Here is a 42,447-nt window from a genome sequence, read left to right on the forward strand (position 1 = left end):
GGCAGTGCTGGCCCTAGAGGCTGGAGCGGATGTATTGCTGATGCCGTCTGATCCGGAGGGCGTGATCAAGGCTGTCTGCGAAGCGGTACAGACGGGTCGCCTGAGTTCTGAACGGATTCAGTCGGCCTTAGAGCGGCTCTGGCGGGCTAAGCTCAAGGTGGCTTCTCCCTATCAGCCCAGCCAGACTTCTAAACATGCCTGGGAGCATATCCCCCCACCGCCAGTCCAGCTAGAGCAGCTAGCTCAGCCAGCCCTGCGGCAGCTAGCCGCCGAAATTCTGCGGGAGTCTACCTGCCATAGCCCTACCCGACTAACGCCAGCCCAGCCACTACAGAATCTAATCGTGACCGATGATTGGCTAAACAGTCGGTTTCTCAGCCGCACTGCCCCAGCGATCGCTCTGCCAGCCCAGCTTGGCGGCTCGCTGCAAATCATAGACACGCAGAGCACCGGGGCAGCCTTGGTGGACTGCCAGCAACCCACCCTGCTCCAGCTTTTTATTCGCGGCAACCCTTTTCGCGGCAGTGCTGACGTCACCCAGCTAGCCCAAACCTGGCTGAGTGCTCTCATTCAGACCCAACAGCTACAGGGCTTAGTGGTTTACGGCAGTCCCTACGCCTGGCAGCAGTTCCTGCCGCAGCTACCGCCCAATACGCCCTACTGCTTTACCTATGGGCAAATGGCAGCGGCCCAAGCGATCGCCTTAGAAGCCTTGTTTACTGCTGATACTTTCAAATCAGCCTCGCAGGTAAGCCGCTTTACTGATTAGATAAAACTTGGAGCCTTGTTGCCAACAAATTCCCATGCCAGATAATCGACCGTCCAATCAGCCCCCCAGAGGCATGAGCCGCGAAAAATACGAACGGCTTAAAGCTGAAGCTAAAGCGCCCTACAAAGGACTGCGCAAATTTATCTACGGCACATTTGGGGCTTCAGGTCTAATCGGCGCATTTGTCTTTCTCGCCCAAACGCTGGCCGGACGGGAAGTGGGCACGGCATTGCCCAATCTAGCGCTACAGCTAGGCGTTGTGGCGTTGATGGTGTGGCTATGGCGGTTGGAGAGCGATTGAGCTTGTCAGGACAGTGCTAATTCTCTTGGGCTAACCGCCAGCAGTCACGAGCGATCGCCCATTCTTCTTGCGTGTGAATCACTAACACCTGCACTGCCGAGTCTGGGGTGGAGATGATTTGGTCTTGGGGCGATCGCTTTAACTTTTCTTGATCTAGGGCTAGCCCCAAAAAGCTAAACGCTTCTCCTACCGCCTGCCAGATTAGGGGCGTATTTTCGCCGATCCCTGCCGTCAGTACCAGCCCGTCTAAACCGCCCAGAACCCCCAGCATCGCGCCTATGTGTCGTCGCAGTGAGTGAATAAACATGTCCAGCGCTAGCTGAGCGCGATCGTGGCCCTGAGCGATCGCTTCGGTAATCTGTCGCATGTCACCCGATGCGCCAAAAATCCCCTTCAGACCTGATTCTTTATTCAGCAAGTGATTGAGCTGCTGAATATTGTAGGAATCCTGCTGTAAAAGCTGCAGCACCAGCCCTGGATCGACTGAGCCGCTGCGACTGCCCATCATCAGCCCTTCTAGGGGCGTATAGCCCATTGTGGTGTCGAGGCTGCGGCCATTTTGCACCGCAGCCAGAGAGCAGCCATTGCCTAAATGACAGGTAATCAGCCGCAAGTCTGCCAGCGGTTTTTCTAGCAACTGCGCTGCCCGCTGCCCGCAGTATTGGTGGCTAATGCCGTGAAATCCATAGCGGCGGATGCCCTGCGATCGCCAGTCGTAGGGTACCGCATAGGTAAAAGCGGCTTCTGGCATTTGGGCGTGGAAGGCGGTGTCAAAGGCGGCTACCTGAGGCACGTTGCCGAGGATCCCAGCGATCGCTTCAATGCCTTCTAAATTACGCGGGTTGTGCTCCGGCGCTAGGGGAATCAAGTCTTCAATGGTCTGCTTCACGGCGGCGTCAATTCGGACGCTGTCGTGGTATTTCTCGCCGCCGTGAACGACCCGGTGGCCGACGATAGCGATCGACTTTGGTCCCGCAACGACCTGAGTTTTGCCGCTCCACAGGGTTTCGAGGAGCTGAGCTAGCCCTTCTTGCCGCGACGAAACCGACAGCACTGTCTCCTCTGTCTCTCCTGTCGCCGTTTTGACTGTCCGCTCAACTTTGCCTTGCTGATGGGTCCAGTCGAGCTGCCCTTGCCAGAGCGGCTCTGGCGGATCGTTTGGCAGCGAGTCAGCTGCAAGATCGTAGAGGCAGCATTTGTGGCTGCTGGATCCGGCGTTGAGGATGAGAATGTGCATGAGCTTGAGGAGCTTTTAATAAGAGCGATCGCGGCGGGGCAGGTTTGGTTGAGAGATGGCGGTCATAGCTGAAACATGTTGGCGCAATCTGCCTGTCCGGATTTTTCTCAGCTCGGGCAGATCTCTGTCTTCCTCATTTCCCTGACTGCTATCTCTGCCCTTATGTCCCTGGCAGATTGCGCAGTTCAGCGGGCAGGTGGGCGCGATCGCCGTGGCTTCTGAGCAGCGGCCCGTGTACGTCAAACTCAATAGTGCTGACGGAGGCGACAGGCATGGCTACGCGATCGCGGTAGCGGCCCAGATCAATACCGAGGAGGTTGCAGAGAACAATCCGCGTCGTGGATTTGTGGGAAACCACTAGGACATTACCGGAGGTATGCTTTTCCTCAATTTCTGCCATTACCAGGGCGGCGCGGCTGCCTACCTGCACAGCGGTTTCGCCGCCGGTGGGTGGGTTCCAGGCGGGTTCGGTGAGCCAGCGCACGTAGTCGTCGGGAAATTCGCGGTGAACAGTGGGTTTATCTTTGCCTTCCCACTGGCCAAAGTCCATTTCTTTCAGCCCGTCTCGGAGCTGCATCTCCAGTCCGGTTAGCTCACAGATTGGCGTCGCCGTAGCAACGGTGCGCTTCATGGGGCTGACGTAAATGGCTTCCCACTGGAATGACTGATAGGCTTTGGCAAACGCCTCGGCCATAGCTTTGCCTACATCGGTCAGATCTGGATCTGAAACACCACAAAAGCCATCATTGCGGCTGGATTCGGTTTCACCATGTCGCAAGAAATAGACGGTCAAGCTCATATTTTTTTAAATTTAGCGGCTAAAGTTAGTTCCCTGATTTCAGGAACTAGGTTTCTGTGATCTTACTAGAGCCAAGGCTTTCGCTTTGGCCTCAGAAACCTAATTCCGGTTTTTGGCTTTGACCAGAGCTTTCCTTAATACGGCCACTTCCAGTCGCGGATTTCGGGCATGTCTTCGCCGTGCTCGTAGACATACTGTTTGTGCTCTACGAACTTGTCGTGAATCATCTGCTTCACGTGGGCCTTTTGATAGACGAAGCGGGGGATGCGATCGAGGGCATCATCCGCTAGGCTAAAGCGATCGATCTCGTTGCGCACCACCATGTCAAAGGGCGTGGTGGTGGTGCCTTCTTCTTTGTAACCCCGCACGTGCAGATTGCCGTGGTTGGGGCGGCTATAGGTGAGACGGTGAATCAGCCAGGGATAGCCATGAAAAGCAAAGATAATCGGCTTGTCGGGGGTAAACATGCTGACAAAATCGACATCGCTGGTGCCGTGGGGATGTTCGCTGGCGGGCTGAAGCGCCATCAGGTCTACCACATTCACGACGCGAATCTTGATATCGGGCAGATGCTGACGCAGAAAATCTACAGCCGCCAGGGTTTCCTGAGTGGGTACATCGCCGCAGCAGGCCATCACGACATCCGGTTCACTGTCTTGGTCATTGCTGGCCCACTGCCAGATGCTCATGCCCTGGGTGCAGTGCTTAATGGCCTGGTCCATCGTTAGATACTGCAGTTCCGGCTGCTTGCCCGCCACGATGACGTTGACATAATTGCGGCTTTTGAGGCAGTGATCGGCTACTGACAGCAGGGTATTGGCATCGGGGGGCAGATAGACGCGGATGACGTCGGCCTTTTTGTTCACCACATGGTCGATAAAGCCAGGGTCTTGGTGCGAAAAACCATTATGATCCTGTCGCCAGACGTGGGACGTCAGCAGGTAGTTGAGGGAGGCAATGGGACGCCGCCAGGGAATCTCTTTCTTCGTTACCTTCAGCCACTTGGCGTGCTGGTTGAACATGGAGTCAATAATGTGGATGAAGGCTTCATAGCAGGAGAAAAAGCCGTGGCGTCCGGTGAGCAAGTAACCCTCTAGCCAGCCCTGACAGGTGTGCTCGCTAAGAATTTCCATGATGCGGCCATCGGGGCTGAGATCGCCGCCTTCGCTGTCTTCCGGAAGCCGGTCGGCCATCCAGGTGCGCTTGGTGACTTCTAACAGGGCGCTGAGGCGGTTGGAGGCGGTTTCGTCGGGGCCAAAGACACGGAACGTTTCCATATTGTGCTGCATCACATCCCGCAGAAAGGCGCCCAGCACTTTGGTTGCCTGTTCGTAGGTTGTACCTGGCTGATCGACGGTGATAGCGTAGTCCCGAAAGTCTGGCAAACTCAGGTCGCGTAGCAGAATGCCGCCGTTGGCATGGGGATTGGCTCCCATCCGTCGTTCGCCAGTGGGAGCAAGGGCTTTGAGTTCTGGAATGAGCTGGCCGTTTTCGTCAAACAGTTCCTCTGGCCGATAGCTTTTCATCCAGGCTTCGAGCTGCTGGACGTGGTCAGAATTTTTAGCGATGCCAGAAATAGGAACCTGGTGCGATCGCCAAAAATCCTCTACTTTCTTACCATCAACTGACTCTGGGCCAGTCCAACCTTTGGGCGATCGCAGCACAATCATCGGCCACTGCGGTCGCTGCACCTCATCGCCCTCACGAGCTGAGCGCTGAATTTCTTCAATCTCTTCCAAGGCTGCATCTAGCGTCCGTGCCATCGCCTGGTGCATTTTCTCTGGCTCGGAGCCTTCGACGAAATAGGGCTTGTAGCCATAGCCGACAAACAGGCTTTCTAACTCTTCATGGCTCATGCGGGCCATCAGCGTCGGGTTAGCAATTTTGTAGCCGTTGAGATGCAAAATCGGCAGCACTGCCCCGTCACGGGCCGGATTGAGAAATTTATTGGAGTGCCAAGCTGCCGCCAGTGGTCCGGTTTCTGCCTCGCCGTCACCAATGACGCAGGCGACCACTAGATCGGGATTGTCAAAGGCCGCACCGTAGGCATGAGAAAGGGAATAGCCCAGTTCGCCGCCTTCGTGGATCGATCCGGGCGTTTCAGGTGCCACGTGGCTAGGGACGCCGCCAGGAAAAGAAAACTGCTTAAACAGGCGTTTTATGCCAGTTTCGTTCTCGGCAATGTTGGGATAGTGCTCGCTATAGCTGCCTTCTAAATAGGTATTTGCCACCAGTCCAGGGCCACCATGCCCCGGCCCCGCAATGTAAATCATGCTGAGGTCACGCGCTTTAATCACCCGGTTGAGGTGAACATAGATGAAGTTAAGTCCTGGTGTGGTTCCCCAATGGCCTAACAAACGCGGCTTGATGTGGCTTTGCTGCAGGGGGGCTTTCAGCAGCGGATTATCTAATAAATAAATTTGACCGACAGATAAATAGTTGGCCGCTCGCCAGTAGGCATTCATCTGCTGTAGCGCTTCAGCAGAGAGCGGATAGGTATCGGTTGCTTGTATAGTAACCATTGCTAATTCCGATTTTTAAGGACTTCTTACTGTCTTCTCGTAATTTAGCGTCAATAACAATTTTATTCAGCTTTGAGAAGCTCTTTTATTGAAAGATTGCGGAGTAGGGTATTTAGATTTTTGAGCGAAGCGATCGCCTTTAAATCTATCAAAAGGTCAATTAGCAATTGGAGCAGAGGTTGAGCGGAAAAATGTATGGTTAATAACATCTATCGCTATACCGCCGTTCAGAAAAAGGCTGTTTGCTAAATGCGCAAAGCCCTTAGCAGCAAGAATCTGCTGGCTCAAGCCAGGTCGCTCAATCATTCTTCGCTCAATCAGTTTGGCCTAAGCGACAAAGCTTAATCTCTAGTAAAAGCTTTTCTAAAGAGTCATCAAGAAAAAATTCTATTTGCGACATCTACCCAAAGAAAGAAATCATTTACTTTAATCTGTTAGAAAACTAACTGAAGGGTTTAGACCTGCTTTCAAAGTAGGCTCTGTCTCCTGAAGGATGTTTCAAATCAATAAAATTTCTTTAATAGAAAGAGCAGTCAAAAGAATATTTTCTATGAAAAGCATTAACATTGGCCTCACAGAAGAACAACGCAATGGCGTTAACGATTTGTTGAATCGCGACCTGGCAGACGCATACCTGCTCATCATTAAGACCAAGAAGTACCACTGGGATGTGGTTGGTCCTCAGTTCCGTACCCTACATGAACTGTGGCAAGAGCAATACGAAGCAATTGCGCTCAACATCGACGCGATCGCTGAGCGGATCCGGACTTTGGGGGGTTACCCGGTTGGTACAGCAGAAGGTTTCCTGAAGCTAACCACCATCAAAGAGCACACCAACGACTTGCCTACCGCTACGGAAATGGTGGCTCGTCTCGTTGACGATCATGAGCAGATCATCCGCAATCTGCGCGAGCACATCGACAAGTGCCAAGACGACTACCATGATGAAGGTACTGCCGATTTCCTCACCGGCCTGATGGAAGCTCACGAAGAAATGGCTTGGATGCTACGTTCCTTCATTGAAGGCGAGCGCCTAGCTGCTGATGGCTCTAGCCGTGATGCCCGCACCCCAGTAACGGCGTAGGATCTCATCTTTTTAGAAACCGCTTGGGCGGGGGTGCGCACTGCATCCCCGCTTTTGTCTTGCCGCTGTATCTGTCACCCGTTGTAAAGCTTCGTTACACTACTAAATGTTCTAATTGATACGCTTAAATGTCCGAAACAGCCCCGATCGCCATTACCTTTGCTAGCTTCATTGCTTTATTTATCGGTGTGGGTCTTTATGCCAGTCGGCGTAAGAGCAGCACTAGCTCAGATTATTTACTGGCAGGCAGGGGTGTTAATTCGTGGCTAGCCGCTTTGTCTACCGTGGCGACAGGCAACAGCGGCTTTATGTTTATCGGGCTGATCGGATTTACCTATGAAACCGGGCTGTCAGCGATTTGGATCTCGGTTGGCTATTTGACGGGGGAAATTTGCGCTTGGCTTTCGGTACATAAGCGCCTGCGTCAGAATTCAGAAACGGCTAACTCAGAAACCATTGCTGATTTTCTGGGCCACGGTGTTGAGAATGGACGCTGGATAACGGCGACGGTGGCGCTGCTGACTTTGGGCTTTTTAGGAACTTATGCGGCGGCGCAGCTTCAGGCCGGTAGCAAAGCCCTTAGTGTTTTATTTGACTGGGATCTTGCCGTCGGCATTCTGCTGGGGGCGGCAATCGTAGCAATTTACTGCACCCTAGGCGGCATTCGCGCCTCGATCTGGGTTGGCTCAGTCCAGTCTATTTTGATGATTGGCTCCATGATCTTGCTGGCAGGAACAGCGATCGCCACAGTTGGCGGTTTCAGCGCTTTGGGACAGCAGCTTAAGGACATTAGTCCTGACTTAGTGAGTCCCTGGCCGACCCATCTGTTGTTTGGCGCTGTACCCTTCATCTTTGCCTGGGCCACCTCCGGCTTTGGTGTCATCGGTCAGCCTCATATTATGGTGCGGATGATGACCATTGATTCGGTTGAAAAAGTCAGTCGCACCCGCAACCTATATCTAGTTCTCAATATTGTTTTGTCGATCGCCGCTACGATTGTTGGCCTGACGGCGCGGGTACTCTTACCTGAACTCAGCGGTGGCGACCCGGAACTGGCCCTACCGGAACTGGCCACCCGGCTGCTACCTTCTCTCTGGGTGGGATTGGTGTTAGTCGGTCTGTTTTCCGCCACCATTTCAACCGCAGATGCCCAGGTACTTTCTTGCTCAGCCGCTTTAACCCAAGATTTATTACCCCTCAAACAGCGACCTGACTGGCTGATGAAGGCCGGTACTCTGTTTATGGTTGTCGTTGTTTTGGGACTGGCATTGGTTAGCCCAGATGATGTATTTACGCTGGTAACGTTTTCTTGGGCGGCTTTGGCGGCTGGACTGGGACCATTGATGGTAGTGCGGGTTTTTCGTCAGCCAATCAATACAACTACCGCGATCGCCATGATGTTGACAGGCGTTGGAGTAGCTCTTTTCTGGCGCATAGGTCTGCACTGGTCGCAGGATGTCTATGAAGTCCTGCCTGGCATGGTCGCCAGCACGCTGGTCTACCTCGCGGCTCGGCCTTGGCTACCTCCTCAATAGGTCAGAGGACTGCCTGCAGCGCTTTTGCCGCAGCGCCCCAACCCTAGCTCAGACGGAGCATTTTGCCGCTTGTCATCCCGGCTTAACCTGGACCTGACAGAGCGAGCGCTGTACAGCAAGCCCGTTTTAAGCTGCAATGGGGCTTAGGCTATTTTGGGATACTGCCTAAGCAAGCTTTGAAGGGATGACTTATGGTTTGGATCATGCTGCCTGCGATCGCCTTATCTGCTCAGCCCGTCAACACGTGGCAACCGTCAGCGCAGCTTGTGGCTCAACAGCCGCCTAACCTGCCAGATTTCACAGATCCGCCAGCAGAACTGCCCCCTCAGCCTCAGCCCCTACCCGCCCCCGAAGACCTGCTGCCGCTGCCTCCTCGCCCTGAGCTGCCGGAATCTGGACTAGACGTACCTGGTACGGTGGTGGTAGAGCAGTTTCAGGTAACGGGCAGTACGGTCTTTAGCCAGTCAGAACTCAGCAACGCGACTGCAGCTTATACCAACCGCCCAATTACCTTTGCTGAACTGTTTGAAGCTCGTTCCGCCATTACCCAGCTCTACGTGGAAGCAGGCTATATTACCTCCGGTGCCTTTATTCCCTCGGATCAAACCATTTCTGACGGCGTGGTGGAGATCCGAGTTGTGGAAGGCAAACTGGAAGAAATCGTGGTGGAAGGGTTAGAAAATCTCAATCCTAACTACGTGCGCAGCCGCATTGCAGTAGCTGCAGGCAAACCTCTAGACGTAGATCAGTTAATTGAAGGACTACAGCTACTACAAATCGATCCGTTAATTGAGTCTCTTTCGGCTGATTTGGCGGCAGGGACACAGACAGGCGGCAGCCTTTTGACCGTTAGCGTTGTTGAAGCTGACAGTACCCGGGGTGAGCTGACGGTCGATAATGGGCGATCGCCAACGGTAGGTACGCTGCGGCGGCGGGCGCAGATTAGCGAAGGCAATCTGGTAGGGCTAGGCGATCGCTTAGTGCTGGGCTACAGCCAAACTGACGGCAGCGATGCCTGGGATTTGAGCTATACGGTGCCTTTCAATCCTTATAACGGCACCATCGGTTTGCTTTACAGCACCAGTGACAGCCGCGTTATTGAAGACGACTTCGAGATTCTCGATATTGAGTCTGATTCAGAAGCGATTGAGCTGACGCTGCGCCAGCCTGTCTTACAAACCCCCAACCAAGAATTTGCTTTGGGACTCACGCTGTCCCATGATGTCAGCCGCAGTACGTTTCAGCTACCGGGTACCGATCGCCTGGGATTTCCCACGCCAGGGGCTGATGCGGGTGGAGAAATACAAATTACGGCCTTACGCTTCAGCCAAGAATGGACACAGCGACAGGTTGATCAAGTGATTGCCCTGCGATCGCAGTTTAATCTCGGTATCGACTGGTTTGAAGCAACGATCAACGACAATGACCAGCCCGATAGCCGCTTTTTTAGCTGGCAGGGTCAGGCCCAATGGGTGAAGTTGTTGTCTCGTGACACCCTACTGCTGGCCCGGCTCAATACTCAGCTCGCCGATCGCCCCTTACTCTCTTTAGAGCAGTTTCGGATCGGAGGTCAGGGCAGCGTGCGGGGCTACCGCCAAGATAGAACCACAGCCGATAGCGGCTTATTTGCCTCTTTAGAGGTGCGGCTGCCGATTTTACGAATTCCGGAATGGGAAAGCCTAGTGCAGCTAACGCCCTTTGTAGACTATGGGCTGGCCTGGAACCGGGGCGATCGCCCTGCACCGGATGCCGATGAACTGGCGTCTGTAGGCATTGGACTGTTGTGGCAAGCAGGCGATCGGGTTACGGCGCGGCTGGACTGGGGTATTCCCCTCATTGAGGACAATGCCGACGGCGACTCTCTGCAGGAAAACGGCATCCTATTTACGCTGACGGGTACCTTATTCTAATCCCGCATTTTCACATAAACTTTATCTCTTCTTTATAGAACCTACAAAGTATCTCCGCGATAATGCGGATACGCATTCCCTGTAGCCCATCATTAAGCAGCTCGTAGACGGCCTGAGGCCATTGCATCGCTGACTTCCTACTCATTAGGGTGATCTCAACGTTATGGGCATTTACCAACAGGGAATGCGACTTCAAGTCGCGTTGCGGTTTGGTGTGGCGGCAGTTTTAGTTGGGGGCAGCGGGGCGATCGCCCAGATTACGCCCGATGCCACCCTCGGCAGCGAAGCCTCAGTCGTTGCTCCTGACGCAGACGTGCGTGGCGGCTCAGCAGACCTCATCCAAGGCGGGGCGGTGCGCGGGGTCAACCTCTTCCACAGCTTTGCTGACTTCAACGTGGCCGAACTGCAGCGGGTCTACTTTGCCAATCCCGCAGGCATCGAGAATATCCTGGGCCGCGTCACCGGCAGCAGCGCTTCTGACATCCTCGGCACTCTCGGCGTGGACGGCAGCGCCAACCTGTTCTTGCTCAATCCCAACGGCATCGTCTTCGGCCCCAATGCCCAACTCGACATCACAGGTTCTTTTCTTGCCAGCACTGCTGCTGCCTTTGACTTTAACGGTCAGCTTTTCAGCGCTACCGACCCGGCTGTACCGACGCTGCTCACCGTCAGTCTCACCCCCGGCTTGCAGTACAGCGCTGCTCAGCGCGGTGAGATTCGCACTCAGGCAGCTCTGGCAGCGGGGCAAGACCTGCGGCTAGACGGAGTGAATCTGGACTTGAGCGGCGAGCTGACTGCTGGCAGGAATCTGGTTCTGCAAGCTCAGGAGAGGGCGCAGATCCGAGACAGTGCGGCTAGTCCGTTCATTGCGGCAGCGGGGGGGGAGTTGGAGATACAGGGCAACGAGCAGGTTGACATCTTTGCGCTAGCTCATCCTGAGAGCGGTTTGTTTGCAGGGGGCGACCTGATTCTGCGTTCAGGCAGTCCGGTGATTGGTGATGCTTACTTCTGGAGTGGTGGCAGCTTTCGGGTGGAACAGCTAGACGGCAGCACTAACAGTTTGCTCAGTCCGAATGACCCGGTGATTACCGCAGGCGGCAACGTGACGTTTACCAGCTATGTAGGTGGCTCGCTGCGAGTAGTGGCGGGTGGGGTTGTCAACATCGGCAGCATTACCATCAATGGCACCGACCCCAGTTTTCCAGATGAGACGGTGCCGCTCTCTCGGACACTGCCGGATGGTACTAATTCAGTTCTAGTTAACGGCAGCGATCGCCCGGTAGCCGACATTCGGGCGGGTGTGACCAATATGGGTGCACCACCGGGCATAGCAGGTACACCAATACCTAACGGATTACAAACGCCCAGCCAGCAGCCTATACGTGCAGATATTTTAGTTGACCGCATCACTATAAATCAGCCCAATGGCTTGGTGTTTCTGAGTAATCAATATCAGCCGAATAACTTAGCGGGCAATATTGAAATTGAAGATATTGATGTGAGCGTCAACAGCGGTAATGCCGGTGAGGTGCTGATAGACTCACGCGGGGCTATTGATCTAACCGGAACAATAAACACTTCCAATAATGCGATAGAGAGGTTTGCAAGATTTCCAATTGGGCCAGTCCCAACTAGCGGCAATGGCGGGGCTATTACTTTTTTAGCAAGTGAAGATATTACTTTGAATCCAGGGGCCACAATTGAAACGATTGGGGCAGCGGGCGGTCAAGTAACTTTAGAGAGCGATCGCCAGATTCTTGTCAACCGTGGCATTATCAGCAGCATTTCGGTAGATGCTGATTCCCCTGATGTTGGTGATATTGAACTGTCTGCTTTTGATGTCATTGTTGCTAATGGAGGATTAGTAGCAACTGCCGCTGCTTTCAGTGGTACCGGTTCTGGTAAAGGGGGAACTGTTTGGATTCGCAGTGCTAATCGAGTTGCTGTAATCAATGATGATGTTCTCAATTCGCCTATTAAGCCTGTTAACACTACAACAACCAATCTTTTGCTCATAGCGGCTAGAGGTACAGCCATTGGTACTTCTAACTTGTTTACGGCAAGTTCAGGTGACGTGATAATCGAGACAGAACGGCTGCAAATGCAAAATTTAGCTGACCCAGCTACCGAAACGCGGGCTGGCATCGCTACATTTACAGATTCGTTCAGCAGCGGTAGCAGTGGTGATATTACCGTTATTGCTAGACGCTCCGTTGAGATTACAGGTAATCAAACTGACCCATCTCTTAATCCGGCACTGACTGAACCCCTGGGTGTAGCTTTAGCCCAAAGAGTAATTAGTATTAGAACCGGGATTACTGCTGCGACTAACGGTACAGGCAAAGCTGGTGACATTGATATTAAAACTCAGGTGCTAACAATACGAGATAGCGCTGGAATTAGTGCTGGCTCCGTTGGCTCTGGTTTAGGTGAAGGCGGCTTGGTAAAAATTGCTGCAACAGATTCAGTTCAACTTGATGGATTTGCCGCGATCGCTACGGGGACTGTCGGCGTAGGTAACGGTGGTGATGTTCAGATAAAAACTCCCCAAGCTATTTTTCGCAACGGTTCTGGCATTGCAGCAGACAGCGTAAATGATGGCAATGCAGGCCAAATTGACCTGCAAGTAGATGATTTGACCGTTGCCTCTGGCTCTCGGATTGGGGCAGCTACGTCTGATTCTGGCGATGGCGGCGAAGTTGCAATCAGTGCTAGCAACTCTGTCACTGTTGAAGGCACATCCCCGCTGAATTCGACCATATCTAGCGGTATTTACACGAGTGCTGAAGGTCAAAATATCGCTAATGCAGGATCTATTAACATCACAACCGATCGCTTAACCATTCGCAACGGAGGCCGAGTTTCCGCCGAATCTCAGGGAGCAGGACAAGCGGGCAGCCTAACAGTTAACGACGCTGAGCTAGTTGAAGTGATAGGCACATCAACCGACGGCAGCACCCCCAGTCAACTCCTTTTTGACTCCCAGCGCGGCGGCGATGCAGGGGAGCTAAACATCGACACTCAGCAGCTCATCGTCAGAGAGGGCGGGCGCGTTACGGCTACCACATTTAATCAAGGGCAAGGTGGCTTGCTCAATGTGGATGCAGAAGACGCTGTAATTGTAGAAGGAACCGACTCAGCGCTGAGATTTGAAAGTCGCGGTGCTGGGGATGCCAGAGGCATTGCCATCAACACAGATCGCCTACAGGTCGCTCAAGGAGGACAAATCACGGTCAGCGGAACCGGGACAGGCAGATCTGGAGATTTGGCAGTCACCACTGAGGGGATTGCCCTAAATCAAGGACAACTGCGTTCCAATACATTGCAAAGCGATGGCGGCAATATTGATCTGCAAGTTAATGGCTCCATTGGGATGCGCAATGCTAGTGAGATTTCAGCAGAAGCTTTTAGCACCGCTAACGGTGGCAACATTTTTCTAACGGTAGACGGCTTGATTGTCGCAGTGCTAGAGGAAAATAGCGACGTGGTAGCCAATGCTCAGCTGGGCAGGGGCGGCAATATTACGGCTGAGGCAGCTCGAATTTTTGGCTTTCGCGCTTTTCAGGGAGTGCGCACACCGATAAGTGACTTTACCTCAGCCACGCCTCTGGGCATCGATGGCGGCTTTGACGTGCTGCAGCAAGGCCGCAATGTTGACGAGTTTCCGGTGCTGGACTTTGTAGATCCAACCCGTCTGATTGATCGCCGTTGTGAACTACAGGGCCGTAACGACGAAAACAGTTTTGTGATTACAGGATATGGCGGTCTTCCAGCTTCACCCGCTCAGCCACTTATGGAGGAAGGCTTTTTAGCCGATTTGGGGCCCATACCACTCCAGCCAGAGATGAACCGTTCTGAAGCTGAACCAAGGGCGATCGCCGCTGCAGGTCTTGACCCTGAAATTATTATCGAACCGCAGGGCTGGGTGCGAGATGAGGCGGGAACGATCCGCCTAGTTGCAGGTAGTCAGACGATCGCATGGCCTCATCTAGTCGCTCATACTTGCCGCACTCCAGCAACGACAGCTTCTGAGTGAATCTTTGAGAACTTATTGTTTCTCGGTACATCTTTATAAGAGTTTCAAAAAAATATCCCGAAAGCGAAGTTATTATCCGTGTAATCCCGGACGTTTTTCGATTGAACTAGAGGGCGCTGCTTGCTTAAGGCGATCGCGCTCTGGTTTGCGATGTCTCATCTCAGTAGTTAATGCTTATCTTAAAAATGCAGCCGCGATCGCTAGCAGTCTTGTTTTTTGCTGTGCTCACGGCTTTGGTAAGTGAGAAGAGGGCGATCGCCCAGATTACGCCCGATGCCACCCTCGGCAGCGAAGCCTCAATTGTTGCTCCTGACGCAGACGTGCGCGGCGGCTCAGCAGAGCTAATTCAGGGAGGCGCTACGCGTGGGGTCAACCTCTTCCACAGCTTTGCTGACTTCAACGTGGCCGAACTGCAGCGGGTCTACTTCGCCAATCCCATAGGCATTGAGAATATCCTGGGCCGCGTCACCGGCAGCAGCGCTTCTAACATCCTCGGCACCCTCGGTGTAGACGGCAGCGCCAACCTGTTTCTGCTCAATCCCAACGGCATCGTCTTCGGCCCCAATGCTCAGCTTGACATCACAGGTTCTTTTGTCGCCAGCACTGCCGCTGCCTTTGACTTCAACGGTCAGCTTTTCAGCGCCACCGACCCAACTGTACCGACGCTGCTCACCGTCAGCCTCACCCCTGGCTTGCAGTACAGTGCTGCTCAGCGCGGTGAGATTCGCACTCAGGCAGTTCTGGCAGCGGGGCAAGACCTGCGGCTAGACGGAGTGAATCTGGACTTGAGCGGCGAGCTGACTGCTGGCAGGAATCTGGTTCTGCAAGCTCAGGAGAGGGCGCAGATCCGAGACAGTGTGGCTAGTCCGTTCATCGCAGCAGCAGGGGGGGAGCTAGAGATACAGGGCAACGAGCAGATTGACATCTTTACGCTGGCTCATCCTGAGAGTGGTTTGTTTGCGGGCAGTGACCTAATTCTGCGTTCAGGCAGTCCGGTGATTGGTGATGCTTATTTCTGGAGCGGTGGCAGCTTCCGGGTAGAGCAGCTAGACGGCAGCGCTAACAGTTTGCTGAGTCCGAATGACCCGGTGATTCGAGCCGGAGGAGATGTCAGCTTTAGCCGCTATGAAGGGGCGTCGCTCCACGTTCTGGCTAGAGGCTCAGTGACGATTGGGGATGTGATTATTAACGGCGTTGACAGCGCCAACTTTTTAAGGGAGACCGTCAGCCTTTCGCGGACTTTGCCGGATGGCACTGACACGGTGCAAATTGACGGCAGCGCTCAGCCAACGCTAGATATTCGTGCGGGTGTGACCAATGTGGGCGCACCTGTTGGACTGACTGGTTCTCCTGCCCCTAACGGTTTGCAGCTTTCGATCAATCAGCCTGAGCGGGCTGATATTGCCGTCGATCGCATCACTATAGAGCAGCCTAATGGCTTGGTGTTTCTGAGTAATCAGTATCGACCTAATGATTTGGCTGGAGCTATTTCTGTTCGAGGCATTGATACCCGCAATGCTAGCGGCAGCGGCGACGTGGTAATCGACTCACGCAGCGACATTACCCTCAATAGCTACGGAGCCATTCGCACGAATGGTCGGCCTGATACAGTAGGCGCAGCGGGGGATGTAAATTTAATTGCAGCAGGCGATGTCACCTTGGCGGAACGGTCTTTAATTCAGACCCGTGCTTACGGGGATGGCGCGGGCGGAGACATCACCGTTCTGGCTCGTGGCTTAACGATGAATAACCGTACTCAGCTAGACACCAGCACGCGAGGTACTGGCTTGGGGGGGGATATTAATCTGAATCTGCGCGGTGCCTTAACGCTAAGAGGCACCAATACCCGTATTGTCAGCTTGGTGGAACCAGGGGCTATAGCCAACAGCGGTGATATCAATATTCGGGCGGGTTCTTTGGCAGTTACCAATGGGGCTGGTATCTATAACGGCGTTCGCGGCACGGGAAATGCGGGCGCAATCAACATCCGTGTCCGAGATGAAGTGGTGATTGATGGCTTTGGCGGTGGTTCCAACAGCGCCATTATTAATTCTGTGCTGTCAGGAGGGACGGGGGGGAGCGGCGATATTGATCTACAGGCGGGTTCCCTATCGCTGATTGACGGCGGCATGATCTCTACTCAGATTGGCGTAGACGGCGATTTAGAGGCTCAAGGGAGTGCTGGCAACTTAAATTTAGCTGTTCGAGATAATGTGCTAATCTCCGGGCCAGCGATCGATAAAACTTTGCCTGATGCGGACATTCAAGCGCCGCCAGTGGTAGGCACTGTAGATGTTTTCTTCCTGGCAGACAATACCAGCAGTATGAGAAGCATTATCACAGCGGTCAGAAGCAATGCATCTGATGTCTTGACTGCTTTGGCTGGGGACGACCCGCGATTTAGCGAGGTCAGTGTCAATTTTGGTGTCGGTCAATATCAGCGCGATCCTCGTGAAAGCTCCTCTTCAACGACTCCTTATAGACTTCAACAGTCTATTACCGAAAGCGCATCAGAAGCTCAAACAGCTATTAATGACTGGTCTGCTTTTGGAGGCGGAGACCGACCGGAGGGCAATTTCTTTGCTTTACAACAGGTTGCAACATCAGGGGCGTCAACAGATGCGATAGGAGGTACGGATCCGGGTATCGCAACTAATCAAGCTACTGGCTGGCGAAATAATGCTGAACGGGTCATTATCTGGTTTGGTGATGCTGTTTCACACACAACAACTGTTGATCAGACTGAAGCTATTAATGCTTTGGTAACGAACGATATTCAGGTTGCTGCTATCAATACCCTTAGTTCAGGTACTGGCATTGATGCCAATGGTCAGGCTAGCGCGATCGCCATAGCTACAGGCGGTAGCCTAGCCAACAACGTCAATACCGCTAACGTTGCCGACACAATTTTAACGGCGGTTGATGAGTCTCTGTTTCCTGACTACACCCTGGTTAATGGCCCCTCATCGACCACTAATATTCCCAGCGGGCTGTATACAGGTGGTTTGACAACTGGAGGTATCGGCGGCAACTTGCAGCTAGAGGCAGGCAGTCTACAAGTCCTTAATAGTGGCTTTATCAATAATGCGATCGCGGGTTCTGGTGCTGCGGGAACGGCTGATATTAACGTAGTTGGGACAATTGAAGTAGGGAATGGCGGGCAGATTGCCTCCAATACAGCAGGCAGTGGGGCAGGAGGCGATTTGACCCTCACGGCTGAGCAGCTATTGGTGCGTGACAATGCTCAAATTATTGCCTCTAGTATTAGCGATGGTGTAGGCGCAGCCTTAACGATCAACGTCGCTGATAGCATTACTGTCGCCAACAGCGGTGGCATTGGTACAACCTCTCTAAACGCCGGAGCCGCTGGTGACATCACCCTCACAGGCCGTCGCCTCTTCATCCGAGACGGCTCCATCATCAACTCGTCAACCCTCGGTTCTGAAAATGCAGGTGACATCACTGCCCGCTTTGGCAACTTAGTCGAAATCACCAACAGTAGTCAGTTTTCTGCCGATACCTTTGGCTCCGGCAGGGGGGGGAGCCTCAACCTAAATACTCGACTGCTCAGACTCTCAGGGAGCGAGATTTCCGCCGCCACCGTCGGCACGGGACCAGGGGGCAGCCTAAACGTGACAGCTTCCGACGCTGTTGAGCTAGTCAATAGTTCCCTGGTAACCGCAACGATTGGCACTGCTCCGGCAGGAGATGTGTCTGTAAACACTCGTCGGCTCACAGTCCGCGATGGCGGCGGCATTGAAGCAGGCACGACCGGAACAGGGGCCGGTGGCAACGTGAACGTGGTGGCCTCTGAGTCTATTGAACTCACAGGGACCTCAGAACCAATTACCTTGGAAGATCTTGAAGCGGCGATCGCTAGCAATCCAGTTGCAAGGGTTATTTTTAGCGACGGTGAGGTTGATCCGAGTCAGCTGCCAGGGCAATTCGGTATCAATATTATTGTCAATGATCCCAACTTTAGCGGCGTCGTTCCCAGCAAGATTTCGACCCTAGGTCAGTTAGGCAGCGAAGGAAATAGCGGCAACATCAGCGTCACGACTGGCAATTTTACAGTCAGTAACGGAGCCGAAGTCGCTACCGCTGCCTTTGGTGACGGCGACGGCGGGCAAGTAAACCTGCAAGCTAATAACTTAACTATTGCTAATACTGGACGGGTTATTAGTCGTGCCCAGGGACAAGGTACTGCTGGAGGAATCAATATTCAAGTAAACAATTCGCTCACTGCCAGCGGCGGCGAGATTTCGGCTAGCTCAGATAGGGCTGGGGGCGGCAATATCGGCGTCAATGCAGGCGTGTTCTTCCTGAATCGCGGTAGTCTCGTTAGCTCTAGCGTTTTTGACAGCACCGGGGGCGGCGGCAATATTGATATCAGCTCCAGCGCTTTCGTCGCCATCGAAGACAGCGATATCCTCGCCAATGCTGAATTTGGGCCGGGAGGCAATATCTCAATAAACTCTCCTGCTTTTCTGGCTGATTTGTTTTCCAATAGCCGAGCCACTCCTGTAGGCCGCAATCCCGGCAGCTTTGCTCAGTTTCGCGGCAATGGTCGGGTGGACATCTCGGTAGATTCTGCCTCCGGGACATCTGGCAATACGTCATTGCCAGATCTCGTTACCGATGAAGGGTTGGCCGAGCTGCCGATTGACCTGAGTGACCCCACCGGGCTGATCGATCGCAGTTGTCAGGCGCTAGGACGGAGCGAGAGGAATGAGTTCGTGGTGACGGGGCAGGGGGGACTGCCCAGCGACCCCAGTCAGCGGCTAGAGGAAGAGGGCTTTTTAGAAGACTTGGGGCCTCATGCGCTACAGCAGGATAGTTTGGGGGGTAGTCAACCAGCGAGTAATTTAGCTGAACCACCAGAGAGAATCATTGAACCCCAAGGTTGGACACGAGACGAGACAGGCGAGATTCGCCTGGTGGCTACTGTCTCGGCAGCCGCTCCTGATTTACATGAAGATACCTGCCGAGTTGCTGAGGAGGGTTTGAACTAATGTTTCTGAAGGCTAGTTTGAACGTGTTAATTTTTTCCTATCTTTACAAGGGCTTCAAAGATATCGCCCAAAAGTGACTATAGGATCCGTGTAATCCCGGACTTTCTCTCGGTGTTGCAAGCCGGTAGGATGCGCTGGGCAATCGTCACTCACTTTGCGCTCAGGTTGTGTATGCTTCTTGTCAAAAGTCGTCAGCGATCGCTGCTCGTATTGGCTTTGGCGATCGCTTCAGGAATTCATAACCGAGCGATCGCCCAGATTACGCCTGATGCCACCCTCGGCAGCGAAGCCTCAGTTGTTGCTCCTGACGCAAACGTGCGCGGCGGCTCAGCAGAGCTAATCCAGGGAGGCGCTACGCGCGGCGTCAACCTCTTCCATAGCTTTGCTGACTTCAACGTGGCTGAACTGCAGCGGGTCTACTTTGCCAATCCCATAGGCATCGAGAATATCCTGGGCCGCGTCACCGGCAGCAGCGCTTCTAACATCCTCGGCACCCTCGGCGTGGACGGCAGCGCCAACCTGTTCCTGCTCAATCCCAACGGCATCGTCTTTGGCCCCAACGCTCAGCTTGACATCACAGGTTCTTTTCTCGCCAGCACTGCTGCTGCCTTTGACTTCAACGGCCAGGTTTTCAGCGCCACCGACCCTGCTGTACCGACGCTGCTCACCGTCAGCCTCACCCCCGGCTTGCAGTACAGCGCTGCTCAGCGCGGTGAGATTCGCACTCAGGCAGCTCTGGCGGCGGGGCAAGACCTGCGGCTAGACGGAGTGAATCTAGACTTGAGCGGCGAGCTGACTGCTGGAAATAATCTGGTTCTGCAAGCTCAGGAGAGGGCGCAGATCCGAGACAGTGCGACTAGTCCGTTCATTGCGGCAGCAGGGGGGGAGCTAGAGATCCAGGGCAACGAGCAGGTGGATATCTTTGCGCTAGCTCATCCTGAGAGCGGTCTGTTTGCAGGGGGCGACCTGATTCTGCGTTCAGACAGTCCGGTGATTGGTGACGGCTACTTCTGGAGCGGTGGCAGCTTCCGGGTGGAACAGCTAGATGGTGGTGCTAACAGTTTGCTAAGTCCGAACGACCCGGTGATTACCGCAGGCGGCAACGTGGCGTTCGATAGCTATACGGGCGGCTCTTTGCGGGTAGTTGCTGGGGGTTCTGTGGATGTTGGCAACGTCACGGTCAATGGCACCGATCCTGGCTTTCCGACTGAGACAGTGTCGCTATCACAGACGCTGCCGGACGGAACGAATTCGATTTTAGTAAACGGCAATACTCGCCCAGTAGTTGATATTCGCGCCGGTACGCTGGCAGCTAGCGGTGCGGTGAATTGTACGGGGTGTGCCTCTACTCCTACGAATTTAACAGCTTCTAATACCGGACTGTCGGCTGATATCACGGTGGACAGCATTGCGGTTACTCAGCCAGACGGTTTAGTTTTGCTGACGAACCAATACCAGCCTAATAATGCTCTAAGCGGGGATATCCAAGTACAGACAATTCGGACAGATGACAATGCCGGCGGATTCTTTAATCGCTTTTCAGGCAACGGTGGCGATGTCTTGATCGATTCTCGTGGCGCGATCGCTCTCCCTAGCGCTGCCATAATTCAAACCAGTTCTGCCTCAGGACGAGCGGGCGACGTAGCTTTAATTGCGGCGGATGGGGTTCGTTTGGAGGCCGGCGCAGAAATTAATACCTTTACCCAAGGTTCAGAGCGGGGAGGCGACATCATAATATTGGCTGACTCTTTAGCGTTACTTCCAGGCGCTCAGCTTGATTCGCGATCGCTCAGCTCTGGCAGCGCTGGCGAGATTAGTCTTGATGTGCAAAACGATATTCTTCTCACCGGGTTTAACACCCGGCTCTTGAGCTTAGCTAATTCAAATCAATCAGCTACGGCAGGTGAAATCACCATTCAATCTGGTTCTCTCTCTATCACAGAGGGAGCAGGTATTTTTGGCGGTGTTGACGGGCGCGGAACGGGCGCAAATATCAACATTGCCACGACGGGGGCTGTTGTCGTTGACGGCGTTGGCGGTAATTCAAACAGCGTCATTTCTAACGGTGTCAAAGGTTCAGGCACAAGTGGCGCTATTAATTTGACAGCCAACTCACTCGCTCTGACAAACGGGGGCGTTCTCACAACGCTCTCAGGCAGTCCCACCCTGCTCAGCCCAGCGCCTGCCTTCGCAGGTGATATTAACGTCAATGTCAGTGAGTCGTTGCAAATTAGCGGTTCGGTAATTCCGGCGCTGTTTCCGCTGGCAGAGTTCTCGATTTCCACGTCCACTAGCTCAATCAGTACCACCATTAATAGTGGCTCAACAGGTAATAGTGGCAATGTCTTTGTTGATGCGGCGACTATTGAGCTATTAGACGGGGGCTATATTGAAACAACTAATTTCGGGCAGGGCGATGTTGGCCAAATTGAAGTTAATGGCCGCGATCAGGTTCGCTTCGCAGGCTTCAGCAATACTGCCGGGTTTTCCAGTGGGCTGTACGCCAATATCTTCGGCAATGGCACACCGGGTTTCATAGAAATCAACACTCCAGATTTACAGATTGTTGAGGCAGCAGTTGTAGATGCCTCAACCTATGGCGCTAATAATGGTGGAGCAATTCAGATTAATGTTGACAATCTCAGTCTACTGAATGGTGGACAGGTACTTGCGATTACTCGCAGGTCAGGTAATAGTGGCGGTGTCACTGTGAATGCTGACACTATTGAAGCCATCGGATTTAACACAGAACTACCTGATCGCATACTAAGCTTTGGCCCGATTGCTGTGGTCAATGAAGGTATTGGCAGCGGAATCTATGCAGGTACCTCAGCCCTTAATATTGCCTTGGGATTTAATGTTACTGGTGATGGTGGAGACATTTCAGTTCAGACACGAAATCTAACCTTAAGAGGCTTTGGACAGATTAATACTGAAGCCTATGGCCCTGGTAGCTCAGGTAACTTATTTATATCAGCCTCTAATACCGTCCAATTAGAAGATTTAGGCATTATATCAACCGCTTCTCTGGATGCGGGTAGCTCTGGGCGATTAACAATAGAGGCCAATGAACTTAGTCTTAACAACACTTCCATCGTTACCTCTAATACTTTAGGAAGTGGAGCAACTGGGCCGCTGACGATTCGTGTTGAACAGGATATTGACATTTCTAATTCTAGTGTTATTGCCGCTGGCTCGTTAGGCAGTGGTCGGGGGGGCGAAATGTTTATTTCAGCCGAGAACTTAAGGCTCAGCGATCAGTCGGTGATCAACAGCGAAGCGAGATCGACAGGCGATAGCGGTAATATCCGCATTGATATCGAAGATACGATATTGCTTGAGCGCCTAGGCATTATCACTACCTTCTCAATGGGTGACGGAGCAGCCGGTTCATTAGACTTAGCCGCTCAGCGTTTAATTTTACGTGACGATGGATTTATTAGTTCCACAACGGCTGGAAAAGGACCAGCAGGTGATATTACCGCTCAGATTGAGCAATCCGTTGACCTGTTAGAGAACAGTCAGTTTTCAAGTGACACGCTGCTTGGCTCTGGTAGGGCTGGCAATATACGAGTTGAGACCCGCCGACTCAATGTAGAAGGCGGTAGTTTGATTTCAGCAGCCACTACGGGCACAGGTGTTGGTGGGACTCTGTTCATTGATGCTTCAGAATCTGTCAATTTATTGGGGGGTGATATCACAACATTGACGTTAGGTGAGCAGTCGGCTGGCAACATTACTGTAACCACGCGGCAGTTGACGGCAAACCGAGGCGGCAGAATAGAAACTGGCACAACCGGACTTGGCCGTGGGGGAGATGTTGACGTTTTTGCAGCTGAGTCGATTGATTTTTCAGGTGTCGCTACTGTGACAGCAGGTAGTGCTTCGGGACTTTCCCGTAGCGGTATTTCGACTTTTGGGCAAGTGGGTAGCAGCGGCAACAGCGGCGATGTTAGTGTCACAACAGGCGCATTCTCAATTCGAGATGGGGCGCAGGTTTCTACAGCCGCCCTAGGCAGAGGGAATGGCGGCGGCATTCAGGTGCAGGCGGATTCGCTGGCTTTGGCAAATACTGGACGCATACTGAGTCGGTCTGAGGGTCAGGGACTTGCAGGCAATGTGGGGATCAGGGTACGAGACTCGCTCGCTGCCAGCGGCGGTGAGATTTCGGCTAGCTCAGATAGGGCCGGGGGCGGCAATATCGGCGTCAATGCAGGCGTGTTTTTCCTAAATCGCGGCAGCCTCGTCAGCTCCAGCGTTTTTGACAGCACCGGGGGCGGCGGCAATATCGATATCAGCTCCAGGGCTTTCGTCGCCATCGAAGACAGCGACATCCTCGCCAATGCTGAATTTGGGCCGGGGGGCAATATCTCGATCAATTCGCCTGCTTTTCTGGCTGATTTGTTTTCCAATAGCCGAGCCACTCCTGTAGGCCGCAATCCCGGCAGCTTTGCTCAGTTTCGTGGCAATGGTCGGGTGGACATCTCGGTAGATTCTGCCTCCGGGACATCTGGCAATACGTCATTGCCAGATCTGATCACCGATGAAGGTTTGGCCGAGCTGCCGATTGACCTGAGTGACCCCACTGGGCTGATCGATCGCAGTTGTCAGGCGCTAGGACGGAGCGAGAGGAATGAGTTTGTGGTGACGGGTCAGGGGGGACTGCCCAGCGACCCCAGTCAGCGGCTAGAGGAAGAGGGCTTTCTAGAAGACTTGGGGCCAGAGACGGTAGAGACCGCGATCGCCCCCACCAGTGCTGCCCCCAATCCTGCCGCAGCGCCAGAGCGCATTGTCGAACCCCAAGGTTGGATCCGAGCAGAGACAGGCGAGATTCGCTTGGTGGCTACTGTCTCGGCAGCCGCTCCTAATTTACATGAAGATACCTGCCGAGTTGCTGAGGAGGGTTTGAACTAATGTCTCTGCGATCGCGTCTTGTTCGTTTCCTTGCCCTTTTTTGCCTTACTCTTTGGCTCAGCCTGACACTGACGCCCGTGCAGGCTCAGGTGTCGCCGCCACCCGCTACATCTCTAACACAGCAGCTTCAGGCAGGACGCCGCTACTACAGCAGCGGTCAGTATGCCCCCGCCGCCCAAAGCTGGCGGCAGGCGGTGCAAGCTGCCACACCTAATACGGCCAATCAGGCGGTAGCCCTCAGTAATTTAGCGCTGGCCCATCTGAAGCTAGGCCAATACTCCGAAGCCGAAGCCGAGATTGCTCAAGCCGTCACCATCGCCACAGCGCTGGCTGACTCTGACTATACCCAGCGGGTCAAAGCGCAGGTCTTCAGCACCCAGGCGCAAATCCAGATGGCAAAGGCGCAGCTTGATCAGGCACTAGCGTCACTAACTCAGGCAGAAGCCGCCTATGAAGCGATCGCGGATACTGCTGGCCTAATCCGCACCCGGCTGAATCAGGCTCAAATCTGGCGGGTCCAGGGGCGCTATCGTCGCTCCCTCGATCGCCTAGAGGAAGTGCGTCAGCTGCTAGAAACCCTGCCTGACGCTGCCCTCAAAGCAGCAGGACTCAGACAGCTTGGCAACCTGCAACGACTGGCTGACTCTATAGACACATCGATTCAGACTTTGCAAGCGAGTTTGGATGTGGCGCGTACGGCGGGTTTAGAGGTAGAAAAAAGCGCGACCCTGCTGAGCCTAGGCAACGCGATGGCTCAAGGAGATACGCAAATGGCAGCTAGCTACTACCAGCAGGCAGCCACCTCCCCCGTTTTACACACGCGGCTCCAGGCCCAAATCAACCACCTGCAAATTTGGCTATCCCAGCCCGACCTCACCCCCGATCAGTCGCAAACTGTCTCAGACCTCCTCGCCCAGATTTGGGCACAACTGCCGGAGCTGCCCCCCAGCCGCAGCAGCATACTGATGCAGGCCAGCTTAGCGCAGAGCCTAATTGAGGCTGCAAGTCCTCCGCAGCTTCAGGGTGCTGCGCTCAGAGATCTAGACATTGCTCAGTTATTGACCCAGGTCTTAACTCAGGCGCAGGCTTTAGAAGACGTGCGGGGACAGTCCTATGCGCTGGGCTATTTGGGCAAGCTTTATCAGAAAAAGCAGCAGTGGACAGAGGCAGCAGAGACAACCCAGCAAGCTCTTACCCTGGCTCAAGAGAGTCAGGCTAATGCCATTACCTATCAGTGGCAGTGGCAGCTCGGCCAAATTCTGAAGTCTCAGGGAAATATTACCAGCGCGATCGCCGCCTACCAGGAAGCAATCAAAACCCTGCAAACGCTGCGCAGTGATCTAGTCGCTATCAACCCGGAAGTACGCTTTTCCTTCCGCCAGGGCATCGAGCCAATCTACCGGGAGCTAGTAGACCTGCTGCTTCAGCCTGAGCCGGGAGCTGAACCCAGTTCTAAAAATTTAGCAGTGGCTCGTGATGTCATCGAGTCTTTGCAGGTGGCAGAGCTGGTCAACTTCTTCCGAGCGGACTGTTTGATTACGAATCCAATTCAGATTGATCAGGTCGATACCCAGGCAGCCGTGATCTATCCGATCATTCTGCCCGATCGCTTAGAAATCGTGGTGCGCCTGCCGGGGCAGGAGATTTTGCAGCATGTCTCAGTGACGGTGAGTGAAGCTAAAATTGAGCAGACTTTGGATGATTTGCGAGAGGCGATCGCCATTGAGCCGCCTGAGGTCCCTGTTCCAGATGCAATATCTGCGCCTGTACCAGAGTCACCTCCAGCCCCGGAGCTGGCTGAGGCTGAGCCGTCAGCTCGCTCACCACGAGCTGATGTTGATGTTGTCACGAATAATGAACCAGAGCCGCCTGTAGACTTTCGGCCCCTGGCACGTCAGGTATATGAGTGGCTGATTGAGCCGATTGCCCCGGCACTGGAGGCCAGTGATACCCAGGTTTTAGTATTTGTCTTGGATGGAGCACTGCGCAACGTGCCGATGACGGTGTTAATGAACGCGCAGGACGAGTATCTGATTGAAAAATATGCGATCGCCCTGACGCCCGGTCTGCAACTTCTAGATCCGCAGCCGCTCACGCAGCGAAGAGTGACGGCCTTAGTAGGGGGGCTGAGCCAGTCCAATCAGGGCTATAGCGGACTGCCCTATGTCGAGGCAGAAATTGCCAAAATTCGGGCCGAGGTGCCGGCTGAAGTGTTGCTCAACCAGGACTTTAACAATCGAGATTTTGAACGAACCCTGAGTGATTCCAACTTCCGCGTGGTTCACTTGGCAACCCACGGTGAATTTAGCTCTGATCCAGAAGATACCTACATTCTTACCTGGGACGGTCGCATTCAAGCAAACGCCCTTGGAAGCTTGCTCCAGTCCAGCGAACTCAGTCGTGATGAAACCGTCGAACTGCTGATTCTCAGCGCCTGCGAAACGGCCTCTGGCGATGAACGCGCCGCCCTAGGGCTGGCGGGCATTGCCGTGCGATCGGGCGCTCGCAGTACCCTGGCTTCCCTATGGCAAGTTAGCGATCAGGGAACGGCTGAGCTGATGAGTAATTTTTATCAAGAACTCTCAGGCAGTAGCCAAACCAAGGCCGAAATTCTGCGCCAGGCTCAGCTCAAGCTGCTGCAGGGCGAGGACGGTCAGTATCAGCATCCTTACTACTGGGCCGCTTTTGTGCTAGTGGGTAACTGGTTGTAGTCGGCTCAAGACCAGGTAATTTCTTCGCTAAAGCCGAGTCCGGCCCGATAGATAGCTTCTTGGCAAGCCTCGATCGCCTGCTGCTGCAGTGAATTGGGGGGAATATCTTCGCAGAGGCGGCGGGCGAGGGCCTGACTGACTATGTAAGCAGATTGAGAATCAGCGCCAACCTGCAGCAGTTCTTGTAAAAAGCTTTGAGCTGTCCGGCGAGTTAAATAGACATTGCTCAAAAGAATTTTCCGTGGCACAAACATGAGTGACGAGTCTGAGGGAACTAAAGTTCTTTTCTGGCAGTTCTCTCGCCTGTCCGGAAAAATAGGGCCATCAGCGCGATCGCTCAACGTCTTTAACGGCCTAGCACCGCAGTCCCTTCATAAAAATAGAGGCCCGCAATGCAGCCTGTCATCAAAGTGGCTAGCGTGCCGGCCCACAAAGCTTTCCAGCCCAATTCACTAATATCTTTGCGCCGAGAGGGCACCAGCCCCGCCAGACCCCCCACAAAGATGCCCACTGAAGGAATATGGGCAAAGCCGCAGAGCACATAGCTGACAATCACCATCGTGCGATCGCTAATTTGGCCGCTGCCTGAGAGTCCAGCCAGGGTCAGATAGGGGGGAATTGCCGTTTCGAGCAGGCGACGGCCAATAATTTTAGAAGCTTCCCAGAGTTCCGGCCAGCTATCAGACACCGCCGTCATCAGCGTCAGCGGTAAAAACAAAGCGCCCAAGATATTCTGCAGCGTCACCACCTGAAACACCTGACCAATCCAGCGCAGCAAAGTCACTTCACTGTCTGACCAGGAAGCCAGTCCGGCAAAAATCAGATTTAACAGCGCAATTAGTCCCAAAATTGCCACAATCACGGCGGCAATTCCCACCGCCATCTTTACCCCATCTAGAGCCCCTAGAATCAGCGCGTCCATTGGGCTTTGCCTGTCGTCTGATTCCGCTTTTTCTGCAGGCACCTCGCCTAGCGTCTCCGGTACCCCGGTTTCCGGCACCAAGATTTTAGACATGACAAAGGCGGCTGGAATCGTCAGAATTGAGGCCGCCATCAGGTGCCCCGTAATGGCAGGGAAAGTGGAACGCAAAAAACCAGCGTACAGAGCTAGGACGGTTGAGGCAATGGAGCCAAAGCAGGAGGACAGAACGGCACACAGCTCGCTGCGGGTCATATTAGCTAAGAAAGGCTTGATGGCGATCGCTGACTCAATACCCACAAAAATGTTGGCTGCACCCGCTAGAGACTCGGCGCCGCTGATATTCATTGCTGAGCGAAACAGCTTAGCAAACACCTGCACAATGGGCTGAATAATATTGAGGTTGTAGAGCAGGGCAATCAGCGCTGCGAAGAAAATCACCTGGGGCAGCGAACGAAAGGCAAAAACAAAGCCAATATTGAGGTTATCTACGCCAATGCGATCGCCCGGTACAGCCGTAAATGCCGGGGTCAACGCCCTCGCCAGCCAACGCCCCGCCCCTACCGATCCGGCAGCGGCGCTTGGATCAGGCACAAACAGCGGCCCAAACAAAAAACGCGCTCCTGCTTCAGACGCATCAATAATGCCGTTCAGCAGATCGTTGAGAATCAACACCAAATCCCGCGTACCTGGTATGCGAAAGACCAGCAAGCCAATAACAAGCTGCAGCCCTATGCCCCAAATAATCACCTTCCAGGGAATGCGGCGGCGATCTTCCGAGCCAAGCCAAGCAATGGCACATAGACCAAACAGACCCAGAAACGAGAGCAAATTCAGCATTGAGTCGAGCGCCTCCCAGAATGAATTGAGCTGGCTGAGCGATGGTCAAAACTATTATCAAACGTCCTCACCATATCTGAGGTTATCGGTTATTGTCTCTACGCTTAAAACTTTGACACGCAGAGACAGTCGAAATGGGTTCTAGCTCCGATAATAGGAAAGGACTTTAAGCGGCAAGCTGCTTATGGATGTTTTTTCGCCGACTCCGCCCGATTGGACTCAATCAGCCACCCACGCCTATCGCTTCTACTGCCCTAGCTGCGATCAGCCCAGCAGCAGCGCCCAAAACGTTTGGATCAACCGGCGATCGCCCGTTTATACTGAAGGCCATCGCCGCAAGTGGCAGGAATTTTATCGCTGCGATTGCGGTACTGCCTGGTGGGCCTGGAGCAGCGATCGCCCCCCCGCAGATGCCTATAAGGAGTGTGATTCGTGACGAAGCTGGCTCTTCTAACCCCTGAACGACAACAGCAACTGCAGCAGCTCGTAGTACAGCTAGGTCTACCGGCGGACACGTCAGTTGACTGGGAGAAACTCAATCAGGCTTTAATTCATCCTTCCTTTCAGTCAAATGAAGCCTACGAGCGCCTAGAGTTTCTCGGTGATGCCGCTCTGCGGCTGGCCGCCGCCGAGTTTTTGCTGAAGACATTTCCGGAGGCAACGGTAGGTCAGGTGGCCGAATTGCGATCGCAGTTGGTTAGCGATCGGGTTTTAGCTCGGCTAGCGGATGGCTATGAGCTTGAGTCTTTCTTGCTGCTGTCAGAGGCGGCTATTCGCGATCGGGCCGGGCGGGCTTCTCGCCTAGCAGATGCCTTTGAGGCGATTTTGGGAGCGCTCTACTTCACGACGCACAACACCGATTTAATTCACCCCTGGCTTGATCCGCACTTCCAGCGGCTAGCTGAAGCCATTCGCAGCGATCCGGCCCGGCAAAACTACAAGGCAGCCCTGCAGGAGTGGACGCAGGCTCAATATAAGGTACTGCCTGAATATCGCACCCAGGAAATCAGCCACAAACACGGCGATCCAGAACGGTTTGAGGCAGTGGTTTGGGTGCAGTCCCGCCAGTGGGGGGAGGGCAAAGGCCCGTCGATTAAGCTGGCTGAACAGGTGGCTGCTCAGCAGGCTTACTACGCGCTGCAGTCCGCAGCGTTAGATCCGTCTCAACCATGACTCAGGTCAACTTGGCCATTTTGGGCGCGGGGCGCTGGGGGACTCACCTACTGCGCAACTTTTTAGCGTTGCCCGACGTGACGGTCAAAGCGGTAGTAGAGCCTGACCCAACTCAGGGCGATCGCATTCAGCAGCAGTTCACCCTGACTGAAACTCAGCTCCTCGGTGACTGGCAGGCAGCGCTGGCCCTGCCGGATTTGCAGGCCGTCGTTATCGCCACCCCGGCCCAGACCCACTACCCCCTCGTCAAAGCCGCCCTGGAGCGGCGGCTGCACGTGCTGGTAGAAAAACCTTTAACCCTGGAACCAGAAACCAGCCTGAAGCTGTGTCAGCTCGCTCAGCAGCAGGGGGTACAGCTTGTGGTTGACCATACCTATCTGTTTCATCCGGTTGTGGCCCAAGGCCAAGCCCTGCTGACCCAGAGCGAACTCGGCCCGCTGCGCTACGGCTACGCTACCCGTACCCACTTAGGCCCGGTACGCCAAGATGTAGACGCCCTGTGGGATTTAGCAATTCATGACCTGGCTATTTTTAATGACTGGCTGGGCGAAACGCCCTGTGAGGTCAGCGCTCAGGGCCAAACCTGGCTGCAGACTGCGGCTGGGCTGGCCGATCGAGTCTGGGTACAGCTAGCCTATCCCAGTGGCTTTCAGGCCAGTCTGCACCTGTGCTGGGCCAATCCAGACAAGCAGCGCCGTTTGTGTATCGTGGGCGATCGCGGCACGCTGATTTTTGACGAGATGCAGTCAGAGGCTCCCCTGAGGGTGCAGCGAGGCTATTTTGAAACGGCGGCGGGGCGCTACTGGCCGCAGGGAGTGCAGCTAGAAAGCTTACCGGCGATCACGGCAGAACCGCTGCGTCAGGTTTGCCAGCACTTTATTGACTGCGTCGTTCAAAATCAGCCCTCGGCGCCGTCCTCTGGCTGGGTGGGGGCGGCTTTAGTACAGCAGCTTGCCTGTATCTCAGCTTCGCTGCATCAGTCGGGCCAGGTTGTGGCGGTGCCGCAATAGAGCCTCAGTCTTTTTGGGCTTTGCGCCAGGCGGCTTTGACCAGGCGAATCTCGTTGTAGTCGTAGGTGGGGCCGAGGTGCTCTCGCAGTTCGCGCAGGGGGGTATCGCCAATGGCAGCGATCGCCTGCTGAATAACGGTTTGCCGTTCGCTCGCTACGAGGCGATCGAGTTCGACGGGCTGACCCGCTTCGATTAGGCGGGCGAGGTGATCGCTGATAGTGCTAAGCCGCAAGCTTCGTTCAATGGCAATTTCGGCAGCGGTGAGTCCTTGCTGATAGAGCCGTAGGGTGGTCAGGTGCGTCTCGGCCAGGGACTGGGAGGCTGAAGCGACAGGTTTGTTTGGAGCAGTCAGGTTGTGTTCTTGGCAAAACTGAGCGATTTCTGTAGTAAATACTTTGCCGTACTGGGTCAGCTTGCGGCTGCCAACGCCGGAAATTTGGGCAAATGCCTCTAGGGTTTGGGGTCGCTGCTGGGCCATTTGTCGCAGGCTAGATTCTGCAAATACCACGTAGGGCGGTACGCTTTGCTCGTCGGCTAGGCGCTTGCGCAGGGCCTTGAGCTGACCCAGCAGGATCGCCGCTTCGGCTGGAATGCGATCGCTCTCAGCAGTCGTAGCCGCTGCCATTTGCTGCGGAATCGCGACCTGCACTGGGAGCTGACCGCGTAAAATCTGCCAGCTTGCCGCATTTAGCTTGAGTACCGGGTAGCCGTCTGTGGTTTCATCGACTAGGCGCTGATGTAGCAGCGATCGCCCCAAGAGTCGCCACTCGTCCAGGCTGCGATCTTTGCCAATGCCATAGGTGGAAAGCTGATCGTGCCGTAGCTCCAGCAGCCGCTTTTTCCGCGACCCTCGCAGCACGTCAATCACGTGGGTCATGCCAAAGCGCTCCCGACAGCGAGCGACGCAGGAGAGGAACTTTTGGGCTTCAACCGTCCAGTCTTCAATAGGGGGCGGAGAGCAGCAGTTGTCGCAGTGGTCGCAAGTGCCCGCAAACGCCTCACCAAAATAGCCAAGCTGAATCTGACGGCGACAGACGGCACTTTCGGCATAGTCAATTACCTGCCGGAGCTGCTGGCGGGCAATGCGCTGCTCTCTGGGATCTGGCTTGCGATCGATTAAAAACTCAATAGTAGAAATATCGCCATAGCCCAGAAATACGGTGCAGCGGGCGGTCTCTCCGTCTCGCCCGGCCCGGCCCGACTCCTGGTAGTAGCTCTCCAAACTGCGGGGCAAGTCGTAGTGAACCACAAACCGCACGTCCGGCTTGTTGATGCCCATGCCAAAGGCGATCGTGGCCACAATTACCCGCACGTCATCCCGGATGAAGCGGCGCTGATTTTCCTGGCGCTGGGTGTCTGATAGTCCTGCGTGGTAGGGCAGGGCCGAAACGCCATCCTGCTGCAATCGCGCCGCAATCTCATCTACCCGGCGGCGGCTGAGGCAGTAGATAATGCCTGTTCCTTGCTGCTGCTTCACCAGGGATAAAAGCTGTACGTAAGCCTGGCGGCCTTTGGGCTGGACTTCGTAGTAAAGATTTTGGCGGTTGAAGCTGGTGATATGTAGGGCCGGATTGCGGAGCTGGAGCTGCTGCACGATGTCCTCGCGCACCCGTTCAGTGGCCGTCGCCGTCAGCGCTAGCATGGGCACAGCGGGATACTGCTGTCGCAGAAACCGGAGCTGGCGGTACTCAGGCCGAAAGTCATGGCCCCAGTCTGAGACGCAGTGGGCCTCATCAATGGCGAAGGCGGCAATCCCCACGGTCTGTCCTAGCTGTTGCAGCAGCGGTAGGAAAGTCTCGCTCAGCAGCCGCTCTGGGGCAATGTAGAGTAGTTTAATCTGTCCCTGCAGCAGGGCGGCTTCTCGCTGGCGCAGCTCGTTCAAGGACAGGCTGCTGTTGAGGAATGTCGCGGCAATGCCGTTGTCCTGTAGGGCTTCCACCTGGTCTTGCATTAGGGCAATCAGAGGCGAAACTACCACCGTTACCCCCAACTTCAGCAGCGCTGGGAGCTGGTAGCACAGAGACTTGCCGCCGCCTGTGGGCATCACCACCAGGCTGTCACGGTTTTGCAGAACATCTTCAATTACCTGGCGCTGGCGCAGGCGAAACTGGTCGTAGCCGAAGAAGTGTTTGAGGGCTTTTTCTAAAGAGGGAAAACTGGCCTGATCTAAGGCTGGGCGTATCGAACTATCCAGAGGAAGATTCACCATCGAGCTTTCAGACTTTGGGCTGCCAGCGGCTAAAACTGCCACAGATGTTTATGCTAGAGCACCCGCCTTGCAGGCGTCTATAAGAAATTCTGCGGCGCTGGTAATCTCACCCTGTCACCACTGAAATTTTAGAAGACTTTTTATTGATCGCTATTTTGCCTGATGCAGCAGTCGGTGTGCATGGGCTTTGTTAGGCATCATTCAACGGTGCCTTGATAGAAAAACTCTCGCTTTGACAAGGATTACTTGAGGTTCCACATCTGCCTTTTAATCAACCATTCACCTGAGTCTTCTTGGTGAAAAAGCCAAGTCTTTGTGGTTTTGTAAGATCTAGTTGCCCCATCCGCATGGGCGCTCGTGCTTACATTGCCCTCTGCAACCCCGTATACCCATCGATCATCAAGCCGCAGAGCATCCAGAGGCGTCAATTTAACCCTCCATTTTGCGACATCATAATCCTTCTGTTCATTTTTTGAAATCTCATCTGATCCGTGTTCAGGCTCCGACCCTGGGGGAATCCGAATCGCGTCTGTAGCGAATAGCTTGCCATAGGCTACCGAATCGTTGGCGCTAACGGCTGCCTGATACTTCTCACACATTGTTTTGAGAACTTCGTCAGCATCAATCATAATTTGTATCTCCTGAGTGAGTATGCTCTCGCAAGTTGTATAGCAGCAGGTGAGGATAATTAAAGCTATCTTCTTGCACAGTCTCTAGGAATACCTTCGCACTGATCATTGTCAAACTTACTAGCGCGAAGCTGAATAAAACTGCTACCCGTCCTTCATTAACGAGCAGTTAGAAAAACTCTGGGTAATTGACTCAGCCTGAATAGATGTAGCCACTGTTAGAATATCTGCTCTACCTGAGCAACAGCAGCTTTTGCAACAGTAAACTATAAATCTTTGAGATTAGCAAAAGATTTCGCTACACAGAATATAGAATAACTTAGAACACCAAAAAATAGCTTTTCGGCAGTCAGCTCCATCGATTTGTTGTGCCACCGCGTTCGGCTTTGTCGCCTCGGAGAAAATCGCCGCCTCAAAATACCCTTATAGTTCGAGGAAATCTGCAATTCTAGGTCTTTAGTCAAGGACAGCACTCAAATTAGACCGTGTTTCAAACGATGTTGAGTTTGCTATGGTTCACTATGCCCAGTTCTCTAGGGATAGATTGGCAATGCGTGAAAACTCTCGTACATTGTTGCTAACCAACGTCACGCCAAGGCTTATGGCATGAGCAGCAATCAGCATATCCATCGCCCCGATGATAAGTCCCCTACTTTCCAGATCGCTTCTAATTGAGCCATAGAGGGTCGCAGCAGCTTGATCAAACTCAACAATTTCTAGTGGAATTAAAAATTGCATCAAGGCACCACGATTTTTCTCTTGCTGCTGGCTCTTGCAAACGCCATATTCTAGTTCCGCTACGGTGATAGAAGAAATACCAATATCTGATAGAGCTAGGGTGTTGAATCGTGCCAATACCTTGGGAGGTTTTTGCTTAATCAGATAAATACAAATGTTGGTATCCAGCAGGTATTGCATCTAGAACGCCTCTCGAACGTCGAGGGGGGGCTGCTCTCTAGTGGTCATGAAATCGTCAGAGAATTGTTCTAAACTCTCAAACAGAGATTGCCAGGGGTTATCCTTAGCAATTAGGACAACCACACTTCCCACTTTTTTAATGTAAACCTCAGTTCCCGACATTTTGAAGCCTTCGGGGAAGATCACGATTTGATGGGTGCCATCGGTGCTAATTTGGGCAGTGTTCATGGCGTAGATCCTCTAGGTAAGTTTGATATTTAAGGCTTCTAGCTGCTCGTTGATTCAGGTCGTCGCTGTGACTTCGTCTGTCTCTATTGCCCGTTCCACTCCTGTTTTAGCAATTTCTAGCAGTTGTTTGGATTTTTGCTTTAGTGAAAAAGAAGCTTTCATCTTATCCACAATCTTTTGTTGCTGCGACTTTGGCACGGGTGATGAAGTAGGTACCGCCTACAATTCCAAGTCTTCGATAGTCGGGCATAAGAGAATGCAGACCAAGGATTAATGTTAGACAAAATGGTGTGTTTGCTGTTCAACAACGCATCCTAAAAGATCGGCGATCGCACTGAGAATGGCTACAAAGATTAAAAGCCGCCAGTCGTTTCGCTTTGCTTCGAGCTACATTAACCGGCTAACGGTTCGCTTGAGCGATTGCAAATAACTTGAAACTCAGCACTAATATCTTTTGGCCGTCCACTCCAAGCGAATTGTTATACAGCCCAAGTTACCCTGGAGATACAGCTTCATCTTGACGAGCATTATTCTCCCTTTCTCATCACCCGTAAATCAAGCCATTTGAGCATCCAGCAAAACTCTAGCCTGACATTTTTAGTAAAAATACAAGAAAATAGTTGACAATGTCAGGTGCGTGGGTTAGCTTTGGGGTATCAAAGAACTCCGAGAGACGGAGGTTGTCATGCCTGATGGAGACATTGTCCATAGCAGACTCAGGCGGCTTTATCAAAAACCGTACAAGTGGCTTTGTGAAGGAACCGCAACTAACGATGAATGTGCAAGGGCTGTGCTGGAGAAACTCAAGCAAGATATCAAAGCTAAAGGTAATCTCTCCATTGTGATGGCTCAAGCAATGGCGGCTAGTGTTGCACAAATAATCAGCAATCTCGAAGGAGCTAGGGAAAGCGACTTTGCCAAACTTAGCGTGGAATTCGACAATCTAGTTCAGCAGGCAGATGGATCACCCTATATCAAAGAGTTGATACTACGCGCAGGTAAGGGTTATCTCAACGACATTAGAAGTGGACGAGAAGTAGATATCACCCATACTTCAGAGGCCATTTGGAGACGGTATGCTCATGAAGTTTACGAATCGGAGTTTAAAGAACGTATTCCATTAACTTCAGAGCACCATGCAGATGTTACTCAAGAAATTCTCGACAAGCGAATTGAGGTAATTCAGCCAAGTATAGATTTTGGGATTCAAAAATTTACCCAGACTGCTATCAGGAATCAAAGTGTAGCCCAATTATCTATGCCCCGACGTTCTTCTCGAAAAGCAATCGATTTAGATGAAGATCTTTTAGCAGGTTAAGCAAAATGAAAAGACAAAGTACGCAAACTTCTGATTTCACCTTGCTTTTTGAGCCTGTGATGAGCAGTGGTGGAAATATCTGGTTGCACGATCACTCTAGAAACAAAGAAAGCAATTTGAGAATTGCTGTAGACGATAGCGCATTTAGTTATCGAATACAAAAAGAATTTCCTTCTATAATTGCTGATCTTATTGATCTAGCTGTTGCTATTCATGCGGCCGATCGTTTAACTTTTCAAAACCTGAGACATCAACAAACTCGGATTCATGCTGTCCTTCCAATACGTCATCCAGAGATTCTAAATCAAACCTCTTTTCAAGATAAGCTCTCTAGTCTTCTCGAATGGGCTACTGGGAGCAGATGGGTATTTGAATTTTCTAAAAGAGTTAATTTGGGACGTGCTGTTGAGCAACAGCCTCTACTTACCTCATCTGATCCCTATATAAATGAAGTAGCACTTTGGAGTGGTGGACTTGATGCTTTAGCTGGGCTTTATACTCGCCTTGAGGGAAAGCACACAACATCTTTCATGCTGTTTGGAACAGGAAGTAATGATAATGTCTATGCGCGTCAAGAGCATGTGTTTCAAGCACTTCAATCGTCTTTCCACAGTCGGTTAAGCCTCTGTAGAGTACCAATCCGCTTTTCTGAGAGCAATTTGCATATCAAAAACAAGATTCCCCGTGCAAGAGGAATTGTGTTTACATTGCTTGGCGCAGCTTGTACGTACCTAATGGGTCAGACAGTACTTTATTTATACGAAAACGGTATTGGTGCAATCAATCTCCCCTATCGAAAATCTGCTGTTGGTCTCGATCATTCTCGATCCGTTCATCCCTTAACCCTCCTTCGGGTTAGCGATCTTATGTCAGAGATTGTGGGAGAGGAATTTAGAGTCCGGAATCCTTTCCTTTTTTGGACTAAAGCTGAGATGTGTCAGCAATTGTCGGAAGATGCAAGACATGATTTACCACCGTTGACGAAATCATGCGACAGTCCGCACCGTAAGCAACCTATTCAATGTGGCTACTGCTCATCTTGCATATTAAGAAAACAGGCGCTTGCTGCCTTACGGATAGAAGACCGAACTTATTACATAGTGCCTCATGGCGCTCGTCCAGTGGGCGACATCAGGTTGTATCTTCAGAATATGCTGATGCAAGTTTCTATGCTCAAGGGATTGCTAAATTGCTCAGAAGATGCTGTTTCCCAGTGGGAGTCATTAACTCGAAGATTCCCTGACCTTGACGACATAGTAGATAGAACTCATGAGATAGAAGGCTTAAAACCTCCTGAAATGAGGAAAAATTTAATTCGACTCTATCGAACCTATGTTTTAGAATGGGATGCTGTAGAACCTCAAATTTCAAGAGATTTCTTGAGCCAAGTGATCGATCAGCCAGTATCTCAAGATTTTCAGATGGCGATTCAGTAAGGCTGAAAGGGAAACGCTATGGCTAACAACATTCTCGACAATATTGATTTACGAAAATTAGGCGAACTTCTACAACAAGCGCGGAAGAAAAGTGGGCTGACCCAAGCTGATGCGGCTGGGGTTATTGATGCTGCACGCACTACCATTGTTGCTATTGAAAAGGGAGAGCGGCGTCTTAAGCCGAATGAATTAATAAAATTAGCTCGTGCTTACGGGCGAGCAGTCAGCGATTTCGTTCGTTCCAGCCCCGTCACTGAGCCATTTGAGGTTCAGTTCCGTGCGGCTTACCAACGGAACACTAAGGAAGAGGCACTAATTAGTTCAAGTATTCAGCGTTTGGAAGAGCTTTGTCGCAATTATTTAGAGCTTGAGAATGTTGTTGATGCTCCTCTACCTCAAAACTATCCTCAAGAATATGATGTAACAGATATGCCTTTAGAGGCGGCTGCGGAAAGCATTGCAATTGCAGAACGTCAGAGGCTTGGGCTTGGTGATGGCCCCATTCCTCTTCTGCGAGACATTCTAGAACAAAGTGTGGGGCTTCGCATTTTCTATTTGGAAATGCCGCCCAAATATTCAGGATTCTATAGCTATGACGAGGAATTGGGCGGCTGTATCGCCATCAATTCTAATCATCCAGAAGAGCGACGTCGTTGGTCATTGGCACATGAATATCTACACTTTTTGGCTCATCGCCGTAAACCTGTAATTGATTACATTGATTACGAAAAACAATATCAAAGAAAGCCGAAGAGTGAACGTTTGGGAGATGCCTTTCCAAACTACTTTTTAATGCCGACTAGTGGCTTGATGAAACGTTTCAATGATATGTATCGGACTCATGGCAAGTTTACTCCAACTAATTTGTTTACTCTTGCTCATTATTATGGGGTGTCTATAGAAGCCCTTGGTTATCGGTTGGAAGATATGAAACTTATTCCATCCGGAACTTTAGATCGTTTGCAGGATCGAGGATTAAAGGTTAGACAAGTACAAAAGGAGCTAGGTTTAGAAGAAATCGACCAGCGGGCGGATATTCTCCCTATCCACTATCAACATCTTGCTATTGAAGCTTTGGAGCAAGGGCTTATCACCGAAGGACGCTTTGCAGATTTCCTTGGTGTTGATCGGTTAGAAGCGCGACGCATAGCAGAAGTGTTACGTGAACATTCCAGCGGGATGGAGGAAGAGTCTGCTTATCTAGATTTGCGTCAGGCGTAAGGATTGGGAAATAAGTTATGGAAATCAAACACTCCCATATAGTTCTTGATGCCTGTTGTGTTTTGAACTTCTGTGCTTCTGGACATTTGATTGAGATTATACAGTCCATACCAGCCCAAGTCGTAGTTACTGAAATCGTTAGAGAAAGAGAATTGCTGACCCTCCAACGCCTGGCAAACGAGAATAACGAGGATACAAATCAGTTTGAAGCAGCTATGGAAAAGAGGCTACTTATAGTTGAAGATTTTAATTCTGAGAGTGAAGAAGAAATCTTTGTAAACTATGTTTTTGAGTTGGGAGATGATGGTGAATCAGCAACCTGTGCAATTGCGGTTCACCGAGAATGGGCGATCGCAACCGATGATAAGAAAGCAATTTCCTTTTTTCAACGGGAAGCACCCAATCTGCAAATCCTATCGACTTTAGCTATGGTCAAGCATTGGTCAGAGGCAGAGAATGTTTCTTCTGCTACTTTACGATCGGTGCTTACCGCTATACGAACCAGAGGACGCTACATCCCACACCGCAACCATCCTTTACTAGGCTGGTGGGACAATATGATGCGATGAACTTGAAACTGCAAGTAAGTTCATCTGGATATCTATCTGTCAGTCGGAGTTATCCAGCATCTACCTATAACTCACCCTCATCTGTCTCGTCTGCTAGACCAAGTGCGATAAGTTATCCGACTCAAGCATTTCAGTACGATCGCGGATCTTACAGGGTACAAATGCACCATCACTCTGAGTTCCATAATGCCTCGTGATATAAGTTTTGATCAGACGCAGATGAGTGGATAAATCGCTATCACTTTGAGATACAGTCCGAAGGCAGCGGAAATGATCGGATAACAGCACAAAGGCATCAATTGCAAAAGAACGAGTTTCTCTAACCTGATTGATAGCTGTCCGTAGCGCATGACGACTAAGCTCACGACACAGTCAGAGTTAGCGTTGATAGGTGACTTAGGCGATGAAGTTGGGTGCCACCTGCAATTCTATGTCTTCGATAGTCGGGCATAAGAGAATGCAGACCAAGGATTAATGTTAGACAAAATGGTGCGTTTGCTGTTCAACAACGCATCCTATAAGATCGGCGATCGCACTTGCAGACATCCTCTTATCGGTCGGGTACATTGGGGTTGTTATGCAGCTGCGGTTACTCGGCTTGATTACACTGCCTCAAGCGGTAGCTTCGAGGGGTTTGTCCTGTCCAGCGTTTAAAGGCACGGTGGAAGGCACTCGGTTCGGAGAATCCCAAGAGAAAGGCAACATCATGAATTGAAGTTTCTGGGTTCTTCAACGCTTGAAACGCCAACTCTTTGCGCGTTTCGTCTAGCAGTTTTTGGTAAGTCGTGTTCTCAGTCTGGAGCTGTCTCTGGAGCTGGCGTACGCTCGTTATCAAAGTGCGGGCGATCGCTTCAATGGTGGGAACTTCTCCCTGTAATGCCTGCGCGATCGCCACCATCGCTCGTTGAGAATAGCTATGGGACTGGTTCTGGGCCATTAGCATCTCACTGGCGTGGGCTTCGAACACGGAAAGCAAATTAGAATTGGCCGATCGCACGAGCCAATCCAGGCAGTGAGTGCTGAAAATGATGCGGTTAGCGGGTTGGGAAAACTGCACTGGGGCTTGAAAAATACGCTCGTGTTGAGCTGTAGCAGACGGTGCGGAATGTTGAAACCATACGGCTTGGGCCTCAAGTTGATGGCCTGTCAACTGCTGGGTGGCTGTAAATAGTGCTGCAAAGGTACTCTCGATCGGGTGGCGGGGTTCCTCTAGCAGGTAATTTTTGACTCCGCTCACAATGTCGCAATCACAGCGAACCCAGCCATCAACAATTTGGTAACGAAGGGCGACTCCACGGCTGAAGAGTTGGGTGTACTGGCAGAGCTTTTCGAGTACCTGTCCATAGGTTTTGCAGTTGAGCAGTACATAACCGACGATGCCGATCGCCGCCAGGTCAAAGGCTTCGCCAATGTGTAAACCCAGGTTGCGATCGCCCGTTTGCACAACGGCCTCGCGCCATAGCTTTTGTAGAACTTCACCCATCACCTGACGATCCGGATCTTCCAGCCAGGTTGGATCAATGGTGGCGGCTCGATACAAGGCATCCGCTTCAATCCCCTGAGCCACTACGTACTGCACGATATCGCGCACAATCGCAACGGAAAACGTCGCTTCTGGCGTCGTCGATTGGCGGTTGGCGTCAGGGGTCAATTTTTGGGCGTCACGTGTCAACGGCTTTTCAAGCAAAAAACTTACTGTTGAGTTGTTGACTTTATCACATCACATAGCCTGCGGAAGGCAGAAACCATGCTTCTAATGAAACAAGAAACAATGAATTCTGAAACGATTATCAACCCAGTGACGGGCGATCGTATGACGATTTTACAACCTGCCCATAAAAGCCAGGGACGCTACACCAAAATACGCTTTGATTTGCCACCTGGAGCCCAGGGCAGTCCGCTCCACTACCACACTAAGATGGCTGAAACTTTCACCGTACTACAGGGGTGTTTGACGATGGAAGTCGGGCGAAAAGGTCATATCCGCCACTTGCAACCCGGTGAAAGTCTACATGTTCCAGCGGGGATACATCATAGCTTTTGCAATACGTCTAGTGATTGGGTGACATTCACCACAGAAAATACTCCGGCGACAGGTTTTGAACAATTTATTCAAGGACTCTATGGACTAGCGATCGATGGCAAAGTGAACGCTAACGGAATGCCGACTAATTTCTTAGAAATGGCTATTTTACTAAAGCTATCAGATACCGTCCCTGTAGGTATTCCACCCTTTCTTTTTAGTCTGGTGCTAAACACTTTGGCTTGGATTGCTCAGATCTTAAACGTCGATCGCGCAGTCGTGAAATATTGGCGTTAATTTCATTCGGGATTTTGTGTTGACAGCAAAAGGAAAGTTATCACGCATGCAATTCACGATATTTCAAATTATTACGGTTGTTACTGCTGGGTTAATGGTTGGCAATGAACTAGCGGTGAGTGCTTTTGTCCATCCCCAATTTCGTCGGTTAGACGATAAATGTCACGTCGCTGCATCGAAATCACTGGCGCTAATTTACGGTCGCATTATGCCATTTTGGTATGCCTTGACATTAGCGCTCACGATCGGAGTGGCTTTTACACTGCGCCAGAATCAACCGTCCTTCTTTTTTGCTGTGGTCGCAGCAATCCTGTGGTTTTCATTGATCCTTTTTTCCATCGTTAGATTAGTGCCGATCAACAATCAGATTGGTCAACTGAGATTAGAATCATTGCCCGATGATTGGAAAAATCTCAGACGGCGATGGGATCGACTTCACGCTATCCGAGTCGGTTTTCTCGTGATTGCACTTATTTGCCTAACGGTTGCTTGCCAACTTCCAGCACATTGTTAGCTCCAATATTTTATTTAGTGTCTTTCACCAACACGCATTCAATGGAGATAGTTTTCTTATGCGCCGCTTACAACTGATTCGGACTACGGGCATTTTATTGATCCTGCTGATCATCCTGTCAAATATCCCATACATGCTGCTGATTCAAACCTTCGGGTATGACGATATTCTGCGCGAGCCTGTTGATGTAGTGTTGACGAGGTTCCAAAGAGGGGGGACCGGGCTAATCCTCACCTGGTTCGGCTTTGGACTGTCAGCATTGCTGCTGATTCCGACCAGTTTTCTGCTGCATGTGGTGATGAAGCTGCCGACA

General features: G+C 52.2%; 29 protein-coding genes and 1 pseudogene. 19 read left to right on the top strand and 11 right to left on the bottom strand.

All coding sequences use genetic code 11. The features are described 5' to 3' along the window. Both QJQ48_RS05070 and QJQ48_RS05075 read left to right on the top strand, forming a co-directional pair. Positions 1 to 769: pseudogene (locus QJQ48_RS05070) on the top strand (beta-glucosidase); the annotation flags it as partial. A gap of 34 nt (positions 770 to 803) precedes the next feature. Beyond that, positions 804 to 1,070 (top strand): DUF3493 domain-containing protein, encoded by a 267-nt coding sequence (locus tag QJQ48_RS05075; RefSeq protein WP_346290121.1) that lies wholly within the window; start codon positions 804 to 806, stop codon positions 1,068 to 1,070. Positions 1,071 to 1,086: 16 nt separating this feature from the next. Here the strand turns inward: QJQ48_RS05075 and QJQ48_RS05080 are convergent, their stop codons facing one another. The 4 genes from QJQ48_RS05080 to QJQ48_RS05095 all read right to left on the bottom strand — a co-directional run bounded on the left by QJQ48_RS05080 (position 1,087) and on the right by QJQ48_RS05095 (position 5,934). Beyond that, the gene (locus QJQ48_RS05080; RefSeq protein ID WP_346290122.1) at positions 1,087 to 2,307 is read right to left on the bottom strand and encodes an acetate kinase; all 1,221 of its coding nucleotides are present in this window, start codon (positions 2,305 to 2,307) and stop codon (positions 1,087 to 1,089) included. 160 nt (positions 2,308 to 2,467) lie between these two features. Further along, on the bottom strand, positions 2,468 to 3,106 hold the full coding sequence (locus QJQ48_RS05085; protein ID WP_346290123.1) for a histidine phosphatase family protein: 639 nt from the start codon (positions 3,104 to 3,106) through the stop codon (positions 2,468 to 2,470). A gap of 134 nt (positions 3,107 to 3,240) precedes the next feature. Beyond that, positions 3,241 to 5,628 carry a phosphoketolase family protein gene (locus QJQ48_RS05090; protein ID WP_346290124.1) on the bottom strand — a complete coding sequence of 796 codons (2,388 nt, stop codon included), beginning with the start codon at positions 5,626 to 5,628 and terminating at the stop codon, positions 3,241 to 3,243. Positions 5,629 to 5,784: 156 nt separating this feature from the next. Beyond that, on the bottom strand, positions 5,785 to 5,934 hold the full coding sequence (locus tag QJQ48_RS05095) for a hypothetical protein (RefSeq protein ID WP_346290125.1): 150 nt from the start codon (positions 5,932 to 5,934) through the stop codon (positions 5,785 to 5,787). Positions 5,935 to 6,178: 244 nt separating this feature from the next. On the opposite strand from QJQ48_RS05095, the gene QJQ48_RS05100 reads away from it, so the two are divergent. From QJQ48_RS05100 to QJQ48_RS05130, 7 genes are all read left to right on the top strand, one after another. Then, positions 6,179 to 6,712 (top strand): Dps family protein, encoded by a 534-nt coding sequence (locus QJQ48_RS05100; protein ID WP_346290126.1) that lies wholly within the window; start codon positions 6,179 to 6,181, stop codon positions 6,710 to 6,712. A 128-nt stretch (positions 6,713 to 6,840) separates the two neighbouring features. Beyond that, positions 6,841 to 8,247 (top strand): sodium/proline symporter, encoded by a 1,407-nt coding sequence (locus QJQ48_RS05105; protein WP_346290127.1) that lies wholly within the window; start codon positions 6,841 to 6,843, stop codon positions 8,245 to 8,247. A 191-nt stretch (positions 8,248 to 8,438) separates the two neighbouring features. Further along, entirely contained in the window at positions 8,439 to 10,157 is a 1,719-nt protein-coding gene (locus QJQ48_RS05110; protein WP_346290128.1) for a ShlB/FhaC/HecB family hemolysin secretion/activation protein, read from the top strand. 163 nt (positions 10,158 to 10,320) lie between these two features. After that, positions 10,321 to 14,193 (top strand): two-partner secretion domain-containing protein, encoded by a 3,873-nt coding sequence (locus QJQ48_RS05115; protein WP_346290129.1) that lies wholly within the window; start codon positions 10,321 to 10,323, stop codon positions 14,191 to 14,193. Between the two features lie 170 nt (positions 14,194 to 14,363). After that, positions 14,364 to 19,205, top strand: a complete 4,842-nt coding sequence (locus tag QJQ48_RS05120; protein WP_346290130.1) for a two-partner secretion domain-containing protein — start codon at positions 14,364 to 14,366, stop codon at positions 19,203 to 19,205. A gap of 171 nt (positions 19,206 to 19,376) precedes the next feature. Further along, positions 19,377 to 24,119, top strand: a complete 4,743-nt coding sequence (locus tag QJQ48_RS05125) for a two-partner secretion domain-containing protein (RefSeq protein WP_346290131.1) — start codon at positions 19,377 to 19,379, stop codon at positions 24,117 to 24,119. Then, entirely contained in the window at positions 24,119 to 26,830 is a 2,712-nt protein-coding gene (locus tag QJQ48_RS05130) for a CHAT domain-containing protein (protein ID WP_346290132.1), read from the top strand. Before QJQ48_RS05125 ends, QJQ48_RS05130 begins: the two co-directional genes overlap by 1 nt. Positions 26,831 to 26,835: 5 nt before the next feature. On the opposite strand, the gene QJQ48_RS05135 is transcribed toward QJQ48_RS05130, so the two are convergent. Both QJQ48_RS05135 and QJQ48_RS05140 read right to left on the bottom strand, forming a co-directional pair. Then, the gene (locus QJQ48_RS05135) at positions 26,836 to 27,060 is read right to left on the bottom strand and encodes a hypothetical protein (RefSeq protein ID WP_346290133.1); all 225 of its coding nucleotides are present in this window, start codon (positions 27,058 to 27,060) and stop codon (positions 26,836 to 26,838) included. A 116-nt stretch (positions 27,061 to 27,176) separates the two neighbouring features. Continuing rightward, positions 27,177 to 28,589, bottom strand: a complete 1,413-nt coding sequence (locus QJQ48_RS05140) for a NupC/NupG family nucleoside CNT transporter (RefSeq protein WP_346290134.1) — start codon at positions 28,587 to 28,589, stop codon at positions 27,177 to 27,179. A gap of 184 nt (positions 28,590 to 28,773) precedes the next feature. On the opposite strand from QJQ48_RS05140, the gene QJQ48_RS05145 reads away from it, so the two are divergent. From QJQ48_RS05145 to QJQ48_RS05155, 3 genes are read left to right on the top strand one after another with little or no spacing between them, the layout of a single operon-like run. Continuing rightward, positions 28,774 to 29,025 carry a hypothetical protein gene (locus QJQ48_RS05145; protein WP_346290135.1) on the top strand — a complete coding sequence of 84 codons (252 nt, stop codon included), beginning with the start codon at positions 28,774 to 28,776 and terminating at the stop codon, positions 29,023 to 29,025. A gap of 5 nt (positions 29,026 to 29,030) precedes the next feature. Further along, positions 29,031 to 29,762, top strand: coding sequence for a ribonuclease III (rnc, locus tag QJQ48_RS05150; protein ID WP_346290370.1), 732 nt, complete (start codon positions 29,031 to 29,033; stop codon positions 29,760 to 29,762). Continuing rightward, on the top strand, positions 29,759 to 30,772 hold the full coding sequence (locus QJQ48_RS05155; RefSeq protein ID WP_346290136.1) for a Gfo/Idh/MocA family protein: 1,014 nt from the start codon (positions 29,759 to 29,761) through the stop codon (positions 30,770 to 30,772). Before rnc ends, QJQ48_RS05155 begins: the two co-directional genes overlap by 4 nt. A 4-nt stretch (positions 30,773 to 30,776) precedes the next feature. On the opposite strand, the gene recQ is transcribed toward QJQ48_RS05155, so the two are convergent. From recQ to QJQ48_RS05175, 4 genes are all read right to left on the bottom strand, one after another. Beyond that, positions 30,777 to 32,981 carry a DNA helicase RecQ gene (gene recQ, locus QJQ48_RS05160; protein ID WP_346290137.1) on the bottom strand — a complete coding sequence of 735 codons (2,205 nt, stop codon included), beginning with the start codon at positions 32,979 to 32,981 and terminating at the stop codon, positions 30,777 to 30,779. Positions 32,982 to 33,223: 242 nt separating this feature from the next. Next, positions 33,224 to 33,610 carry a YybH family protein gene (locus QJQ48_RS05165; RefSeq protein ID WP_346290138.1) on the bottom strand — a complete coding sequence of 129 codons (387 nt, stop codon included), beginning with the start codon at positions 33,608 to 33,610 and terminating at the stop codon, positions 33,224 to 33,226. Positions 33,611 to 34,129: 519 nt separating this feature from the next. Next, positions 34,130 to 34,528 carry a type II toxin-antitoxin system tRNA(fMet)-specific endonuclease VapC gene (gene vapC / locus QJQ48_RS05170; protein ID WP_346290139.1) on the bottom strand — a complete coding sequence of 133 codons (399 nt, stop codon included), beginning with the start codon at positions 34,526 to 34,528 and terminating at the stop codon, positions 34,130 to 34,132. Beyond that, positions 34,529 to 34,756, bottom strand: coding sequence for an antitoxin (locus QJQ48_RS05175; protein ID WP_346290140.1), 228 nt, complete (start codon positions 34,754 to 34,756; stop codon positions 34,529 to 34,531). It abuts the gene before it with no gap. Positions 34,757 to 35,441: 685 nt separating this feature from the next. Between QJQ48_RS05175 and QJQ48_RS05180 the strand changes: the two genes are divergently transcribed. Genes QJQ48_RS05180 through QJQ48_RS05195 form a run of 4 tightly spaced genes read left to right on the top strand, consistent with a single transcriptional unit; the run spans position 35,442 to position 39,300 of the window. Continuing rightward, positions 35,442 to 36,074: a hypothetical protein gene (locus QJQ48_RS05180; protein WP_346290141.1), complete on the top strand. Its 633-nt coding sequence runs from the start codon at positions 35,442 to 35,444 to the stop codon at positions 36,072 to 36,074. Positions 36,075 to 36,079: 5 nt separating this feature from the next. Continuing rightward, on the top strand, positions 36,080 to 37,510 hold the full coding sequence (locus QJQ48_RS05185) for a 7-cyano-7-deazaguanine synthase (RefSeq protein ID WP_346290142.1): 1,431 nt from the start codon (positions 36,080 to 36,082) through the stop codon (positions 37,508 to 37,510). Positions 37,511 to 37,528: 18 nt separating this feature from the next. Next, positions 37,529 to 38,731: an ImmA/IrrE family metallo-endopeptidase gene (locus QJQ48_RS05190; RefSeq protein ID WP_346290143.1), complete on the top strand. Its 1,203-nt coding sequence runs from the start codon at positions 37,529 to 37,531 to the stop codon at positions 38,729 to 38,731. 17 nt (positions 38,732 to 38,748) lie between these two features. Next, positions 38,749 to 39,300, top strand: a complete 552-nt coding sequence (locus QJQ48_RS05195) for a hypothetical protein (protein ID WP_346290144.1) — start codon at positions 38,749 to 38,751, stop codon at positions 39,298 to 39,300. A gap of 589 nt (positions 39,301 to 39,889) precedes the next feature. Here the strand turns inward: QJQ48_RS05195 and QJQ48_RS05200 are convergent. Next, the gene (locus QJQ48_RS05200) at positions 39,890 to 40,972 is read right to left on the bottom strand and encodes an AraC family transcriptional regulator (RefSeq protein ID WP_346290145.1); all 1,083 of its coding nucleotides are present in this window, start codon (positions 40,970 to 40,972) and stop codon (positions 39,890 to 39,892) included. Positions 40,973 to 41,056: 84 nt separating this feature from the next. Here QJQ48_RS05200 and QJQ48_RS05205 point away from each other — a divergent pair, with 84 nt between their 5' ends. From QJQ48_RS05205 to QJQ48_RS05215, 3 genes are all read left to right on the top strand, one after another. Further along, positions 41,057 to 41,620, top strand: a complete 564-nt coding sequence (locus QJQ48_RS05205; RefSeq protein ID WP_346290146.1) for a cupin domain-containing protein — start codon at positions 41,057 to 41,059, stop codon at positions 41,618 to 41,620. A 19-nt stretch (positions 41,621 to 41,639) separates the two neighbouring features. Further along, complete coding sequence (locus tag QJQ48_RS05210; RefSeq protein WP_346290147.1) at positions 41,640 to 42,134, top strand: anthrone oxygenase family protein; 495 nt, start codon at positions 41,640 to 41,642, stop codon at positions 42,132 to 42,134. Between the two features lie 58 nt (positions 42,135 to 42,192). Further along, the coding region (locus tag QJQ48_RS05215; protein WP_346290148.1) for a DUF4386 family protein at positions 42,193 to 42,447 on the top strand (255 nt) is incomplete at its 3' end.

The organism is Sphaerothrix gracilis Ecp01, from assembly GCF_030405905.1.
Lineage (GTDB): Bacteria > Cyanobacteriota > Cyanobacteriia > Phormidesmidales > Phormidesmidaceae > Sphaerothrix > Sphaerothrix gracilis.

Excerpts from the sequence above, each read along its gene's own strand:
- QJQ48_RS05075 (WP_346290121.1), top strand. The coding sequence starts at position 804 with ATGCCAGATAATCGACCGTCCAATCAGCCCCCCAGAGGCATGAGCCGC.
- QJQ48_RS05080 (WP_346290122.1), bottom strand. The coding sequence starts at position 2,307 with ATGCACATTCTCATCCTCAACGCCGGATCCAGCAGCCACAAATGCTGC.
- QJQ48_RS05085 (WP_346290123.1), bottom strand. The coding sequence starts at position 3,106 with ATGAGCTTGACCGTCTATTTCTTGCGACATGGTGAAACCGAATCCAGC.
- QJQ48_RS05090 (WP_346290124.1), bottom strand. The coding sequence starts at position 5,628 with ATGGTTACTATACAAGCAACCGATACCTATCCGCTCTCTGCTGAAGCG.
- QJQ48_RS05095 (WP_346290125.1), bottom strand. The coding sequence starts at position 5,934 with ATGATTGAGCGACCTGGCTTGAGCCAGCAGATTCTTGCTGCTAAGGGC.
- QJQ48_RS05100 (WP_346290126.1), top strand. The coding sequence starts at position 6,179 with ATGAAAAGCATTAACATTGGCCTCACAGAAGAACAACGCAATGGCGTT.
- QJQ48_RS05105 (WP_346290127.1), top strand. The coding sequence starts at position 6,841 with ATGTCCGAAACAGCCCCGATCGCCATTACCTTTGCTAGCTTCATTGCT.
- QJQ48_RS05110 (WP_346290128.1), top strand. The coding sequence starts at position 8,439 with ATGGTTTGGATCATGCTGCCTGCGATCGCCTTATCTGCTCAGCCCGTC.
- QJQ48_RS05115 (WP_346290129.1), top strand. The coding sequence starts at position 10,321 with ATGGGCATTTACCAACAGGGAATGCGACTTCAAGTCGCGTTGCGGTTT.
- QJQ48_RS05120 (WP_346290130.1), top strand. The coding sequence starts at position 14,364 with ATGCTTATCTTAAAAATGCAGCCGCGATCGCTAGCAGTCTTGTTTTTT.
- QJQ48_RS05125 (WP_346290131.1), top strand. The coding sequence starts at position 19,377 with ATGCTTCTTGTCAAAAGTCGTCAGCGATCGCTGCTCGTATTGGCTTTG.
- QJQ48_RS05130 (WP_346290132.1), top strand. The coding sequence starts at position 24,119 with ATGTCTCTGCGATCGCGTCTTGTTCGTTTCCTTGCCCTTTTTTGCCTT.
- QJQ48_RS05140 (WP_346290134.1), bottom strand. The coding sequence starts at position 28,589 with ATGCTGAATTTGCTCTCGTTTCTGGGTCTGTTTGGTCTATGTGCCATT.
- QJQ48_RS05145 (WP_346290135.1), top strand. The coding sequence starts at position 28,774 with ATGGATGTTTTTTCGCCGACTCCGCCCGATTGGACTCAATCAGCCACC.
- QJQ48_RS05155 (WP_346290136.1), top strand. The coding sequence starts at position 29,759 with ATGACTCAGGTCAACTTGGCCATTTTGGGCGCGGGGCGCTGGGGGACT.
- recQ (WP_346290137.1), bottom strand. The coding sequence starts at position 32,981 with ATGGTGAATCTTCCTCTGGATAGTTCGATACGCCCAGCCTTAGATCAG.
- QJQ48_RS05165 (WP_346290138.1), bottom strand. The coding sequence starts at position 33,610 with ATGATTGATGCTGACGAAGTTCTCAAAACAATGTGTGAGAAGTATCAG.
- vapC (WP_346290139.1), bottom strand. The coding sequence starts at position 34,528 with ATGCAATACCTGCTGGATACCAACATTTGTATTTATCTGATTAAGCAA.
- QJQ48_RS05175 (WP_346290140.1), bottom strand. The coding sequence starts at position 34,756 with ATGAACACTGCCCAAATTAGCACCGATGGCACCCATCAAATCGTGATC.
- QJQ48_RS05180 (WP_346290141.1), top strand. The coding sequence starts at position 35,442 with ATGCCTGATGGAGACATTGTCCATAGCAGACTCAGGCGGCTTTATCAA.
- QJQ48_RS05185 (WP_346290142.1), top strand. The coding sequence starts at position 36,080 with ATGAAAAGACAAAGTACGCAAACTTCTGATTTCACCTTGCTTTTTGAG.
- QJQ48_RS05190 (WP_346290143.1), top strand. The coding sequence starts at position 37,529 with ATGGCTAACAACATTCTCGACAATATTGATTTACGAAAATTAGGCGAA.
- QJQ48_RS05195 (WP_346290144.1), top strand. The coding sequence starts at position 38,749 with ATGGAAATCAAACACTCCCATATAGTTCTTGATGCCTGTTGTGTTTTG.
- QJQ48_RS05205 (WP_346290146.1), top strand. The coding sequence starts at position 41,057 with ATGAAACAAGAAACAATGAATTCTGAAACGATTATCAACCCAGTGACG.